47 protein-coding genes (2 of these 47 only partly in view) are annotated in these 57,671 nt (G+C 34.5%); 22 read left to right on the top strand and 25 right to left on the bottom strand.

From position 1 onward, the window contains the following. From BUB95_RS09095 to BUB95_RS09080, 4 genes are all read left to right on the top strand, one after another. On the top strand, window positions 1–487 hold the final stretch of the coding sequence (locus BUB95_RS09095; protein WP_073085720.1) for a M14 family metallopeptidase. It extends 1,994 nt beyond the left edge of the window; the window shows 487 of its 2,481 coding nt (coding positions 1,995–2,481); its start codon lies off the left edge, out of view; it ends in the stop codon at window positions 485–487. A gap of 30 nt (window positions 488–517) precedes the next feature. Continuing rightward, window positions 518–3,364, top strand: coding sequence for a M16 family metallopeptidase (locus tag BUB95_RS09090; RefSeq protein WP_073085710.1), 2,847 nt, complete (start codon window positions 518–520; stop codon window positions 3,362–3,364). Window positions 3,365–3,430: 66 nt separating this feature from the next. Next, entirely contained in the window at window positions 3,431–4,393 is a 963-nt protein-coding gene (locus tag BUB95_RS09085; RefSeq protein WP_073085708.1) for an MBL fold metallo-hydrolase, read from the top strand. A 41-nt stretch (window positions 4,394–4,434) separates the two neighbouring features. After that, window positions 4,435–4,896 carry a DinB family protein gene (locus BUB95_RS09080; protein ID WP_073085706.1) on the top strand — a complete coding sequence of 154 codons (462 nt, stop codon included), beginning with the start codon at window positions 4,435–4,437 and terminating at the stop codon, window positions 4,894–4,896. A gap of 56 nt (window positions 4,897–4,952) precedes the next feature. Here BUB95_RS09080 and BUB95_RS09075 read toward each other — a convergent pair whose 3' ends face one another. After that, window positions 4,953–5,372 (bottom strand): nucleoside-diphosphate kinase, encoded by a 420-nt coding sequence (locus BUB95_RS09075; protein WP_073087356.1) that lies wholly within the window; start codon window positions 5,370–5,372, stop codon window positions 4,953–4,955. Between the two features lie 160 nt (window positions 5,373–5,532). On the opposite strand from BUB95_RS09075, the gene BUB95_RS09070 reads away from it, so the two are divergent. The 3 genes from BUB95_RS09070 to BUB95_RS09060 are packed head-to-tail and all read left to right on the top strand — an operon-like array spanning window position 5,533 to window position 8,316. After that, window positions 5,533–6,549: a DHH family phosphoesterase gene (locus tag BUB95_RS09070; RefSeq protein WP_073085704.1), complete on the top strand. Its 1,017-nt coding sequence runs from the start codon at window positions 5,533–5,535 to the stop codon at window positions 6,547–6,549. Beyond that, a complete protein-coding gene (gene gldI / locus BUB95_RS09065) occupies window positions 6,549–7,091 on the top strand; it encodes a gliding motility-associated peptidyl-prolyl isomerase GldI (RefSeq protein WP_073085702.1) in 543 nt (180 codons plus the stop codon). Before BUB95_RS09070 ends, gldI begins: the two co-directional genes overlap by 1 nt. Further along, window positions 7,084–8,316, top strand: a complete 1,233-nt coding sequence (locus tag BUB95_RS09060) for a peptidylprolyl isomerase (protein WP_073085700.1) — start codon at window positions 7,084–7,086, stop codon at window positions 8,314–8,316. Before gldI ends, BUB95_RS09060 begins: the two co-directional genes overlap by 8 nt. A gap of 71 nt (window positions 8,317–8,387) precedes the next feature. On the opposite strand, the gene BUB95_RS09055 is transcribed toward BUB95_RS09060, so the two are convergent. Next, a complete protein-coding gene (locus tag BUB95_RS09055; protein WP_073087354.1) occupies window positions 8,388–9,854 on the bottom strand; it encodes an aminoacyl-histidine dipeptidase in 1,467 nt (488 codons plus the stop codon). A gap of 54 nt (window positions 9,855–9,908) precedes the next feature. Here BUB95_RS09055 and BUB95_RS09050 point away from each other — a divergent pair, with 54 nt between their 5' ends. The 3 genes from BUB95_RS09050 (at window position 9,909) to BUB95_RS09040 (ending at window position 15,360) form a co-directional block, all read left to right on the top strand. Further along, window positions 9,909–10,976 carry a DUF3810 domain-containing protein gene (locus tag BUB95_RS09050; RefSeq protein ID WP_073085698.1) on the top strand — a complete coding sequence of 356 codons (1,068 nt, stop codon included), beginning with the start codon at window positions 9,909–9,911 and terminating at the stop codon, window positions 10,974–10,976. 80 nt (window positions 10,977–11,056) lie between these two features. Further along, the gene (locus tag BUB95_RS09045) at window positions 11,057–14,029 is read left to right on the top strand and encodes an amidohydrolase family protein (protein WP_073085697.1); all 2,973 of its coding nucleotides are present in this window, start codon (window positions 11,057–11,059) and stop codon (window positions 14,027–14,029) included. Window positions 14,030–14,049: 20 nt separating this feature from the next. Beyond that, complete coding sequence (locus BUB95_RS09040) at window positions 14,050–15,360, top strand: amidohydrolase family protein (RefSeq protein ID WP_073085693.1); 1,311 nt, start codon at window positions 14,050–14,052, stop codon at window positions 15,358–15,360. A 100-nt stretch (window positions 15,361–15,460) separates the two neighbouring features. Here the strand turns inward: BUB95_RS09040 and BUB95_RS09035 are convergent, their stop codons facing one another. Then, complete coding sequence (locus BUB95_RS09035) at window positions 15,461–16,258, bottom strand: DUF6503 family protein (protein ID WP_073085691.1); 798 nt, start codon at window positions 16,256–16,258, stop codon at window positions 15,461–15,463. 66 nt (window positions 16,259–16,324) lie between these two features. On the opposite strand from BUB95_RS09035, the gene BUB95_RS09030 reads away from it, so the two are divergent. Genes BUB95_RS09030 through BUB95_RS09015 form a run of 4 tightly spaced genes read left to right on the top strand, consistent with a single transcriptional unit; the run spans window position 16,325 to window position 19,896 of the window. Further along, window positions 16,325–17,122, top strand: a complete 798-nt coding sequence (locus BUB95_RS09030; RefSeq protein WP_073085689.1) for a TrmH family RNA methyltransferase — start codon at window positions 16,325–16,327, stop codon at window positions 17,120–17,122. 9 nt (window positions 17,123–17,131) lie between these two features. Continuing rightward, window positions 17,132–18,367 carry a M48 family metallopeptidase gene (locus BUB95_RS09025; protein WP_073085687.1) on the top strand — a complete coding sequence of 412 codons (1,236 nt, stop codon included), beginning with the start codon at window positions 17,132–17,134 and terminating at the stop codon, window positions 18,365–18,367. A 1-nt stretch (window position 18,368) separates the two neighbouring features. Beyond that, on the top strand, window positions 18,369–19,148 hold the full coding sequence (locus BUB95_RS09020; protein ID WP_073085685.1) for a M15 family metallopeptidase: 780 nt from the start codon (window positions 18,369–18,371) through the stop codon (window positions 19,146–19,148). A 58-nt stretch (window positions 19,149–19,206) separates the two neighbouring features. After that, window positions 19,207–19,896: a hypothetical protein gene (locus BUB95_RS09015; RefSeq protein ID WP_073085683.1), complete on the top strand. Its 690-nt coding sequence runs from the start codon at window positions 19,207–19,209 to the stop codon at window positions 19,894–19,896. 4 nt (window positions 19,897–19,900) lie between these two features. On the opposite strand, the gene BUB95_RS09010 is transcribed toward BUB95_RS09015, so the two are convergent. From BUB95_RS09010 to BUB95_RS08990, 5 genes are all read right to left on the bottom strand, one after another. Beyond that, entirely contained in the window at window positions 19,901–20,611 is a 711-nt protein-coding gene (locus BUB95_RS09010) for a hypothetical protein (RefSeq protein ID WP_143185582.1), read from the bottom strand. Beyond that, window positions 20,608–26,067, bottom strand: a complete 5,460-nt coding sequence (locus BUB95_RS09005; protein ID WP_159432646.1) for a T9SS type A sorting domain-containing protein — start codon at window positions 26,065–26,067, stop codon at window positions 20,608–20,610. Before BUB95_RS09005 ends, BUB95_RS09010 begins: the two co-directional genes overlap by 4 nt. Window positions 26,068–26,100: 33 nt before the next feature. Then, window positions 26,101–28,290, bottom strand: a complete 2,190-nt coding sequence (locus tag BUB95_RS09000; RefSeq protein WP_073085677.1) for a hypothetical protein — start codon at window positions 28,288–28,290, stop codon at window positions 26,101–26,103. Window positions 28,291–28,316: 26 nt separating this feature from the next. Continuing rightward, the gene (locus tag BUB95_RS08995; protein WP_073085675.1) at window positions 28,317–28,829 is read right to left on the bottom strand and encodes a T9SS type A sorting domain-containing protein; all 513 of its coding nucleotides are present in this window, start codon (window positions 28,827–28,829) and stop codon (window positions 28,317–28,319) included. Between the two features lie 111 nt (window positions 28,830–28,940). Then, complete coding sequence (locus tag BUB95_RS08990; RefSeq protein ID WP_073085673.1) at window positions 28,941–29,588, bottom strand: outer membrane beta-barrel protein; 648 nt, start codon at window positions 29,586–29,588, stop codon at window positions 28,941–28,943. A gap of 477 nt (window positions 29,589–30,065) precedes the next feature. Here BUB95_RS08990 and BUB95_RS08985 point away from each other — a divergent pair, with 477 nt between their 5' ends. Beyond that, window positions 30,066–31,754, top strand: coding sequence for a tetratricopeptide repeat protein (locus BUB95_RS08985; protein WP_143185581.1), 1,689 nt, complete (start codon window positions 30,066–30,068; stop codon window positions 31,752–31,754). Window positions 31,755–32,209: 455 nt separating this feature from the next. On the opposite strand, the gene rimO is transcribed toward BUB95_RS08985, so the two are convergent. After that, on the bottom strand, window positions 32,210–33,514 hold the full coding sequence (rimO, locus tag BUB95_RS08980) for a 30S ribosomal protein S12 methylthiotransferase RimO (RefSeq protein ID WP_073085669.1): 1,305 nt from the start codon (window positions 33,512–33,514) through the stop codon (window positions 32,210–32,212). 131 nt (window positions 33,515–33,645) lie between these two features. Between rimO and BUB95_RS08975 the strand changes: the two genes are divergently transcribed. Then, window positions 33,646–34,713 carry a serine hydrolase domain-containing protein gene (locus BUB95_RS08975; protein WP_073085668.1) on the top strand — a complete coding sequence of 356 codons (1,068 nt, stop codon included), beginning with the start codon at window positions 33,646–33,648 and terminating at the stop codon, window positions 34,711–34,713. Here BUB95_RS08975 and BUB95_RS08970 read toward each other — a convergent pair. From BUB95_RS08970 to BUB95_RS08925, 10 genes are all read right to left on the bottom strand, one after another. Continuing rightward, window positions 34,710–36,383 (bottom strand): amidase family protein, encoded by a 1,674-nt coding sequence (locus BUB95_RS08970; protein WP_073085666.1) that lies wholly within the window; start codon window positions 36,381–36,383, stop codon window positions 34,710–34,712. The two genes, BUB95_RS08975 and BUB95_RS08970, sit on opposite strands and share 4 nt — an antisense overlap. Before the next feature lie 53 nt (window positions 36,384–36,436). Further along, entirely contained in the window at window positions 36,437–36,925 is a 489-nt protein-coding gene (locus BUB95_RS08965; RefSeq protein ID WP_073085664.1) for a hypothetical protein, read from the bottom strand. Window positions 36,926–36,928: 3 nt separating this feature from the next. Continuing rightward, window positions 36,929–37,903: a signal recognition particle-docking protein FtsY gene (gene ftsY, locus BUB95_RS08960; protein WP_073085662.1), complete on the bottom strand. Its 975-nt coding sequence runs from the start codon at window positions 37,901–37,903 to the stop codon at window positions 36,929–36,931. A 138-nt stretch (window positions 37,904–38,041) separates the two neighbouring features. After that, window positions 38,042–38,194, bottom strand: a complete 153-nt coding sequence (locus tag BUB95_RS08955; RefSeq protein WP_073085660.1) for a DUF4295 domain-containing protein — start codon at window positions 38,192–38,194, stop codon at window positions 38,042–38,044. Window positions 38,195–38,200: 6 nt separating this feature from the next. Further along, the gene (rpmG, locus tag BUB95_RS08950; RefSeq protein ID WP_008271040.1) at window positions 38,201–38,383 is read right to left on the bottom strand and encodes a 50S ribosomal protein L33; all 183 of its coding nucleotides are present in this window, start codon (window positions 38,381–38,383) and stop codon (window positions 38,201–38,203) included. 27 nt (window positions 38,384–38,410) lie between these two features. Then, the gene (gene rpmB / locus BUB95_RS08945) at window positions 38,411–38,647 is read right to left on the bottom strand and encodes a 50S ribosomal protein L28 (protein WP_073085658.1); all 237 of its coding nucleotides are present in this window, start codon (window positions 38,645–38,647) and stop codon (window positions 38,411–38,413) included. Between the two features lie 80 nt (window positions 38,648–38,727). Continuing rightward, window positions 38,728–39,975 carry a competence/damage-inducible protein A gene (locus BUB95_RS08940; protein WP_073085656.1) on the bottom strand — a complete coding sequence of 416 codons (1,248 nt, stop codon included), beginning with the start codon at window positions 39,973–39,975 and terminating at the stop codon, window positions 38,728–38,730. Between the two features lie 3 nt (window positions 39,976–39,978). Further along, entirely contained in the window at window positions 39,979–40,320 is a 342-nt protein-coding gene (locus BUB95_RS08935) for an Hpt domain-containing protein (RefSeq protein ID WP_073085654.1), read from the bottom strand. 56 nt (window positions 40,321–40,376) lie between these two features. After that, entirely contained in the window at window positions 40,377–40,988 is a 612-nt protein-coding gene (locus BUB95_RS08930; protein WP_073085652.1) for a fumarylacetoacetate hydrolase family protein, read from the bottom strand. Between the two features lie 2 nt (window positions 40,989–40,990). Continuing rightward, on the bottom strand, window positions 40,991–41,767 hold the full coding sequence (locus BUB95_RS08925) for a 3'-5' exonuclease (protein WP_073085651.1): 777 nt from the start codon (window positions 41,765–41,767) through the stop codon (window positions 40,991–40,993). Between the two features lie 154 nt (window positions 41,768–41,921). Between BUB95_RS08925 and BUB95_RS08920 the strand changes: the two genes are divergently transcribed. Next, window positions 41,922–42,641, top strand: a complete 720-nt coding sequence (locus BUB95_RS08920) for a DUF6090 family protein (RefSeq protein WP_073085649.1) — start codon at window positions 41,922–41,924, stop codon at window positions 42,639–42,641. A gap of 278 nt (window positions 42,642–42,919) precedes the next feature. Here BUB95_RS08920 and BUB95_RS08915 read toward each other — a convergent pair whose 3' ends face one another. The 4 genes from BUB95_RS08915 to recR form a co-directional block, all read right to left on the bottom strand. Beyond that, window positions 42,920–44,248 (bottom strand): dihydrolipoamide acetyltransferase family protein, encoded by a 1,329-nt coding sequence (locus BUB95_RS08915; RefSeq protein ID WP_073085647.1) that lies wholly within the window; start codon window positions 44,246–44,248, stop codon window positions 42,920–42,922. Between the two features lie 119 nt (window positions 44,249–44,367). Then, window positions 44,368–44,988, bottom strand: a complete 621-nt coding sequence (locus tag BUB95_RS08910) for a haloacid dehalogenase-like hydrolase (RefSeq protein ID WP_073085646.1) — start codon at window positions 44,986–44,988, stop codon at window positions 44,368–44,370. Continuing rightward, on the bottom strand, window positions 44,981–45,553 hold the full coding sequence (locus BUB95_RS08905; RefSeq protein ID WP_073085644.1) for a phosphoribosyltransferase: 573 nt from the start codon (window positions 45,551–45,553) through the stop codon (window positions 44,981–44,983). The genes BUB95_RS08910 and BUB95_RS08905 overlap by 8 nt, the downstream gene beginning before the upstream one ends. An 11-nt stretch (window positions 45,554–45,564) precedes the next feature. Continuing rightward, entirely contained in the window at window positions 45,565–46,182 is a 618-nt protein-coding gene (recR, locus tag BUB95_RS08900) for a recombination mediator RecR (protein WP_073085642.1), read from the bottom strand. A gap of 91 nt (window positions 46,183–46,273) precedes the next feature. Between recR and BUB95_RS08895 the strand changes: the two genes are divergently transcribed. Further along, the gene (locus tag BUB95_RS08895) at window positions 46,274–47,791 is read left to right on the top strand and encodes a sodium:solute symporter (protein WP_073085640.1); all 1,518 of its coding nucleotides are present in this window, start codon (window positions 46,274–46,276) and stop codon (window positions 47,789–47,791) included. Here BUB95_RS08895 and BUB95_RS08890 read toward each other — a convergent pair. Next, window positions 47,788–48,150, bottom strand: coding sequence for a CoA-binding protein (locus tag BUB95_RS08890; RefSeq protein WP_073085638.1), 363 nt, complete (start codon window positions 48,148–48,150; stop codon window positions 47,788–47,790). The genes BUB95_RS08895 and BUB95_RS08890 overlap by 4 nt on opposite strands. A gap of 137 nt (window positions 48,151–48,287) precedes the next feature. Here BUB95_RS08890 and BUB95_RS08885 point away from each other — a divergent pair, with 137 nt between their 5' ends. After that, window positions 48,288–50,756: an outer membrane beta-barrel protein gene (locus BUB95_RS08885; protein ID WP_073085636.1), complete on the top strand. Its 2,469-nt coding sequence runs from the start codon at window positions 48,288–48,290 to the stop codon at window positions 50,754–50,756. A 678-nt stretch (window positions 50,757–51,434) separates the two neighbouring features. On the opposite strand, the gene BUB95_RS08880 is transcribed toward BUB95_RS08885, so the two are convergent. Then, window positions 51,435–52,445: a 3-oxoacyl-ACP synthase III family protein gene (locus tag BUB95_RS08880; RefSeq protein ID WP_073085634.1), complete on the bottom strand. Its 1,011-nt coding sequence runs from the start codon at window positions 52,443–52,445 to the stop codon at window positions 51,435–51,437. A 184-nt stretch (window positions 52,446–52,629) separates the two neighbouring features. Between BUB95_RS08880 and BUB95_RS08875 the strand changes: the two genes are divergently transcribed. The 3 genes from BUB95_RS08875 to BUB95_RS08865 form a co-directional block, all read left to right on the top strand. After that, window positions 52,630–55,086, top strand: a complete 2,457-nt coding sequence (locus BUB95_RS08875; protein WP_073085632.1) for an alpha/beta hydrolase family protein — start codon at window positions 52,630–52,632, stop codon at window positions 55,084–55,086. Window positions 55,087–55,205: 119 nt separating this feature from the next. Then, window positions 55,206–57,089: a molecular chaperone HtpG gene (gene htpG / locus BUB95_RS08870; protein ID WP_073085630.1), complete on the top strand. Its 1,884-nt coding sequence runs from the start codon at window positions 55,206–55,208 to the stop codon at window positions 57,087–57,089. 95 nt (window positions 57,090–57,184) lie between these two features. Further along, on the top strand, window positions 57,185–57,671 hold the 5' portion of the coding sequence (locus tag BUB95_RS08865; protein ID WP_073085628.1) for a hypothetical protein. It continues 68 nt past the right edge of the window; 487 of the gene's 555 nt are visible here — the first part of the coding sequence; it begins with the start codon at window positions 57,185–57,187; the stop codon falls past the right edge of the window.

Here is a 57,671-nt window from a genome sequence, read left to right as displayed (position 1 = left end):
AGTTATTGCTATTGATGCTGCCCTAAGAAGCTTTGCAGGTAAAGACGGCTTTAGCTTAAAGTACAAATCAAGTGAGAACAGTGAAGAATCTGAAAACCTCACTCCTTATGCTGACCGTGAACGCGAATACGCAAACAATCTAATAACAGGAGCTATCTTTAAAAGTAAAATAGACAATACGCATCCTATGGCATTTGGGTATGACAACCATTATTTTACCCTAAAAATAGGAAGTTCAGCATACGACTTGTTGGATAATGGGTATAACGTTGGACATATTTCAGATACTAAAGTGTTCTCTGGTTTTGCAGGAAAAAATGCACTGAATAATTTAGAAAACACGTTAGTATTTGGTGAAGAACGTATGGGAAGTGGAAGTTTTATTTACATGGCAGATAACCCTATGTTCAGAAGTTTTTGGGAAAACGGAAAGCTCTTCTTAGTGAACGCCATTTTCTTTGTTAATAATAACGCATTCGAATTATAAAATAATACTAGCTATACAAATCACCAAATTATGAAATACATCAAATCCTTTTGCCTAAGTCTTCTTGTAGGACTTGTTATAATATCTTGTAAAGAGAGTAGCACAGAAGAAGCGTCATCAGAATTAAAAGTCGATTACGAAACCTTTGAACTCGATAACGGACTCAAAGTCCTGTTTCATATCGACCGCTCTGACCCAGTTGTCGCTGTGTCATTAACAGCTCATGTAGGTTCTGCAAGAGAAAAAGAAGGACGTACTGGTTTTGCACATTTATTCGAGCATTTGCTATTCCTTGAATCCGAAAACCTAGGTAAAGGTGGACTCGATAAAATGAGTGCACGTATTGGTGGCTCTGGTGCAAATGGTTCTACAAGTCGCGACCGCACAAATTATTTACAAACGGTGCCAAAAGACGCCTTAGAAAAAATGATTTGGGCAGAGGCCGATAAGTTAGGCTACTTTATAAATACAGTTACAGAACCTGTTTTAGCAAAAGAAAAGCAAGTTGTAAAAAACGAGAAACGTCAATCTGTAGACAACAGACCTTATGGGCACAACCAATATGTCATAGACAAAAATCTATATCCTGAAGGGCATCCGTATAGTTGGCAAGTTATTGGGTCTTTAGAAGACTTACAAAACGCCACTTTACAAGACGTTAAAGATTTCTTTAACCGCTGGTATGTACCTAATAATGTGATTTTGACCATTGCCGGAGATTTTGATAAAGACCAAGCAAAAGCTTGGGTTAAAAAGTATTTTGATGAAATTCCACGTGGTGAAGAAATCCCGGCATTAGCTAAACAATCTGCTGTTCTTGACGCCTCAAAACACCTGTACTACGAAGACAATTTTGCAAGAGCACCACGATTAACTATGGCTTGGCCTGGCGTTCATCAGTATCACGAAGACTCCTATGCTCTTAGCGTCTTAACGCAATATTTATCTCAAGGAAAAAAAGCGCCACTAAACAAAGTTTTGGTTGATGAAGAGCAATTAACAAGCTTTGTAGGTATGGGAGAATACAATTCTGAAATTTCGGGACAAATACAACTTAGCGTTACTGCATTTAACCAAGTAGAGCTAAATGATGTAGCAAAAGCCATTGAAAAAGGATTTACATTGTTTGAAGAAAATGGTATTTCAGAAGAAGATTTAAACCGAATTAAAGCCGGACAGGAAACTAATTTCTACAGCGGATTATCCAGTGTTTTAGGAAAGGGTGCGCAACTTACACAATACGAAATGTTTGCTGGTGATGCTAGCTTTATCACTAAAGACGTAGAAAATATTTTAGCAGTAACACCAGAAGATGTAATGCGTGTTTACAACACTTACATTAAAGACAAAAACTACATCGCTACGAGCTTTGTGCCTAAAGGTCAGAAGAATTTGGTCTTAGCTAATTCTGAATTGGCAGAAGTAGTTGAAGAACAAATTGTTGAAGGTGCAGAAGAAACATTCGACGCCTCTATTGCAGCCACTTACGAAAAAACACCTTCGAGTTTCGATAGAAGTGTCGAGCCTCCTTATGGTGAAACTCCAGAAATAAACGTCCCAGAAGTTTGGAAAGAGAATCTAAATTCAGGACTAAAAGTAGCTGGTATCGAAAATGATGAAGTGCCGTTAGTACAGTTTCAACTAAAGATTAAAGGTGGTATATTATTAGAAAATACAGATAAAATTGGTGTTTCTAATCTAATGGCCAACCTTTTGACCCGAGGTACAAAGAATAAAACACCTGAGCAGTTAGAAAATGAAATTGAAAGCTTAGGAGCACGCATTAACGCTTACGCAACGGAAGACGCCGTTTATATCACAGGTAGTAGCCTCTCCAAACATTTTGATGCGACTATGGATTTGGTGACTGAGATACTTCTTGAACCACGTTGGGATGTCAAAGAATTTGAATTAGCCAAGCAAAGCGTAAAAAGTAGTATTCAACGTCAGAAGGCAAATCCAAACGCCATTGCGGCAAACGAATATGCAAAATTACTTTACGGAAAAGACCATATTTTGGCCAATAACAACCAAGGTACAGAAACTTCAGTAGAAGCAATTACAATAGAAGATTTAAAAACCTACTACCAAACAAATCTTACGCCGAAGCTAGCATTGTTTAATGTTGTAGGTGACATTTCTAAAGACGCTGTTATATCTAATTTAGAGATTATCAATTCTACATGGGAAGCAAAAGACGTTACAATTCCTACTTTACCAGAGGTAAAAGCTCCAACAAAATCGATAGTTTATTTTTACGATGTGCCAAATGCCAAGCAATCTCAGATACGTTTTGGCTATCCTGGACCAAAAGCTACGGACGACGATTATTATGCCGCAACAGTTATGAATTATCGCTTAGGTGGTGGTGGTTTTGCTTCGCAATTAACACAACAATTACGTGAAGGTAAAGGTTATACCTACGGTATTCGTTCGCGTTTTAGTGGTGACGATTTAACAGGCGATTTTCAAATTTCTAGTGGAGTGCGTTCTAATGTCACATACGAGTCTGCAGCATTAATAAAAGACATTTTAGAAAACTACGCTAAAGATTTTAACAGTACCGATTTAGAAGTCACCAAAGGCTATACGATAAAGAGTAATGCCAGAGCTTTTGAAACCTTGGGCGCAAAACTCCGCATGCTTTCAAATATAAGTGAGCTAGGTTTTGATGATGATTACGCTAAACAACGCGAGGCAATTGTTAAAGGGTTGACTGTCGAAGATATGAAAGCACTTGCAGGCAAATATCTGCGTCCAGACCAAATGATTTATTTGGTAGTTGGTGATGCCGCTACGCAGTTAGATAAATTAGAGCAATTAGGTTTTGGCAAGCCTGTGTTACTAAATCCTACTTACGAGGCTTTAGACCAGTAGAAGGAATCTTATTTTTTAAAAAGGTGTTTATATTTTCTATATTTAAGAAATGTAAACACCTTTCTTATGTTTAACAAAATTGTTTTTTCATTGTTATTATTATCCCTTGCTTCTTGTGATAAAAAAATTAATAATGTAGAAAAATCATCTAAAACTAAAACTGTATCACAAACCTCATTGGTAATTCTTGGCACTGCTCAGGATGCTGGTTATCCTCAGATTGGATGTACAAAGTCTTGCTGTGTAGATAAATGGGATGATGTAAATCCAACTCAAGTTACAAGTATCGGTGTCATAGAACCGAAAGAGAAGAAAACTTATCTTTTCGAAGCTACTCCAGACATTAAATTTCAAATTAAAAAACTATCATCATACATAGATAACAATAGTATACAATTACCAAATGGCATTTTTTTAACTCATGCTCATATAGGCCATTACACTGGTTTAATGCAGCTAGGTCGAGAAGCGATAAACGCTAAAAATATTCCAGTTTTTACAATGCCTAAAATGTTCCAATACTTAAGTTCTAATGGACCTTGGAATCAACTAGTTGAATTAGGAAATATAGATTTAAAAACAATTACTAATAATACTGAAGTCTCTATAAGTTCACACTTAAAAATTACACCTTTCATTGTTCCACATAGAGGCGAATACACCGAAACCGTAGGTTACAAAATACAAGGATCTAATAAGACTGCTTTATTTATTCCCGATATTGATAAATGGGAGAAGTGGCAGATTTCTATTGAAGACGAAATTAAAAAAGTTGACTATGCATTTCTAGACGCAACTTTTTATAAAAACGGTGAGATAGCAAATAGAGATATGTCTGAGATACCACATCCTTTTGTTGAAGAAAGCTTTAAACGTTTTGAAAATATGACCATAAAGGATAAATCTAAAATATATTTTATACATTTTAATCATACTAACCCACTCTTAAAAAATAATTCTATGGCTAAAAATGAAGTTATTAATTTAGGCTTTAATATCGCTAAAGAGGGGTTAATTTTTGACTTATAAATCAATTACGCTCAAATTCATCACATAGCAAAACACCTCCAATGAATCACAACGAATACTTAGCCAATCGACTTAGAGAAATTCTTTTAAGCGGTAAATGGGTAACTGGCACCAACTTTAAAGAACAAATAGAAGATTTGACGTGGATAGAAGCAACTAAAAAAGTGAAGAATTTAAATTCTATAGCGAGTCTAACATTCCATATCAATTATTATTTGTCTGGAGTTATGGATGTCTTTAAAGGTGGAGAATTAACTATTAGAGATAAGTACAGCTTTGATGCTCCAGAAATTATGAGTGAACACGATTGGAGCCAACTGAAAGAAACCTTTGTAAAAAATTCAAAAAGCTTTATTGAATTCGTCGAAAATATGGAAACGGAACGATTAATGGATGTCTTCGTTAAAGAAGAATATGGCTCCTATTACAGAAGTGTTGATGTTATAATCGAACACACCTATTACCATCTTGGGCAAATCATACTTCTCAAAAAAATGATTTAAAACTAAAAAGCCGATGCAATTGCATCGGCTTTTTTATATCTATAGCTCTAAAAGTCTTAGAACATCTCTCTTCCTGAGAAATGAAAAGCACCCTCGATAGCTGCATTCTCATCACTATCACTTCCATGAACAGCATTCTCACCAATAGAAGCTGCATATAATTTACGGATTGTACCTTCAGCAGCGTCTGCTGGATTAGTTGCACCTATTAATGCTCTAAAATCTTCTACAGCGTTGTCTTTTTCTAAGATAGCCGCAACGATAGGACCACGAGTCATATACTCTACTAATTCTCCAAAGAATGGACGCTCACTATGGATAGCGTAAAATTCTTGAGCATCAGCCTTAGTCATTTGCGTTAATTTCATTGCTACGATTCTAAAACCTGAAGCATTGATTTTTTCTAATATTGCGCCAATGTGTCCTTTTTCAACAGCATCTGGCTTTAACATTGTAAATGTTCTGTTAGTTGCCATATTTTTCTTTTTAATTACCACCAAAAACCTCTTGGTGAATTTGCGTGCAAAAATACGGTAATTTATAGAATACACAAGTATCGTAGTTTGGTTTATTTCTTTCGGTTTTAAAGCACAAAGCATTTCTAAGATTTGTTATTAAATTGTATATTCGTCCGTTATGAAAAGTGAAGATATAAAAGCTGTAAAAGCCTTACTCAGCATACCAAAGCGCATTGTAATAATTCCGCATAGAAATCCAGATGGAGATGCCATTGGCTCAACACTTGGGTTAATGCATTATCTCAAAGGTTACAATCATGATGTTTCAGTAATTGCACCAAACGATTATCCTGAATTTTTAAAATGGATACCTGGCGAAGTTTCAATTTTAAAATTCGAAACACAGCAAGAAGTATCAAAAAAGTTAATTTCTGAAGCAGAAATGATGTTTACTTTAGATTTTAATGCGTTACACCGTACAGGAAACGATATGGCAGCAGTTTTAGAAGCCTCGGACGCACTTAAAATTATGATAGACCATCATCAAGCGCCTGACGATTACGCTACTTATATGTACTCTGATGTATCAATGTCTTCAACTTGTGAAATGGTTTACAATTTCATTGAAATGCTGGACGATACAAATAAAATTACACCAGAAATAGCTACATGTATTTACGTTGGTATTATGACAGATACAGGTTCTTTTCGTTTTAGGTCTACCACAAGCCGAACGCATCAGGTTATTGCTAGCTTAATTGATAAGGGTGCAGATAATACCAATATCCATAATCAAGTATACGACACCAATAGTTACAGCAGACTACAATTGTTGGGTAGAGCACTTCAGAATTTAAAGGTTATTCCAGAGTTTCATACTGCTCATATTACACTTTCTCAAGCCGAGTTAGATGAATTCAATTTTAAAAAAGGAGATACGGAAGGTATTGTGAATTATGCACTTTCAATTCAAAATACACGATTAGCTGCTATTTTTATTGAAAACACGCAAGAAGGCATTATAAAAATCTCATTACGTAGTAAAGGTGATTTTTCGGTTAACGAATTATCTCGAAAACACTTTAATGGTGGAGGTCACACCAATGCCGCTGGTGGACGAAGTGAAGACACTCTAGAAGCAACGGTTGAAAAATTTATTACTATATTGCCCGAATATAAAAGCCAATTAGCATAATGAGATACCTACTTCTACTCTTCGTAATGGCTTGCTTATTTTCAGGATGTAAATCTCCTGAAGCAAGACCTCCTGTTAATATAAAATCGGGCTCATTTATAAAAGAATCTGTTGAGCGCAATAAAAAGCTAAACAAAAAAGAACGCGAAAGGATAGAAAAGGTCATAGCAAATTTTACAGATAAAACGTTTATGACTTCTGAAAACGGCTTCTGGTACCATTATAATACTAAAGTTGATAAAACTTCAAAAACACCACAATTTGGTGACCGTGTAGAATACAGCTATGATGTTTCTAATCTTAACGGACAAATTATATATTCTAAAGAAGATATAGGTAATCAGGTTTATTATATGGATAAGGAAGAGTTATTCTCTGGTCTAAGAGAAGGACTAAAACTTATGAAACCTACAGAAGAAATAACATTTATATTCCCATCGCAGAAAGCCTACGGTTATTATGGAGATGATAATAAAATAGGCACAAATGTGCCACTAATATGTAACGTAACTTTAAAAACAATAACCCAAAACAATGATTAAGAAATTTTTTATGCCAATCGCAACCTTGATGTTATTACTAACAGTGAGTTGTAAAGTGCAACACCCAGATTTAGAAGATGGTCTTTATGCTGAGATTATTACTTCAAAAGGAACAATGATAGCTAAGTTGCATTACGATAAAGTCCCGGTTACCGTAGCAAATTTTGTAGCTTTAGCTGAAGGTAGTCACCCATTAGCTGAAGAAAAATACCAAGGAAAACCTTTTTATGATAGCGTTACGTTTCATCGAGTTATGGACAAGTTTATGATTCAAGGTGGTGATCCAACAGGCACAGGTAGAGGTACTCCAGGATATCGATTTGCTGCAGACTTTGATGCAAGTTTAAAACACGACAAGGGCGGGATATTATCTATGGCAAACAGTGGAGGTATTAACACTAATGGTTCTCAATTTTTTATTACGGAAGTACCTTACCCGAGCCTTGATGCATTTGATTCAGAAGGTAATATGAAACCTTGTGATCAACCAAGAGTAAGTTGTCACTCAGTATTTGGTGAGTTAGTACAAGGTATTGAAGTACAAGATTCTATTTCTAATGTTGAAGTTATAGACCCAAGATCTAGGAATCACAAACCTGTTGAAGATGTATTTATTACTAAAGTTAATATCATCAGAAAAGGTAGAGAAGCAAAAAAATTTGATGCTCCTAAAATTTTTGAAGAACAAATGCCCGAAGTAGAAGAAAATATAAAAGAGCAAATGGCAGAAACTCGCAGAAAAGCTGAAGAAAAAAAGCTTGCTGCTGAAGAGAAAAAAGCAGAAGTAGCCGCAGAATTTAAGCCTACTCTAGATGAGTATACCGCTAAGGCAAAAACTTTAGCTTCTGGTTTAAAAGTGCATTATATTACTAAAGGAAATGGCGTTAAACCAAAAACTGGACAAACTGCTATGATAAATTACCAAGGCTATTTTACCGATGGTAAATTATTAGACAGTAATCTAAAAGACGTCGAAGAAAAGTTTGGCATGCTTAATCCTATGAAGGTTCAACGAAACATGTATGCACCTAGCCCAATGAAGGTTAGTCCAGATGCACCTCTTTTTGCAGGATTTAAAGAAGCTATAGCAAGTATGCGCGTTGGAGATAAGGCATTCTTCTACTTCCCATCACACTTAGCTTATGGTGAAAGCGGACGTCCACCAGTAGTGCAACCAAACACAGATTTAGCTTTTATTATTGAAATGGTAGATATTCAGAAATAATCTGAAATAAAACAAACAAAAAAGCAGCTACTCTCTGGAATAGCTGCTTTTTTAATTTTTAGAAATCGTTGTTATTTCTTTTTAGGAATATTCTTCAATATCTCTAAAACAAATTCCCAATATTTTTGTGTAGATGATATCTGTGCGCGTTCGTCAGGTGAGTGTGCGCCTTTAATATTTGGTCCAAAACTAATCATATCCATGTTAGGATAATTTTGTCCCAAAATTCCACATTCTAATCCTGCATGGCAAGCAGCAACATGAGGTTTTTCTCCATTGTTGAGACGCTCATAAATAGGAACCATAGTTTTAAGAATATCAGAGTCCATATTTGGTGCCCAACCCGGATAATCTCCTGAGAATTCTACTTCGCAACCCGTTAACTCAAAGGTAGCACGCAATGTATTTGCCAAATCGTATTTTGAAGTTTCTACTGAGCTGCGTGTTAAACAGCCAATTTTTATTTGCCCATCCTTAACGATAACACGCGCAATATTGTTAGACGTTTCTACCAATTCAGGTATATCTGCACTCATTCTATAAACACCGTTAAGTGCTGCATAAAGTGCCCGAGTTAAACCTTCTTGAACGCCCAAATCCATAATCTTTTCAGGTGTATCAATTTTAGAAATTTTAACTTCTAAATCTGGTTCCATGGTTTTATATTCTTTCTTAATTGTTTCAGAAAGTTGTTGCATCTCCAACTTAAAAGCTTCTTCATGAACAGCATCAATAGCTACAATGGCTTTGCTCTCTCTAGGGATTGCATTTCTTAAACTTCCGCCATCAATTTCAGCAATACGTAATCCAAAATTCTCAAAACCATCAAATAACAAGCGATTCATCAACTTATTAGCATTGCCTAATCCTTCGTGAATTTGCATACCCGAATGTCCGCCTTGTAAACCTTTGACTTCAATCTGATAACCAATTTTGAACTCAGGTGTTTCCTCTTCGTTATATTCTCGAGTTGCCGTGACATCAACACCGCCAGCACAACCAACACCAATTTCATTGTCTTCTTCGGTATCTAAATTCAGTAGTATTTCACCTTTAAGCAAACCACCTTTAAGCCCCATTGCACCAGTCATTCCTGTTTCTTCATCAATCGTAAACAGAGCTTCTAAATCTGGGTGCGCAATACTATCACTCTCTAAAACAGCCATAATTGTTGCAACACCCAGTCCATTATCGGCACCAAGTGTTGTACCTCTAGCTTTTACCCAATCACCATCGACATACATGTCAATACCCTGAGTATCAAAATCGAAAACTGTGTCGTTATTTTTTTGATGCACCATGTCGAGATGACTTTGCATCACGATTGGCTTTCTATCTTCCATTCCTTTTGTGGCAGGTTTACGGATAATAACGTTACCAACTTCATCCTCTATGGTTTCTAAACCAAGACTTTTACCAAAATCTTTCATGAACTTAATAACACGTTCCTCCTTTTTTGAAGGTCTAGGAACAGCATTTAAATCTGCAAACTTATTCCATAATGCTTTAGGTTCTAAAGCTCTTATCTCTGAACTCATATCTCTTTTTTTTTGTGAAGCAAATGTAACCAAACTATTTCCTATTTTTGAAACATGCGCATTACAAAACGAGGAGCTTTTCTTATTTTTTTAATTATTCAGATTATAGGAATTAACCTTTTGAAGCTTTTTCCTGAATTTGTAGAAAGCTATTACAGTAATGGCCTTTACGTTTTTTTATCCAAACTCATGCGCTATTGTTTTGGTTGGATACCTTTCTCAGTTGGTGATGTTTTCTACACAATAGCTGTTATATATTTGCTGAGATGGCTCTATAAAAATTACAAACGCATATACAAAGACTCCTTAAATTGGTTTTTAGATGTGGTCACCGTAATTTCTATTGCTTACTTTGCCTTTCATTTACTTTGGGCTTTCAATTATTACCGTTTACCGCTTCATAAATCATTAGGTATAAAAGCGGAGTACTCTACTGAAGAATTAGTAAGTTTCACCAAAAGACTTATTGAAAAGTCTAACACTATCCATCTTCAATTATCTAAAAACGACAGTTTAAAAGTGGATTTACCTTATACTAAAAAAGAGGTTTTTGATAAAGTAAAAAACGGTTATGAAATACTTTCAGAAAGCTATCCGCACTTATCATACAACCCAAAGAGTTTAAAAAAATCCGTATATAGTTTACCTTTGACTTACATGGGATTTTCGGGCTACCTAAATCCCTTTACTAACGAAGCCCAAGTTGATGGGTTGATTCCTATTTATAAATTTCCCACAACATCCTGCCATGAAGTTGCACATCAATTGGGTTATGCAGCAGAAAACGAAGCCAATTTTATTGGTGCTTTAGCTGCGGTAAATAACGAGGACCAATATTTTAAATATTCCGGCTATACGTTTGCCTTGCGCTACTGTCTCGCTGAAGTTTATAAGCGAGATAAAGACAAATACAACTCTCTACTAGAAACCATTAACAGAGGCATTTTAAAAAACTATAAGGAAGCTCAAGATTTTTGGAAATCCTATCAAAACCCTATTGAGCCTTTCTTTGAAAAAACCTTTGACACTTTCTTGAAGGCAAATAACCAATCTCAAGGAATGAAAAGCTACAGCTATGTTGTTGCTTTATTAGTTAATTATTACAATAACAAACCACTGTAAAAACGTTAAAAATTCTTAATACGATTTAGGGTTTATTCATAAATCTTATCTTTAGAATTATAATTTAACCAACTAACTCTATGATTAAAATTTATCTACGGCTGCTCATGCTATTGTGCAGTTTTTCGTTGTTTGCACAAGACTACTTCCCGAGTAATTCTGGTGTAAAATCTGACAACAACAGTAATTACATGGCATTCACTAACGCTACAATCCATGTCTCTCCTTCAGAAGTTATTAAAAATGGAACACTTTTGATTAAAGATGGAAAAGTGGTTAATGTTGGAAAATCTGTAAATCTTCCAAAAAATACCACAACAGTGGATTTGTCTGGAAAATCCATTTATCCATCATTTATTGACTTACACACTACGTTTGGAGTTGAAAAACCAAAACGTGACGGAAACGGTCCATCTTACGGACCAAGCCGAAGCGGTTTTTATTGGAACGACCACATTATGCCAGAGCAAGATGTTATGGCTAGTTTTAAATATGATGCCAAGGAAGCATCAGAACTACACAAACTTGGTTTTGGCGTTGTAAATACACATATGCCAGACGGAATAGCTCGTGGAACAGGTGCTTTAATTGCATTAAATAATGATGCAGATAATTCTTTACGTGTGGTTGATGGAGAAACAACTCAAAATTTTTCATTTAGTAAAAGCGTAAAATCTAATCAGTCTTATCCTTCTTCTATTATGGGAAGCATGGCATTATTACGCCAAATGTATGATGATGCCAAATGGTACGCTGATGGAAAAATAGATACGCGAGATTTATCTCTTGAAGCTTTAAATAGTAATAAAAACCTTCTTCAAATTTTTGAAGCTGGAAGTCGTGCTAATTTACTTCGTGCCGCTAAAGTTGGAGATTCACGCAATATACAATATACAATAGTTGGTGGTGGTGATGAATACGAACGTTTAGATGAAGTTAAAGCTACAAATGCTTCAATAATTCTTCCTATTGATTTTAGAAAGGCTTACGATGTTGAAGACCCATTTTTAGCATCAACACTATCATTAAGCGATATGCGTGCTTGGAATCAAGAACCACATAACCCGAGATTATTAGCAGAAAACGGAGTAAAATTTTCATTAACAACGCACGGTCTTAAAAAGAAAAGTAGCTTTAAGTCTAATTTAATGAAAGCTATAGAAAGTGGACTTTCTAAAGAAAAAGCCTTAGAGGCATTAACCACAATACCAGCTCAACTATTAGGAAAATCTAATGAGCTAGGAACTTTAAAATCGGGAAGCTATGCTAACTTTTTGATTACCTCTGGCGATATTTTTGATAGTAAGACAAAGCTTTACGAAAATTGGGTGCAAGGTATGCAGCATGTCATAACGGATATGAATATTAAAGACATAGACGGTGACTACAGTTTTAAATTGGCTGGTACAGATTACAAACTTAATATTAGTGGAAGCTCAAGTAAGGTAAAGGCCAAATTAGAATCTGGAGATAAGAGCTTAGGCACTAAAGCTAGTTACTCAGGAGATTGGATAAATCTTACGGTAAAAACGCCAGACAGTACAAAAAAAGAATTTATACGTATTGCCGCAAATACTGTAAACAATAACAATTTAAGTGGTACAGCCGTTATGCCAAACGGTAATGAATATTCGTTTTTTGCTACTAAAACTTCTGAAAAAGAAATAGCAGAATCAAAAAAATCTAAAAAAGAGGATTCTAAAGAAACGCCATTTATGAGTCCCGTAACCTACCCTAATTTAGCTTACGGTTTTACAGAAAAACCGAAGGCTGAAACACTATTGTTTAAAAACGCTACGGTTTGGACAAATGAAAATGAAGGTGTACTTCAGAATACAGATGTTTTAATTAAAGACGGAAAAATAGAAAAAATTGGCAAAGGCCTTTCGGACCGAAATGCTAAAGTAATTGATGCTTCTGGCAAACATATTACAGCCGGAATTATAGACGAACATTCACATATTGCTGCTGCTTCGATTAATGAAGGTGGACACAACTCTTCAGCGGAAGTGACTATTGAAGATGTCATAGATGACAAGGATATCGATGTATATAGAAACCTAGCTGGGGGCGTTACTTCTATTCAAATTTTACATGGGTCAGCAAATCCAATTGGTGGTCGTTCGGCGATTATTAAACTAAAATGGGGAGAATCAGCAGATGATTATGTTTACGATAATTCTCCGAAGTTTATAAAATTTGCTTTAGGTGAAAATGTAAAACAATCCCGCGCACGACGTAATGAGCGTTTTCCACAATCTAGAATGGGTGTCGAGCAAGTTTTTATAGACTATTTCAGTAGAGCAAAAGCTTACGATGAAGCAAAGAAAAGCGGTAAACCCTATCGTAAAGATACAGAAATGGAAGTTTTAGCTGAAATTTTAAATGGCGAACGCTTTATTTCTTGTCACTCTTATGTACAAAGCGAAATTAATATGCTTATGAAAGTGGCAGAACAATTCAACTTTAGAATTAACACATTTACTCATATTTTAGAAGGTTACAAAGTGGCTGATAAGATGAAAAAACATGGTGTTGGTGGCTCAACCTTTAGTGATTGGTGGGCTTATAAGTATGAAGTTAATGATGCCATACCTTACAATGCTGCAATTATGCACAATGCTGGTGTAACGGTCGCGATTAATAGTGATGATGCCGAAATGTCGCGACGTTTAAATCAAGAAGCTGCAAAATCAATTAAATATGGTGGTGTAAGTGAAGAAGAAGCTTTGAAATTTGTAACTCTAAATCCAGCGAAACTTTTGCACTTAGATGACCGTGTAGGAAGTTTAAAAGTTGGTAAAGATGCTGATGTGGTACTATGGTCAGACCATCCACTTTCAATTTACGCAAAAGCCGAAAAAACAATTATTGAAGGTGTAACGTATTTCGATTTGGAAAAAGACAAACAAATGCGAAAAGCTATTGCTAAAGAAAGAAGCGAACTTATTAACCTAATGCTTCAAGATAAAAATAAAGGCTTAAAAACTCAACCTGTAAAGAAGAAAGAAAAAGTATTGTTGCATTGCGACTCTGAAGATTCTGGACTTTAATCGGTATTAAACTTATTAAGATGAAAAACATAAAATATATAGTAATACTTCTACTTACAGCTAGTATGAGTTTTGCACAACAAACACCTGCTCCTGAGCAGTCTAAAGACATTGCTATCATGGGTGCAACGGCTCATATAGGCAACGGAACGGTTATCGAAAACAGTATTATCACATTTTCTAACGGTAAGATTACAAATGTTGGAGACGCAACGACAGTAAGAATTAATTCCTCCGAAATGGAAGTGATTGATGCTTCTGGAAAACACGTGTATCCAGGATTTATTGTTGCCAACGGAACACTCGGGTTAGTTGAAGTTGATGCCGTTAAAGCATCGAACGATTTATCAGAATTAGGAACTTACAATCCACACATTAGAAGTATTATTGCCTACAATGCTGAATCCAAAATTGTAGAGTCTATGCGACCAAACGGTGTACTTTTAGGTCAAGTTGTACCACGAGGCGGACGTATTACCGGCACATCTTCTGTCGTGCAATACGACGCTTGGAACTGGGAAGATGCTGCTGTAAAGACAGATGATGGTATTCATATGAACTGGCCAAGCACCTTTAGTCGCGGACGTTGGTGGCTTGGTGAAGATCCTGGATTAAAACCAAATAAAAATTACGGAAAACAAGTCAAGGAAATAGAGCTATATTTTGTTGAGGCAAAAACACATAATGCAGGTCCTAAAAAAGAACGTAACCTACCTTTTGAAGCTATGGCTGGGCTTTTTAATGGTTCCAAGCATTTGTATATTAATGTAAATGACCAAAAAGGAATCACAGATGCTGTTAACTTTGCGAAGTCCCAAGGTGTTTCTAAAATTACTATAGTTGGAGCTTATGAAGCAGATAAGGTTACAAATTTTTTAAAGCAGAATAATGTATCAGTATTTTTAAGACGTGTACATACAAGACCAAATAATGAAGATGACCATTATGACTTGCCATTTAAACTCGCTAAAAAACTGGTCGATGCTGGCATTTTAGTCGCTTTAGAACCAAGCGGACAAATGGAGCGTATGAATTCGCGTAATCTTCCGTTTTATGCGGGTACCACTGTAGCCTATGGTTTAACAAAAGAACAAGCTTTACAACTAATTACTCAAAACCCAGCTAAAATCATGGGAATTGATGATAAGTACGGTACACTCGAAGCTGGTAAAAGAGCCACACTTTTTATTAGCGAAGGAGATGCCTTAGATATGCGTGGTAACCAAGTAACTCATGCTTTTATCGATGGACGAAACTTAAGTTTGGAGACACATCAAACGAAATTATGGAAACGCTATTCTGGAAAACTTGAACGAGAACAACAAGATTAAAACGAAAAAGGGAACCAAATTGGTTCCCTTTTTTATTCTGTATAAATGTGAGATGCTGAATCAATCCCGAAGCTGCGGGACAGTATGACAAATCGTTAATCTATTGTATAATTTTCGAACCTTGGGGCATCCCAAATATAGCATCTTTCGGCGCTTCTTCAGAAACTACAACATCCACAAACTCAACAGTATTCCTTGATTCTGTTGGTTGTCCTTCTTCAACATTATACCAAGATATACTTTTTGGTAAAGCCAATCCATTAATAGTTTGCCAGTCATCATAACGGATATAACTAAACTTATCGCTCTTTCCATCTTTACCAAAAGTTACAGTGTAGGCTAACCATTGCATTTGCCCTGTTTCAGCATCATAGTAAATAATATATTGATCGTCAGGAGATTCGCCAATACCAGCCTCATAAGACACTAAAACACCTAGATAAGTCTTACCTTCAAAAGTAAGCGGCTCAGCTTCTTCATAAATAATTCCGTCATCGCCTACAATAAAAGGCATAGCATAGAAGTACATCATTAAACCTTTATAGAAACGTGCTTTTCCTCTATACGGTTTTTCGTTCTTTTCATTTACCCATAGCGTTCTTCCGTCAAAACCAATCCCATAATCTGGAGTATCGATTAATTCTGCACGCGTTTTTAGATTTGTGGTTGTAACCTCAGCTCCATTCTGCTTATTCATGGTAAAGGATAAGGTTTTCATTTTATTCCAGTGGTCTATTCCACCGTGAGCATCAAAAATTTTAGTAATACTTTCTGGGTAGATACTTGTTGTGATATCTTCTTTTTTAATATTCTTAATTTCTTCTATTGAAGAGGTTTTGTCGTTTTTACAGCTGATAATTATTAAAGCTGTTGCGAATAATGCTATTATTTTTTTCATTGTAGTGGTTTTGTTGGTAGGTTTGACGTTATTTTTCCTGTAAAATTACATTACTTTTGTTTACATATGCACAAATCTATAACAAGTACGCAAAACCCATATATCAAACAGCTGATACAGCTTAAGGATAAGTCTCGTGAGCGAAAGAAAACGGGACAATTTCTGCTTGAAGGTAAACGTGAATTGTCTCTAGCTATAAAAGGCGGATATACTATTGAAACGCTTTTATTTTTCCCTGACTTATTTTCTGAAAGCGAGGCCAAAGCAATGCGGCATTACAATGTTGAAATTATTGAAATCTCGAAAGAAGTTTTTCAAAAATTGGCGCATCGTGGTACAACTGAAGGTGTTATCGCTGTAGGAAAAACAAAAGAACACACACTTGAAGGATTAAAACTATCCTCTAAAAATCCTTTGATTTTAGTGGCCGAAGCTCCTGAAAAACCGGGTAATGTGGGTGCATTACTACGTACAGCAGATGCTGCAAAAGTAGATTCTGTAATTATAGCCAACCCAAAGTCAGATATTTACAATCCAAACATTATTCGTTCTAGTGTAGGTTGTGTGTTTACGACTGAAATTGGTGTTGCATCTACTGAAGAAGTTATCGCCTTTTTACAGAAATATAGTTTTAATATTTACGCAGCGATTCTGCAAGAATCACAACCCTACCACGAACAAGATTACACTTTACCAACGGCTATTGTTGTTGGCACAGAAGCTACTGGATTAACCCAAGAATGGCGAGAAGCAGCGACTCAAAATATTAGTATTCCCATGCAAGGTGTAATTGACTCTATGAATGTTTCTGTCGCAGCCGGAATTCTTATTTTTGAAGCGAAACGTCAACGTGATTTTAAATAATTAAACTAAATGAATTCTGAAACCCTATTCTACATCATTATAGGCATAATCATCGTTAATTTTCTAAAGGATAAAATTTTAGATGCATTGAATGCTAAACATTTTAAAGATGCGGTTCCATCTGAATTACAAGATGTTTACGATGAAGCTCGATACAAAAAATCTCAAAATTATAAAGCTATAAATTACCGATTTGGTATATGGTCATCCTTGTTTTCATTGATTTTAACTTTAGGTTTTCTCTTACTCGATGGCTTTGAGTATGTCGATACCATTGCTAGAAGTTATTCTGAAAATCCAATAATTATTGCGTTGATTTTCTTCGGAATAATTATGCTAGCGAGTGAGATTATCTCTACACCTTTCTCCTACTACAAGACTTTTGTGATTGAAGAACAATTTGGATTTAATAAGACCACTAGAAAGACCTTTATTTTAGATAAAATAAAAGGCTTGTTTATGATGGCTTTATTAGGTGGAAGTATACTAGCGCTCATCGTTTGGTTTTATCAAATTACAGGCAATCAATTTTGGTTATATGCTTGGGGAATTGTTATTATTTTCACGGTGTTTATGAATATGTTTTATGCCAAACTCATTGTGCCACTTTTTAACAAACAAACACCTTTGGAGGAAGGCGAATTGCGTAACAAAATTTCAAACTACGCCAATTCTGTTGGATTTAATCTTGATAAAATTTTTGTGATTGATGGCTCAAAACGAAGTACAAAAGCCAATGCCTATTTTTCTGGTTTTGGTAGCGAAAAACGCGTGACCCTGTTTGATACCTTGATTACTGATTTAGATGATGAAGAAATCGTTTCGGTATTGGCTCATGAAGTTGGGCATTATAAGCGAAAGCACATTATTTTTAATCTTTTTGCTTCAGTTTTAATGACGGGTTTTACACTTTTTATTTTATCTATTTTTATATCCAATCCGTTATTATCAAATGTCATTGGCGTAGAAATACCAAGTTTTCACGCAGGCTTAATTGCCTTTGGATTGCTCTACTCGCCTATTTCTGAAATTACAGGTTTAATTATGAATTATTTCTCTCGTAAGTTTGAGTATGAAGCTGATGATTATGCTAAAACCACTTATAAAGCAGAACCGTTAATTTCATCTTTAAAGAAACTATCTAAAAACAGTTTGAGTAATCTTACACCTCATCCTGCGTATGTATTTATGCATTATTCGCATCCAACGCTATTACAGCGCATTAAAAAAATGAAAGCTGAATAGTATGAAAAGTATCAAATTTCTAATTGTACTCATTATACTTTTCAATTGCAAAGAAAAGGGCGAAGTTGCGTCTAAAGTCGAAGTCGTGATTGAGGACCAAATCGAAGTTAAAGTCGAAACTGAAGATGAAATAATGATGGATAAAGATTTTCTTTTAGGAAAATTCGATTATAAAACACATCCAGATTTTGTAAAAGTAGATTCAAAATTAAGCTCAAAAATACTTTTTATTCAAACAGAAACCTATGATGCGTATTTAAAGATGCATGCTAAGGCAAAAGCAGACGGCATCAATCTTATCATCATTTCTGGGACAAGAAATTTTGAAGAACAGAAACGCATTTGGAACCGTAAATGGGAAAAATATAAAGAATTAGAACCTATTGAGCGCGCCAAAAAAATTATGGAATACAGTTCTATGCCATCTACGTCTCGGCACCATTGGGGTACGGATTTAGATTTAAATAATCTTACAAATTCTTACTACGACTCTGGTGAAGGGAAAGCCATCTATGATTGGCTGAGTACCAACGCTAATGATTTTGGTTTCTATCAAGTTTATACTAACAAAGCTAAAGGTAGAACTGGCTACAATTTAGAATGCTGGCATTGGTCTTATTTACCGTTGGCTTCAGATTATCTCACGGCCTATAATAAACAAATTACCTACAAAGATATTTCAGGTTTTGAAGGTGCTGAATATGCCAAAGACGTCAAATCAATTTCAGATTATGTCAACGGAATTTCAGAAAAATGCAAGCGCTTTACAACCAAAAAATAATAGGACTTTTCACAAATAATTAAGCAAAAAAAAGTCTTTGTCTTTTTACCTTTACAATATGTCTCAAACCACAGTCATTTCATTTTTCTCATACAAAGGCTTTAAAAATAAATGGCAAGCGCTTGGTCGCATGGGAAGACCTCCACTTCTTAAAAAGGATATTTCTGGACTTACATTCTGGAAAGCACTTGGTGCTGGAAGTGGAAACGGATTTTCGATATGGCCAGATTGGTCTACCTTTGGATTATTAACTGTTTTCAACTCGGAAGACGAAGCAAATAAGTTTTTAGATTCAGATATTATTGAAGAATATCAAAGTAGCTCTGAAAAGCATAGTCACATTTTAATGCATTCTATAAAAGCACATGGTAAATGGAGTGAACAAGAACCGTTTAATGCCGAAGTAAAGTATAACGAATTTCAACCTATCGCTGTGATTACTAGAGCGACTATAAAACCAAAATTAGCTTATAAATTTTGGCGTTATGTGCCTTCGGTTTCTAAATCTATGGACGGACATGAGGGCTTAATTTTTTCTAAAGGTATTGGTGAATGGCCTATTTTTATGCAGGCTACATTTTCGTTTTGGAAAAAAGGAGAACACATGATGGCTTATGCGTATAGCAATAAAAAACATGCCGATATGGTTAAAAAAACCAGAGAACTCGGCTGGTATTCTGAAGAGTTGTTCTCGCGTTTTCATCCGTTTGAAGTGAGAGGAAACTTAATTGATAATATCTTTATTTAGAACTTTAGTTTAATACTTTAAACTGAAAAACCACAGAACTAGACTCGTTACCTTCTGCATCTTTAGTTGTTATGCTCCAATAATAAATAGTATCTGGAGTAACTGCAACTGATTGTTCTGTATTGGTAATATCCGCGTTACTCATTTCAGGAGGATTACTCGTTCCAAAATACACATCATAACCTACAATATCATCATCTACATCACTACCATTCCATTGTAAAATTACGGTACTTGTTGCTGGAATATTTTGTGCCATTATAGGGGCAATTATTTGTGCTGGAAAAGGTGGATACGTTTGCACGCCGACACCTGCATTATAGAAATTCCACGACTCACTAGTCGATATGTCGTCTCTATAGACATAACTGACAAACCACCTAAAAGAATTTGCGCGCGCTATAGTTATTGGCACCAAAAAGTCCGTAGTTTCTAGTTCTATAATTTCACCTGTATTTAAATTTTCAACTGTGACATTATAACTGTCTGCATTGTTATTGGGTACCCACTCAAATAATACGGTACTTTCGGTATCGGTTATGTTAGTTCCTGTAGTACACAATTCATTCTCTAAAGGAAAAATTAATTGAACACCTTCAACCTCATCCTGAATTTCTCCAAAAGGAATGGTTGTATCTATCATATCGTCTGTAGTATCCTTACATGAAGATAACACCACTAAAAAGACACAGAATATATAAACTAACTTTTTCATTCTTTAATAATTTTATGAGCTGTACGCATAGACTCTGATTGCAACATAATCAAATACATTCCTGAAGCTAAACTGCTAGTATCCAATTCAATATTACTACCGTGATTTTGAATAACCTTTGAAAAAATAAGCTGACCGAAAAGAGAATATATTTTTACATCAACTTCTTCATCTGGAATACCGTTATATATCTCTAATTCGTTATTGAAAGGATTTGGATAGACTAAAAATTCATCCGTTACAATAATTGTTTCTTCAAAAACACCTTGACACTCTAAATCTGTTGTGACTTTTAGCGTATTAATGCCTTGTTGCAGTTCTAACTGAAGTTCGGAGTTATAGGTTACAAAAGATTCTCCGTTAAACTCTACATTGTATCTTAAATTCCCTGACATATCAAGAGCCAATCTATTTGTCCCCGCAATTCTACTTGAAAATACCGATAATGGGTCTGGTTGCTCGATGATTATCGTATAACACAGTTCGTAATCTGGCCATTCTTCAATAGTGATACATAACTCATAAGTTCCTGCTAATAGATTAAAAATATCTACATCATTGGTAAAATTATAAGCTTGATTAAAATCGTCACTAGTTAAGGTTGCTGTGTAGTTATATACCTCTTGCGTTTCAATAGAAATGATTCCGTTATTGCTATTTAAGCAAGTTTCACTGGTTATAGAAATTAAAAAGTTGCCATTTGGTAAGTTTGGAATAGCACAACCAAATAAATCTACTGTAGCTCCAAATGGCGTTCCAGGACATAAATCATCAACGTTGGGTACACCATCATTATCAGCATCTAAACAAATAATTTGATAGGTTGCCGTATCGTCTTTACTCCAATCATCGTAAGTACCATCAGTGTTTTCTATAACCGCCGTAGGATTATCTACCAAAATACAGCCTAAGTCTGGATTGTTGGTAGCGTTGAATATTTGAATGTTTTGATTATTTCCATTTTGAATATTCAATTGGTCATCAATAAGCATATTTGATTGACAGAAGAGTATTTCTAAATTTATGTTTTGAGTTAAACTTAAACTACCAATAAGATTGTTCGAACAATTTAAATCTTCGAGATTTGTTAAGGTATCTACACTAAGATTTTCAATAGAATTATCTGAAACATTTAAATCTATCAGTTGCACATTGGCATCTACATTAATTTGAGATAAGTCATTCTTGGAGACATCTAAAACTAAAAGCTGCGTTAGGGAAGAAACATCAATTTCTGTTAGTAGATTATCTGAAGTATCTAAATCTACAAGTGCCGTATTATTACTTAAATCTACGGAAGAAATAGTATTAATTTCGAAATTAAGGTTTTGTAAGGCTATAAAATCTTCAATCCCAGTTAAATCTGAAATCTCCCTAGAGGATATATTTAGAAAAGTGATAGTTTCTATAGTTGCTGTCTGCACATAATCGTCTAGAGCTCCAGAATCAAAGCCTAAATCGATTAAAGCCTGCTCAAAGTTATCGTCTGGCACAAAGGTTTGCCCAAAAAAGCAATTATCAGAAAACTGAGCCGTGGCATCTATAAGCCAAGTTACACCTGCTGGTACTGTACCGTTATCTGTTTCGATACAAGTTAAATCTGGATTATTCTGAGCATCTAAAAAAGATAAGCTATTATTTTGTCCGTTCTTAATATTTAAAACTTCTAGCTGGTTAGACGCACAATTGATACTCGTCATATTTTGATTTAACTGAAAATCGAGCTCAGTTATCTGATTAAAATCACAATTAAAACTTTCTAACGATAGGACTTCACTTGGCAAAAATGCTGTAAACGAATTATTAGAAATATCTAAATCTGTAAGGCTGCCATTGTTACTTAAATCTAATGTACTAATCGTGTTGGAGGCACAGTTAATTGTATTTAGCAACGTATTATTTAAAACACTTAAGTTGCTTAATTGATTTTCTGAACAATTAAGACTGATAAGGTTAGTATTTTGGTCTATTATTAGTTCTGTAAGCGAATTATTAGAACAATTTAAAGTTTGCAAGGCCTCAAAATCTTCAATACCAGTAAGGTCAGCTATATTATTTCCACTAACATCTAAAATGATTAAAGCTTCAATATTAATAGTTGGCACGTAATCGTTTAGAGGTCCCGTGTCATAGCCCAAATCTATAAGGGCTTGTTCAAAATTATTATCGGGCACAAAGGTTTCTCCAAAATTACAATCAACATTATATTCTGTAGCATCATCTTTAATCCAACCTGCGCCGATAGAATTGGCATCATCTACTTGTATACAATCTAGATTAGGATTTCCTGTAGCATTTAAACTTGCGATTTCCGGGTTGATTCCATTTTGGATATTTAAAAAACTCAATAAATTATTAGAAACATTTATTGTAATAGTTTCAGGACAAAAATCTGTTTGGTTTGGTTGATATACACATGCCGAAATTGCCATCGTGCTTAAATCTAAGTCCTCTTCAAGTTGGTTATTGCTAAGGTCGATACGCTTTAAGCTTCCAAAGTTACTGGAAAGGTTGATGCTAGCTAAGCTATTGGCGCTTGCATTAATTTCTATGAGGTTTGTATTAGCTGTAAGGTCAATAGTAGTTAGCTCATTATTAGCGCAAGTCAGAAACTCTAAAAGCGAATTTGAAGCCAAATTGATTGAATTAATGTCATTAAAACTACAATTGAGTTGCTCTAACATTGAGTTTCCACTTAAGTCTAATTGGGTTAAATTATTTTGCGACAAAAGTACTTCTACCAAATTGCCATTATTCATCAAATTGATAGCGGTAATTTGATTATTTGTTGCCGAAAGAAAACTTAAATCTGGATTATTCTGAACGTTAAGTGCATTTAAATTGTTTGTACCACAGTTAAGAAACGATAAGGCTTGATAGCTTGTTACTACTAAATCTGAAAGGCTATTATTTGCGCAACTTAAACGTGTTAATGTTGTATTAAGTGTTGAAATAGTTGTAAGAGTTTGTAGCTGATTACTATCGCTATTTAAATCTTCTAAAAGTGTATTAGCACTAATATCTAAGGCAGATAGACTGTTGTTTGAACCATTTAACCTAACTAAGGCTAAATTATTTGACACATTGAGATTTGTAATATTATTGTCAGCACAATCTAAAACTTGGAGATTTGCGTTAAGACTAGTATCTAGATTTGAAAGGTTATTACCTCCACAAAACAATTCTACTAATGCAATTGTTCCTGTTGTGTTTAAAAGTCCATTAGCATCGTTAATATCATTAGTAAGGAAAAAATTAGAACTGCAATTCAATCGTTCTAGATTTACCATATTACTAACATCTAAATCATCTAAAAAATTACCACTACAATCTAATTCTACAAGAGATTTAAAATCTCTAATCCCTGTTAAATCCGAGATACCTTCATCACTGACATTAAGGGTTTGTATCAGTTCAATATTTGCTGTTAATACTTGCCCATCAATGACGTTATCGTAACCAAAATCAATTAGTTTTTGTTCGAAAACTGGATCTGGAATAAGTGTGATTCTATTATTAGCACAATCGTCATTATAGGACGCTGTTGTATCAATTTGCCAAGCCATAGGAATGTTTCCTAAAATTGCATTGTCTACGTTGATACAGAAAAGATTTGGGTTTCCTGTAGCATTAAAAGTTGCCAGACCAGCATTATTTCCATTAGCTATGCTCAGCGAGGTTAATGCATTATCATTGCATAAAATTGATGTTAAATTGGCGTTTATTGATAGGTCTAAATTTTCAATCTGGTTATTTGCAAGGTTAATTGTTGTTAAAGCCAAATTTGTAGTTAATTCTAAAACCGATAGGAAATTATCTGAGCAATTTAAGTTTACCAAAGCTGTAAAATCTTCAATTCCGGTAAGGTCTTCTATTGCTAAGCCAGAAATATCTAAATCCGTCAACATATTTATGTCTCCAGTAGGCACATAGTTATTAAGTGTGTTGTCAGAATCTATACCTTGGTCAATTAAGGCCTGTTCAAAATTGTCATCAGGTACATATGTCCCACAATTGAGGTTGTAATCTGCAGCAGCATCTTTTTGCCATCCAGCTGCACCGTTTGCAAAGGCTACATCGTCTACTTCGATGCAAAATAAGTTAGGATTGTTTAGAGCACTAAATGCTGTTATAGATGGATTATTGCCATTAACTAAGTTGAGTGCAAATAAGTTATTGTCATTACATAAAATGGATATTAAAGCTGTATTGTTTGATAAATCTAGACTTTCAATCTGATTAAAAGCACAATCTAAATCAGTGAGGAGCACGTTAGAGTCTAATGCTAAGTCTGTTAAACTATTTCCGGAACAATCAAGGTTTGTCAATAGAGTATTATTTGACACATCTAAGCTAAATATGTTATTATCTTGAATATTTAATACCAATAAAGACGTATTTGCAGAAAGGTCTAAATCCGTTAAAGCATTAGCCGAAATATCTAAATCTTCTAAAGCCGTATTTACAGATAAATCGACTGCTTCAATAGCGTTTCCATTACAATTTAAATTTACGAGTGCTGTAAAATCTTCAATACCTTCTAAACTCACAATTAAGGCACTTGAAACATCGAGAGTGGTTAAATTCTCGATATTTGCTCTTAACACCAAATTATCCAAAACATCGTCGTAACCTTGATTAATGAGCGCCTGCTCAAAATTATCATCTGGTACATAAGTATAAATGTCTACACATACATTTTCTGAAAAATATGCCCAATCGTCCTTAGCCCAATTATTTCCAGGCGTAAATCCAGCATCAATTTGAATACAAGGTAAATCGGGATTATCTGTGGCATCAAAAACAGAAACTAAATCATTAAATCCATTATTAACCACTAAAGCTGTTAGCTGATTTCTAGAGACATTAATTGTAGCAGAACCTTGACATAAGGTTACAGGGTCTGTTTGTGGGTCTGGGCATGCTATAGAATTAATGTTAGATAAATCTAAGTCTGTTAGACGATTATTGGAAGCGTCAAGGTTTTTTAAAACCGTATTGTTATTAAAGTTTAAAACATTTATTTGATTAGAGGAGCAAAATAGACTTTCTAAATTTGGATTGTTGCTAACATTGAGTTCGCCTAAAATTCGATTATTTGACACATTAAGAAGTCTTAAGTTGGCGTTAGCGGATACATCTATACTTGCAATCCTATTATTATTACAAACTAAAACTTCAAGAGCTACGAAATCTTCAATCCCAATAATATTTTCAATTTGTAATTCGATAATATTCAGTGACGTCACTGTCTGAATTCTATTAGTCAGAACCAAACTATTATTCTCAATTCCATCACCCATGCTTTCTGGATTACCAACATTAACTTCAGTTCCGTCCGCAGTATGAGTTTCAAGATAGTTCTCGAAATTAGCATCTGGAATTATCGTAGTCTGAGCAAGTAAAATTTGAAAAGTACTTATAAAAAATACTATTAATCTTATGTTAGTTTTCATGGAAAACATGTTTACTTGATTCTATTTCTATTATTAATCTTTCGTAAAAACTGATTTATGATAGTGTAGCTGTTTATCCAACTTATCTATTAACTCCGTTATTAACGTTTCTTTATAAGCTGGGTCATTATCAATTTTATTCCAGAAATAATTATTTTCGACATCAACACCATTAAGCACCATTTGTTTTCTTGCCATATCAAAAGCTTTTTGAATATCTTCTTTAGTTATTTCCCAGTAAACAATTTCTCCATACTCAGCCTGCGCAACTTCATATTTTCTGTTATAATAATTATTAATAGGTAATTCATTATAAGATTCATCTTCATTAAGAGCATTTAGAGGTTTTCCGTTCTTAATATCATTAAGTGCTTTATATATGTCGGCTATTTGAGTTTTCAATTCTGTGATTTCTTGAGACTGTATCGATATTTTATTTTCAAGTTTTTTTATAATTGGATTATTATCATTTTTATTAATACCAACAGCTACATTGATCATACTCTTACTAATAGCTTGATTATTTTCTGACCAAGCTACACCAACTATATGCTTTATTTGTCCAACTCTAATATCCTCTGGTGAGATGGCAACCCCAGTACCATCATTCATTCCGCTTGGTATGATATAATCACCAATTTTAACTTTACCATAAACTTTAACTGGTACTTGGCCCATAAAAGCTACTTTTTCGTACTCTGATTCCCTATCTTTTGGTGGCATATTTCCTAATACAATTGGTTTATAGGAAACCACCATTACGCGTTCTGCACCAATGACATTTTTAGAAATTTTTCCACCTTTCAAACCCACAATATCACCATAAGTAATATTTTCATTTAAATCTTCTCGTTTTAAATATTCGGCATAATCACCAGCCCCAGAAGCATAGGTTACACCTTGATAAATTATTTTATTATTATCATAAATAGCTTTATTGAGATTAGATCTGTCCAGTACAAGCGCCGCAAGTACTGTTTGCGCTGTAGCTGAGATAAGTTCTACTCCTGCAAATCCTATATCTGCTGGACCAGGTGAAGCTAGGCAACCTCCTAATCCAATACAAGCTCGAAAATCTGTGGACGCCTTGATTAGTTGCGCGCCAGAAATTACTTGATGTGCTATTGCAAAACCTAAATCAATCTCTGAATCGTAAATATCGAATTCTAACGAAGATTGATCAAATTCATAATCTGCATTATTACCAAACTCACTTGGTATCTCCCCTTCTATCCTACCCCATGGTGTATTACTCATTTGATCATAAAAGGTTATAAAATTTGTATCGTTAGACCGACTTCCATTTACTCTAATGGCAAGACCATTATTTCCGCCATCAATTAAAAGCGGATGATTTTCTATTGTATTTCCTTGGTTTGGCAGATTAGATGTAATTCTTACTTGATTTCCTTGACCATCTATGAGCGTTTGTCCATTTATGGTAGTTTGTCCATTGAGTACACTGCTTAAGTTTACAGTTAAGTTATCTACTGACATATCTCCGAAACTGGCTTGTCCTGTTACTGTTAAATCATTTAGAGCGGTTAAACCTAGTACACTTAAATCACTTTCAAAATTTGCATTACCACCAACTCTTAGACTTCCTGATAAATCTGTTGGGTTCTGTCCATTAACTCTGAATGCATTATTTATGTTAGTTTCTCCATCAACGGTTAATGTTCCAGACAGATAACTTGGTACATCTCCAGTAACTGTAAGGGCATCATTAAAATTTGCTGGTCCTTCCACAACCAATTCTCCGTTTAAAAATGTTCTATCATCGACAGTTAAAGTTCCTGTTGCTTTAATGTCTCTATGAAGCACGTATGGTAAATAGGTTAGCCTTTCATTACTTAGAAATTCGAAATTAGTACCACCTTCAAAATCTATTTCTACCCTTAGAAATTTTATCTCACCATCCCAATTAATCTCTTTAAACTCGTCATTATCTAAACCGATAATAAGATTAACTCTACCAAACTCGTCAGTGTCTACAGTTCGTGTCTCAACAAACAATGGATTATTCTGGTCGTTATTTGCATCTAGTATAGAAAACTTTATGGCAATGGTGGCGTTTGGCAAATAGTTCCCTTGAGAGTCTACGCCTGGTAATTCTAAATCATCTGGTCCAATAATAACCGCTTGATAAGATATACCATCTGTTTGCGAAAAAAGCAGTGTCGAAAAGCAAATATATAATGCTAGTAATAGTAATTTTTTCATGGCTAATTGTATTGTGTTAGTTGTTTTTAAATTTTGATAAGTTTTGTATTAAAGCGTTTTCTTTTTGAAGCGACTTTTAAGAAATAAGTGCCTTTTGATATGTTTTCAATCTGTATTTCTACGTCTTGTCTCGGCTCAAAGTTTTGATTGTAAATTAATCTTCCGTTGATGTCAAAAATCAACACCGAAATATCGCTTTGAATACGTTCTGTAAAAACAATATTTAATTGACGACTAAAAGGATTTGGATAAACCTTAGCTGATATTTCAGTAGTACTTAAGTTATTTATATTGGTAGCTCCCGTTAAAGGTTGCTGATAACCTTGTCGTAAGTAGTAGCCATTAGATTTATAAGTCCCTATAATACTAGATTGCCCAATACTTTGACTCACCTTATAAGTTCCTCTAGAAGTCTCTATAGTTTGAGAAGAACCTGCTACACCAAGATTTGACGATATAATTCGATAATCCGAATTATTTTGTGCTTGAAATACTTGAACACAACAAAGCAAAAATGCTAATCGTAGAAGTGTTTTCATAATTTATATTGTTTTTTGATAGTTGCAGATGACCCAAATCTATAATTAAAAACTATTAATAATCAGCTAATTATAGAATGTCCACCTTTTGTCTACTTATATTTAACAAGTTTAAAAATCACAATTACAATTCGGTAGATTGATTATAAAACCAATACCGAATTGGTGCGCATTAAGTCCTAATTTTTCTTGTGTACTTCCGCTATTAGCTAAGGTTGTTTTTCCATAATTGTAGACCGCAGAAATTGCCGCATACTTAGAAACTGGATATTGCATTTCTAATCCGCCTCTAAAAAAAACTATGGTATTATTAAACTCTTCATTACCTACTAGATTAAATACAGAACTATTTATTGTTTGGTTTCCTCTTACCATAATCTCTGGTGATACCGATACATTAGCAAAAAAATAAAGATCTCTTAATTGAAATAACTGAATACTCATACCTGCTTTAAGTCCCAAATAACTCACATCCCATTGAAAAAAGTTGTCTACACTATTCTCACTACCAATTGCACCGTAATTATTATAAGTTGCGCCAAGTGATAAAAACAATGTCTTGTTTGGGTTTATACTTTGCCTGTAACCCATCCCGTAATAGGTTTTAGAAATAGACAATAAATTATCTAAAGGTTGTCCCTGAGAATTTTCGTAATCGAATGAGGATATCGTTGTACCCAATTCGAGATATAGCTGTTGGCTAAAACATGAAAAACTAATGAGTAGAACAGCAAAAAGTGTCACGTGTTTATTTGGCATACCATATTGTTTTGTTTGTCGAAGATAGATTAAAAAAACACCGAAATGACTGAAAATCAGTCTTGTCCACCTTTTGTCCACCCCAAAATCATTAAAATTTTTAAAAAAATATTGAACTTTAATATAGGTGGACAAAACCTAATTAGCACACTTTATATTGCTGATTATCAAATAGATAAAAAATAACAAATACTATAATTACATAAATAAATTGAAAAACTAATCATTATGCTCTGCAAAAAGTCTCTCAAAAATGTCCTCGTTAGTATCTTCTATAAAAACTTAATCCAAAGTGTAAACATTGCAATTAAATATATCTGCTTACTATGTTTTATAATGTTTGGTATTAGTAGTCAGAGCCAGAACCAAAAATGGGTAGACAGCTTACAACTGATAATTAGATCTACAAAAAACGATAGTGTTAAAGCCAAAGCACAACTGACATTAGCAGAAAGATTAGTTTATAAAGATCCAAGAATGGCTAAATTATATATAGATGAAGCAAGTCTTATTTACAAAAAAAAGCCTTTTGTGCGTGGCTATGCAAGTTTATATGGCGTAAAGGCTAATTACTTTTATACACAGAGTGCTTATGACTCTTGCATGGTTTATTTAGAAAAATCTGGGAACGAATTTATGAAAATTGGTGACACTCTGTTGGGCGCAACAATAAAATCTAATTTAGCCCTAACCGTAAAAGTACTTACTAGAGACTATGATAGAGTTGAAGAGTTAATTGACGAGATAGAACCTATTGCCAGAAAATACAAGGACACATCCTTATTAGCAACCGCAATAGAAAATAGAGGCATCATAGCGCTTAATAGAGGTTATAGAAATATAGCATTAAAACATATGAAAGAAACTATTGAATTAAGAGAACAAGCCTTTGATTCGGTTTTACTGCCACAAGCCTATTATACTATTGGGAATCTATATCAAGATATGTATCAAAACAAAGAAGCTGTAAATCAGCTAGATATTGGTATAAAAATCGCCGATGCTATAGGACAAAATAATCAGAAAGCCCAATTGCTTAGAATGAAATCAATGTCGCAAATAAAATTATCTCAACTTGATAAAGCCCTTGAGAGTGCTTTAAAATCTTTAGAGCTTTCTAAAAAAATTAATCTAAAATCTAACATTCTATCGACCCTAATACAGTTAGCAGAAATTGAAATAAATAGAGAGAACTACAAAGAAGCTAAGGCATATCTAGATGAGGTAGAACGCACAGACGGCCAACAAAAAAATATTGGAATAGTCTATAATTATAATATAATGCGTGGTCTACTTAATACAGAAATTAACAATTATACAGAGGCCATAGCAAATTTTGATTACTGCATTTCTGAAGCAGAAAAAAACAATTCATATAGAAACTTAAAGAGAACTAAGCTCTTTAAGTCTAAAGTTCTCAATAAAATGGGAAAATATGATTTGGCATACGACTTATTGAAAGAGAGTATAAATGCTAGCGATTCGATTAATAGTTATTTAAGAACAAGCTTGGCCGAAGAGCAAAAAGTAATTTTTGAAACCAATAGAAAAGAGAAAGAAATTGCTCTTCAAAAATCTGAAATAGAACTACTCAAAGAACAAGAAAAAGTAGCTGAATCAAGATTTCAGCTTTTAGTAATGGGTCTCATTTCATTATTGGTGCTGGGAGGCTTATTATTTTATGCTATACGACAAAAAATGAAACGCAATAGATTAGAACGCCAAAAATTAGATAGTGATTTAGAATTTAAAGAAAAGCAGTTGACGACGCATGCGCTTCATCTTGCTCATAAAAATGAAGTACTGTTAGACTTAAAAGAGCAATTAAAATCTATTAAATCGGAGAGTAATAACACAAGAGGATTTCAAAGTATTATTAATAACATTAATCTAGATATTAATAACGATAATAATTGGGAACAGTTTAAATCTTACTTCGAAGACGTACATAAAGATTTTAATACCAAAATAATGCGAAACTATCCTGAAGTGAGTAATAACGATTTAAGACTGATGTCTCTTTTGAAGATGAATTTATCTAGTAAAGAAATAGCCAACATCCTAAATATCTCTGTTGAAGGCGTAAAAAAAGCGAGGTATCGTCTACGAAAAAAACTAAATCTGTCTACGGAAGAGTCGCTTCAAGAATTAGTTATATCATTGTAATTCCATATTTTAAATAAATATGTCCACGTTTTGTCCGGTACTATTATAGGCTAAGTCCACTTATTGTCCGTAGAGATTCTTTTATTTCGTTAAGACCATCATGTAAGTTTGTAGGGTCATTACAAATGACTACCAGTTTTGTGGTGTCTTGCGCTGGATATGACTGCAGACTTCCAGTTGCGGGGCGCTACAAAAACTAATGTTTAACCACAAAACACAAACATTATGAATTTCTCTAAAAACAAATCAAAACGTGCTAAGCGTTCTAAAGAACGATTAGCTTTTACAATTTTTCTAATTCTTTCAGCTGTATTTATATTTTCTTGAGTATAGATATCAAAAGTTGAAAACTTAAATTTTATAATATCAAATTAAATATCACGAAATCATGGGATTACTACTCTTGTATAAAATATATTGCCTAATAATAAAAGGTAAAAGAAAGCCCGCTTTAATTAAGAAATAACTTCACCGTATAAGTCAAAATCTTCAGCTTCTGTGACTTTAACAGTGGTAAATTCACCTGTTTTAAGATACGTTTTAGTAGCATCGATTAAAACCTCGTTGTCCACATCTGGAGAATCAAATTCGGTACGACCTACAAAGTAATTACCTTCTTTACGGTCAATAACTACTTTAAACTCCTGTCCTATTTTTTGCTGATTGAGTTCCCATGAGATTTGAGATTGAATTTCCATTATCTCATTTGCACGTTGAATTTTCACCGCTTCTGGTACGTCATCTTCAAGATTATAAGCATGAGTATTTTCTTCATGAGAATAGGTAAAGCAACCCAAACGCTCAAAACGCATGTCTTTTACCCATTGCTTTAGGGTTTGAAAGTCCTCTTCAGTTTCCCCTGGATAACCAACAATCAGTGTTGTTCTAATAGTCATCTCGGGAACTTTAGCTCTGAATTCCTTAAGTAATTTAGTTGTCTTTTCTTTAGTAGTTCCACGACGCATACTTTTCAAAATAGAATCTGAAATATGTTGTAACGGAATATCTAGATAATTGCAAATCTTCGGTTCATGATTCATAATATCTAAAACATCCATCGGGAAACCTGTTGGGAATGCGTAATGTAAACGAATCCACTCAATACCTTCAACTTTTACTAAGTTTTCTAGTAATTCAGCTAAGTTTCGTTTTTTATATAAATCTAAGCCGTAATAGGTTAAATCTTGTGCAATGAGTATTAGTTCCTTCACGCCGTTTGCTGCTAATTTTTCAGCTTCGGTCACCAAATCTTCAATTGGCGTACTCTTATGTTTACCTCGCATTAATGGAATAGCACAAAAACTACAAGGTCTATCACAACCTTCGGCAATCTTTAAATAAGCATAATTTTTAGGCGTAGTTGTTAAACGCTCGCCAATTAATTCATGCTTATAATCTGCGCCAAGGGCTTTTAATAAACCAGGAAGCTCAGTAGTACCAAAATACTGGTCTACATTTGGGATTTCTTTCTCTAAATCTGGTTTGTAGCGCTCACTTAAACAACCTGTTACAAAAACCTTATCCACATCGCCATCTTCCTTTTTTTGCATGTAATGCAAAATGGTGTTGACGCTTTCCTCTTTAGCATTATTAATAAAGCCGCAAGTATTAATAACAACCACATTACCTTCTTGCTCATGAACAATATCTTTTCCGCTGGCTTTTAATTGCCCCATTAACACCTCACTGTCGTATACATTTTTACTACAACCGAGTGTTACTACATTAATTCTGTTCTTCTTAAGAGTTTTTGTACGCATAGTCTTTTAAATCAGCATGCAAAGATACATAATGATTTAGGATATATAATTTTGATTCTACCATTTATGAATATTGAATTTTAAACTATTTTTATTTTTTGCAGTCTTAACTGTAACCAAATCAAAACACCATGCGAATAAGGTTTCTAATTTCTTCATTTATAATTCTATTTTCTTGTAGCTCAACTGAGAATATTTCTCAAGAACCTGTAGATAACAATACAGATATTTACTTTCCACCAATAAACTCTGATGAATGGGAAACAGTTACTATTTCAGAATTAAATTGGAATGCCTCTGAATTGCAGCCACTTCTAAATTATTTAGAAGAAAAAAACAGCAAGGGTTTTATGATACTTCACAAAGGAAAAATTGTTGTTGAAGAGTATTTCAATGGACATTCTGTATCATCGCCTTGGTATTGGGCCAGTGCCGGAAAAACCTTAACAACAGCAATAACTGGTATTGCTCAATTTGAAAATCTATTAAACCTTGATGATAAAGTTTCGGATTATTTGGGCGAAGGTTGGACGAGTATATCAAGTGATAAAGAGCAATTAATTACTAACAGAAATTTGCTGACCATGACTTCTGGACTAGATGATTTCTCTATAAATATCGCTGTCCAAAATCTAAATTATGTTGCTGATGCTGGCGAACGTTGGGCTTATCATGGTGTTTATGTAAAGCTTCAAGATGTTATTGCCCAAGCGTCTAACCAAGACTGGGACAACTATTTTAGCTCTAAATTAAAAAACAAAATTGGCATGTCGGGTGCGTGGATTCCTATGGGTTTGGCTAACGTCTATTGGAGCAATACGAGAAGCATGGCACGTTTTGGTTTATTAACTTCTGCAAATGGGAAATGGGAAAACGAACAAATTATTCCTGAAACCTATTTACAAGACGCGACAACAACATCTCAAAATTTAAATGAAGCTTATGGCTACATGTGGTGGCTTAACGGAAAATCAACATATATGTTACCACAAACACAGTTTGTTTTTCAAGGAAAATTAATTCCAAATGCTCCAGACGATATGTATTGTGCTTTGGGAAAAAACGACCAGAAAATCTACATCGTACCCAGTAAAGATTTAGTTGTTATTCGAATGGGCAACGCTGCCGATGATGATAATTTTGCCTTGTCTGATTTTGATAATCAACTTTGGGCAAAAATCAATACATTAATCAATTAATTATAGTCTTTCGGTGCGACTCTAGCTTTTGATGCTTGCTCATAAACATAAGCCCACTCAAGCAACTGTTTCTCTCGTAATCGACTAGAAATAAAGGTTAATCCCATTGGTCTTCCATTGTCTTGGTATCCCATTGGCACTGTCAATGCCGGATATTCTGCGACAGCTGCAAAACCAGCGTGATAGTTGTTAATAGATAAAAAACCATCTAGATTGTGAGCTCGCATTGGCTTGTCAAAATACTGTCTTCCATTGGTTTTTAGAGTGTCTTTAATACGCTCTAAAAAAGCAGCATCACCTTTATCGTTGGCAATACCTTTAAACAGATTTTGTCCATAAGGCATCGACGTTAATGAGTCTTTTAAATTGAATGCCATAAAATCTTCAATAGTTCGCATAGCTATGTCCTTATTCGCATAGGCTTCCATATATGCTGGTAAGTCTTTTTTCATATCGAGATTTAATAATCTTAGGAAGTTTGGCAAACCTAGTTTCTCTTCTTCGATTTCAACAATAACGGCACCTTGCTCTTTTAAATCTTCTAAAGCTTTGACATATAAAGAATCCTCTAGTAAACGCTTAGGAGCTCCAAAACGCTTACCATTAATTCTTGCTTTTTTTAAGTCTTCATAATAAAATCCATTATCTAAAAGTGGATTAATAGCTTTAGAATCTGAAGTATCTACTCCAAAAATAGCATCTAACAAAATAGCATTATCCATTACGGTTTTTGTCATTGGACCTGCGGTATCTAAAGTTGAAGAAATTGGTACTACACCAGTACGGCTTACTAAACCAATTGTAGGCTTTAGTCCAACAATAGAATTACTACTCGCTGGCGATAAAATAGAGCCCGAAGTTTCACTACCAATTGCCGCCGCTGCAAAGTTTGCAGAAACGGCAACACCAGAACCAGAACTCGAACCGCCAGTATCTATAATTCTGCGCCCGTAAGGATTTAAAGTTTGTCCGCCAATTGCCGAATAACCGCTTGGGCAATCGCCGCAGAAAAAATAGGCCCATTCGCTCAGATTGGCTTTTCCAAGAATCAACGCACCTTTAGATTTTAATTGTTTGGTTAAAAATGCATCATTCGTTTTGTTATTTTTTAAAGCTGCCGCTCCAGCTGTTGTGACCATGTTCGCAGCATTAATATTATCCTTTAATAGAATTGGCATCCCAAAAATGGGGTGCATACCTTCTTCAAATTCCGTTTCATCAACTTCTTTAGCTTCTTTTATGACATTTGGGTTTATTGAGATAACTGAATTTAATGACAAATCATTTTCTCTGTCAAATTTTCTAATACGGTACAAATAGAATTTTGTGAGTTGCTCGTAATTAAACTTCCCATCAGCAATATGCTTTTGAAGCGTCATCATATCACTTTCTAAAACCATTGGTTTTAGTCGGTTGTAATCGGCTTCTTTAAAGTCCTCCATCTGAGGGTTAATACGCTCCCAGATTTCAGCTTTTGTAATCAACTTTGAGTCTAGAACTTTAAACTCTCTAAAATCTTTGGTTGAAATAGCACTTAAATCGTCATCTGTTTTTGTATTGTCAACTACAGTTTCTGATTCAGTGATTGGTGTGCGTGCTTCATTAGATTTTGAAGCATCTTTACATGAGAAAATAAAAAGCAATAGAAATAAAGAAAGGTACTTAGTCATGGTTCGTATTTTTTATAAAAATACGAAAAAGACCTATCTTTAAAAATAAGTAGCTAGTAACCTAATTTCAGCAAATGAATAAAAGAATTAACGTCTTTTGTTACGAACTCACCTGCTATTGACATATAACGTCCTTCGTTGTTAATTACTACTAATCCATAACAAGAATTAGCTTTTTCAAAAAAAGTCTTTAAAATAAAATCTTCAAAGTCGATATAACTACTTTCTAAGTCTACATAGGCTTTTACTTTTTCAGCATCTGATGAAACGAGGATATTCCTAGTACTTTTTTCTTCGATAGACTCACTAAATTTGGCAATTGCCCTATTTGTCTTACTTAAATTCTTGTAGTTGTCGTAGTGGCATTTATTTTTAGGTTGTCTAAATGATATAACCAAAAAATCTTCTTTATTCCAGCCATAATTTTCTTTTAAAAAGCTTATCGCTTTTTCATCTATTTGACCTTTATTAATCTTTCCTCCATAGGATTCAAAATTTAAAAAGGAAAATGATAATAAGACAAAAACAAGTGTTTTTTTCATAATCTATTTAAAAAACGAATCCACAAATTCATATTTATTAAAGACTTGCAAGTCTTCAATACCTTCGCCAACACCAATGTATTTTACAGGAATTTGAAACTGGTCACTTATACCAATCACAACACCACCTTTTGCAGTACCATCCAATTTGGTAACAGCAAGCGACGTTACTTCCGTTGCCGCGGTGAATTGTTTGGCTTGCTCAAATGCATTTTGACCTGTAGAACCATCTAAAACGAGAAGTACATCGTGTGGTGCATCGCCAACTACTTTTTGCATGACACGTTTAACTTTAGTTAGCTCATTCATTAAGTTGACTTTATTATGTAAACGTCCTGCCGTATCTATAATAATAACATCCGCATCTTGGTTAACTCCAGATTGTAAAGCATCAAACGCAACAGAGGCTGGGTCACTTCCCATTTCTTGACGAATCATTGGTACGTCTACTCTATCTGCCCAAACTTGTAATTGGTCTATCGCTGCAGCTCTAAAGGTATCTGCTGCACCAAGAACCACTTTAAGTCCTTTTTTCTTAAACTGATACGCTAACTTTCCAATGGTCGTTGTCTTGCCAACTCCATTAACACCTACGACCATAAGTACGTAAGGCGTTTTCTTTCCATTTTCTTGTGCTGGTAATTCGGGAATGGTATAATCGATATCTTCACCCGAATTGGTTTCGGATAATAAACCTGCGATTTCTTCCCTTAAAATCTGATTAAGCTCTGATGTACCCAAATATTTATCTTTCGCCACTCTAGCTTCGATACGTTCAATGACTTTAAGTGTTGTATTTACACCAACATCACTGGTGACTAGGATTTCTTCAAGATTATCTAATACATCATCATCGACTTTAGATTTTCCTGCTACAGCCTTGTTAAGTTTGTTGAAAAATGAGGATTTAGATTTCTCTAAACCTTTATCTAGGGTTTCTTTCTTTTCTGAAGAAAATATTTTTTTGAAAAAACTCATGTAAATTAATTTCTTGAAGTGGAACAACAACCTTGCCTTTATTAATGCTCTGCTAAGTTGTCAGATACTGTTCAAATATAGACATAAAAAAACTGCTTTCAAACGAAAGCAGTTTTCTAAAACATTAGTGTCTAATGCTTATTTCTTTGCTAAAAACTCATTGACAAATTCTGGTGCCATTACTGACTCCACAAAAGTGTAAGCACCAGTTTTTGGTGACTTAACCATTTTGATAGCTTTTGTCAAACGTTTTGATCCTGTCTGTAACGACGCTACTGATTTCTTTGCCATGACTTATTATTTTATCTCTTTATGAACTGTCATACGCTTAAGTATTGGATTAAATTTCTTAATCTCCATACGGTCTGGCGTATTCTTTTTGTTTTTTGTAGTAATATATCTAGAAGTCCCTGGTTGTCCGGAAGCTTTGTGCTCTGTGCACTCTAAGATAACTTGTATTCTATTTCCTTTTTTTGCCATTGTAAATTGACTTTAGCGCGAATGCTATTATTTGTAAAATCCTTTTGCTCTAGCTTCTTTAAGTGCAGCAGTGATACCAATTTTATTGATAGTCTTTAATGCAGATGTAGAAACCTTTAATGTTACCCACTTATCCTCTTCTGGAATGTAGAAACGCTTCTTCACTAAGTTTGCATCAAACTTGCGTTTTGTCTTATTCATGGCGTGAGATACATTGTTCCCAACCATTGCTTTTTTCCCAGTAAGTTCACAAACTCTTGACATTGTATTCTTCTTTAGGTATTCGTTATTTTTAAACAGGGTGCAAATTTAGTAAAACTTTACGTTTCAACAAATATAAAGTATTACTTTTTTGAAATTTCTTTTTGAAGCATCTCAAAGGCTTTATTAGTAGCTTTTTTAATAGTCTTTTCGCGTTGATTACTAAACTTAAAAACCTCAGCATATACATGGTCTTTTGAAGCTATGCCTATCCAAACTGTACCAACTTCGGCATCTGCATCTCCTTTTGATGGCCCAGCATTTCCTGTTGTACTTATGGCAAAATCGGTATCGTATAGCTCTAAAACACCTTTTGCCATAGACTTAGCGACTTGCTCACTTACTACCGAATGTGTTTTTATATCCTCTTCAGATACACCAAGAATTCTAGATTTTGACTCCGACGCATAACTTACAACGCTACCTTTAAAATATTTTGAAGCTCCTGCATTTGTAGTAATAGCTTGAGATATACTTCCTCCAGTACAGCTTTCGGCAACAGCTACTGTTTTTCCCATTTTAGTCAATTGCTTTCCTAATAATGCTTCTAAGGACAAATCCTCTTCATAGCCTACAAAGATATCTTCTATTTGAGGTAATAGTAATTCCACCTGCTTTTGCATTTCTGCATTAAGCACGGCTTCATTTGTATACTTACCGGAAAGTCTTAAACGTACGCGTCCTAAATTTGGTAAGTAAGCAAGCTTTATGAAATCTGGAAGATTATCTTCAAATGCCTCAATTCGATTGGCAATAGCACTCTCACCCAAACCGTAAGTCAATAATGTTTTATGAGCGATGTACGGAAATTGAAAACGTTTTTGCAATTTAGGAATCACCTCATTAGTAATCAAAGCTTTCATCTCATAAGGTACGCCTGGAAGTGACACAAATACTTTATCGTTTTTCTCTAACCACATACCTGGCGCCGTACCAAATCTATTTGTTAAGACCATGCTCTTTGATGGCACTAAAGCTTGTTGCCTATTAATATCTGAGATTGGTGTATTGATATATTTTGAAAATAAATGCTCTATATGTTCTAAAACGACATCGTTTTGTACTAAGTTATCATCAAAATATTCGCAAATGGTATGTTTGGTAATATCGTCTTTGGTAGGACCCAAACCGCCAGTAATAATAATGATATCAGCATTCTCTTCAGCCTCTTTTAGGGATTTAAGAATGTGAGCTTTATCATCTTGCACAGAGGTAATCTGGTAGACAGAAACACCAATTTTATTGAGTTCCTTCCCTAGAAAAGCAGAATTTGTATCTATAATTTGGCCAATGAGAATTTCATCGCCAATGGTAATGATTTCAGCATTCATAGTTTACAGACCAAAATCTTGACGCATTTCGTTTACTGTGTTTTCTACAGCAGTCAATAATGCTTCAAGTTGTTGAGTAATATCGTTATCTGTTTGTTCAAACTTACCCCAATCTTGTACTTCGATTAACTGGTCATAAACACCAAGTTCAAACAAGTCTATGGTTGGCTTCATTTTATGTGCTGCTTGATAAGTCTCTTTGTAATCTTTTGCTGGTACAGCCACGCGCAAACGTTCTGCATCTTCAGGGACTTCCTCTAAAAATGCACCTACTAATGCCAGTACGAAATCCTCATCGTTATCGGCTAGTTCTCTTACGCGGTCTAATTTATAATGTTGTGCCATTACTCGATAATCGAGATTAATAATGATTTGAGTTTAGCCTCAAAATCAAAAAGTTATTACTTCACTTTTATTGAAAACAATTCTTCATCTTCTATGAAGCCTTGCAACTGGTCGTTAGCAAAAACTTTGCCAACTCCTGCCGGTGTTCCTGTAAAGATAATATCTCCAATCTTTAAAGTGAAATATTTTGATACATATTCGATAAGCTCATCGACTTTCCAGAGCATGAGTTGTGTATTTCCTGATTGTACAACTTCATCATTCCGTTTTAAACTAAAGTTGATATTATTGATATCCTGAAACTTAGACTTTGGCAACCATTTACCAATTACCGCCGCACCGTCAAAAGCTTTTGCTTTTTCCCACGGCAAACCTTTTGCTTTTAAATCGGCTTGCAGATCTCGTGCTGTAAAATCAATACCTAAACCAACTTCATCATAATATTTATGTGCAAACTTTTTATCGATGTACTTCCCTACTTTATTAATCTTTACCAAAAGTTCTACTTCATGATGCACATCGTTAGAGAACTCAGGAATAAAAAAAGGCTGTTTTTTAAGCAGAATGGATGTATCTGGCTTTAGAAACACAACAGGGTCAGTTGGTTTCTGATTTTCTAATTCTTCAATATGTGCCGTATAATTTCGGCCAATGCAAATAAGTTTCATGTTTAGCTCAACTTGTTATTAAACTGACTTAATTTAATGGCTGTTAATACTTTCTTTGTATATAAAGGGAAATCGGCATTAAGCAACCAACCAAAATAACCTGGTTCTTGTTCTAAAACGTCCAATACTTTTTTGCCTTTATGTTTTCCGAACGAAAAGCATTCTTCGCCCTCTTTATTATAAATGATAAAACCTGCAAAATCAGCAAACTTTTTACGAGAACTGAATTCCGCTAAAAAATTAGCGTTGTTCTCTAAGTTGTCATAACGGTCTAATTGCGCTTTTAACACTTCGTAAGTGGCTTTAGTGTCTGCCTCTGCCGTATGCGCATCATCTAGATTTTTATCGCAGTAAAATTTATACGCAGCACTTAATGTACGTTGTTCCATTTTATGAAATATAGTCTGCACATCTATAGATTGTCTATTTTTCATATCAAAATCTATCTCGGCACGTAATAGTTCTTCTGCTAGCAACGGAATATCAAATCGATTAGAATTAAAACCTCCTAAATCTGAATCTTTAATGATATTATGAATCTCTTTTGCCAATTCTTTAAATGTCGGTGCATCCTTTACATCTTCATCCGAAATACCATGAACTGCTGTTGTCTCAGGTGGAATAGGTATCGTAGGGTTAACACGTTTTGTATAGGTTTCTTCTTTTCCGTTAGGATGTACTTTGAGAATAGAAATTTCTACAATACGGTCTTTAGAAATATTGACACCTGTGGTTTCTAAATCGAAAAAACAAATGGGTTTGCTTAAGTTGAGTTGCATAGTCTGATTTTGTGAACTGCAAAGATATGGAGATTAAAAGTATTCATCTTGACTTTATAAAATTTAAAAGCTAACTTCGTTTAACAATCGATATAGTTCATTATTAACAAACCATATCTAAACGTTGTGCTTCATTATGACAAACCGCTAACCAATGATAAAATTCTTTAGAAAAATTAGACAAAAACTACTCTCTGAAAATAAGTTCAGTAAATATCTAATTTATGCAATCGGAGAAATCGTTCTTGTAGTTATTGGAATTTTGATTGCGCTTCAGATTAATAATTGGAATGAAAACAGAAAAAACGAAAACCAAGGAATTATTCAAAAAAAAGCACTAAAAATTGAATTGGAAAATGATTTAGAAACCTTTAAATCAGACTTAGACTATGTAAAGAAAGAATTGAAAATTAATAAATCGTATGCTAAACGTTTAAGTAGTAAAACTTCTAACTTAGATACACTTGTGAAAATTGTTAGATACGAATTCGATGGTACTTATAACTCATTAAATGAACTCAATAAAACAACGTTTAATTCCTTAGAGTCTACAAGTAAACTTGGTATATTAGGAGATGATTTAGCAAAAAATATACAGAATTATTACAATACTAGAGACAATGGTATAGAAATTCTTTCAAATAATCGGGAGCTTTATTTTAGCTTATTGGAGCTAACTATACCAAAATATCCTACAAACTGGTCTAGTATTCAGGGGCATCTACAAGATATTTATTGGGAAAAGATAAACAAGAATACTCTTTATGGTGACTTTAATGGTCTTTTGACAATGCGAATATTTAATTTGGATGTGAGAAAAAGAGTGGTTGAAGATTTAATTACTAAAACAAATCATTTGCTTAAAGAGCTTTAGTATGTGTAATGAAAAAACAATAAATAACGAAAGCACAACAATGGCTATAAGTAATTGCTTGTTCTTGCCTACTTCTGAAAATCCTCGCGGATTTTCAGTTTGGTGTGTACTTGCAAAGTTAATCGCTAAACCACGCAACTACTCATAGCCTTGACCGTTAAACGACATAAAAAAAGCACAGTAAAAACTGTGCTTTTTTTGTATTTTATTATGAGATGCTCACTTCGGGAGCGCTTCGACAAGCTCAGCATGACACCTCAGTGATCAAAATTATAAGTCTAAATCTCTCTATCCATATCCCAAGACTCTAGATAATCTTTTACGGCTTTTACAAACTGTCCGCCAAGTGCACCATTAACCACGCGGTGGTCGTAAGAATGTGATAAGAACATACGGTAACGGATGCCAATAAAATCGCCTTCAGGAGTTTCAATCACTGCTGGCACTTTACGTATGGCACCTAATGCCAAAATACCTACTTGCGGTTGGTTAATAATTGGCGTTCCCATAATACTACCAAAGGTACCCACATTGGTTACGGTGTATGTTCCGCCTTGGATATCGTCAGGGTTTAGTTTTCCAACGCGTGCACGGTTAGCCAAATCGTTAACCTTTTTAGCCATTCCTAAAAGATTCAACTGGTCTGCATCTTTTATTACAGGAACTATTAGATTTCCGTCTGGTAAAGCTGCTGCCATACCCAAATTAATGTGTTTCTTTTTAATGATACTATCACCTTGTACAGAAATATTCATCATCGGGAAATCACGTAAGGCTTTTGCCACGGCTTCCATAAATATTGGTGTAAAGGTTAAGTTTTCACCTTCACGCTTTTTAAAGCTGTCTTTATGCTTTTTACGCCAGTTCCAAATGTTAGTGACATCTGCTTCTATAAACGATTGCACATGTGCAGAAGTTTGTACAGAATCAACCATATGCTTCGCCACCAATTTGCCCATACGGCTCATCTCAACGATTTCGTCGCTGCCACTAGCTATTGCTGGTGTAGATTTTTCTTTAGAAGGTACTTTTTGTTCAGAAGAGGACCTTTCGACTGCGCTCAAGGTGACATTTTCTTCTATTTTTGACACAGAACTTCTACTTTCTAAATAGGCTTTAATATCATTTTTAGTCACACGGCCATCTTTTCCAGTACCACCAATACTATCAAGCTCCGTTTGAGAAATACCTTCTTGCTTTGCTATGTTTTTTACTAATGGTGAGTAGAAACGTTCTCCTGTAGACTCTATTGGCGCTACAGTTTCTTTGGCAGCGGTAACGGTTTGAGCAACTTCAGCCGCTTCTTTTACAGGCTCAGCTTTTGGAGCTTCAGCAGCAGGTGCTTTTACTTCAACAGTTTCTCCACCTTCAGTTTCTATAACAGCAATGGTTTGCCCAACTTGCACAACATCATCAACATCGAATAATTTTTCGACCAACACACCATCAACTTCACTTGGCACTTCGCTATCTACCTTATCTGTAGCAATCTCTAAAACCGCTTCATCAGCTTCAATAGTTTCGCCAACATCTTTAAGCCACGAGGTTATTGTTGCTTCTGCAACACTCTCTCCCATCTTAGGTAACTTTAGTTCAAACTTTGCCATATCTATAATTTGGTAGTCGTTATTTTATAATCGAATGCAAAATTAATAAAAAAACAGATATTTTACTGATAATACACTAACTATTAATCAAAGTTTAGTATTCTAACAACTCTCCTGTTTTAAGTTATTTTCCGTGTTTCAAAATTAACTAAATTCTCTTTCAACCAATTAGAAAATTTTACATCGGGATTAATAATAATATTTTTTGTAGCTAATTGGGTTATCGATGCGTCATCTATATGGTCAGTGATAAAAACATCAACTGATGTCACAGCTTTAGATTCTAGATACTTTAGAAGATTATTCTTTTTCTGCTCTCGGAGATTTTCAAAATCTGGAGAAAACCCATTTTCAGGAAAATCTGTAGCCAAACAAACATCAAATCCACTGTGCTTAGCAATTAGCTCCGCATAACAACTTGGCGCTGCTGTAGCCAAAATTTTAATATCGAACGAAGCATCTGAAACTTCTTCAAACTCATTTCTATATTCTGACAGCTCAGAAACAAAGGCTTCAAAATCAACTGCCTCATTCCTGATTAGTTTTAAGACTTCATATTTTAATCTTGCATGTGAAATAAGCCGAAGAAATCGAAGTTTCATTAAAACAATGAGATACTTGAGTTTAAATAATCTAAAATCATTGAAATAAAAGCTCAATAAAAACTTTAAAAACTCGTGAAACGTATTGGTATTATAAAGCGTTCCATCTAAATCTACAACCAAGACTTTTTTATTCATGACGCTGAGATTTATAATCTAATGACCAAGGGAAACGTACAAGTGTATTTTTAAGTATATAATAATCTGGAGCAATAATTGATTTCGAATTTGTCCATGAAATAACTGCTGTTTTAATCTCTGAATTCGGAAACCTTTTTTGTAAGGATTGAATAACGGATTTGATGGTTATACCTGAATCTAAAGCATCATCGAGAATTAAAATCGTATTTACGGTTTCAGGTTTAGACTCTATTTTAATCTCTAAATCTGATTGAATTTCTTTTAGCTTTCTATTCAAGTTTCGGCGATGCTCCATACGTCTTAAACCATCTAAAAGCGTGTTTGGCGAAGCTTTTAAAAATTTCTGTAAAAGACTTTTTTTCTTTATGCCTTTTGTTGAATCTCGCTGTAGTTTTACCGTCGTAACTTCAGTATTTTTTGAAGCTGTTTTTTGGTATTCATTCAATACAAATCCACCACCATTTAAAATTCCAACAACAACATCTGGTTGCACGTCAATCTTAGAAAACAACTCTTGGCAACGCTGTTCGAAATCGGCATTATGGAGTGTTATAACCTTCACACTAAAAAAATCTATAATTTTAGTGAAGCTTCAAAAGGCACACGGTCAATAATACTACGTCCAAGCGTAACCTCATCTGCATATTCTAACTCATTACCTGCCGCAATTCCTCTTGCTATAGTAGATGTCGTTACATCGAAATCTTGAATTTGTTTAAAAATATAGAAGTTAGTCGTATCACCTTCCATGGTTGGACTCATAGCAAAAATAAGCTCTTTAATCGCTCCAGACTTAACACGTTCTACCAAGGCTTCGATATTTAAATCTTGTGGTCCAATACCATCCATTGGTGAAATTTTCCCACCCAAAACGTGGTACAAACCTTTAAAAGAACCTGTACTTTCAATAGCCATGACATCGCGGATATCTTCTACAACGCAGATTAACTCTTTTTTGCGCATGGGATTGGTGCAGATTTCGCATAATTCTTGGTCGCTTATGTTGTGGCAAGATTTACAGAAATTAATTTCTTCTCTGACTTTTTGCAAAGCGCCTGCTAATAAAAACGATTGCTCTTTGGGCTGACGCAACAAATGTAAAACCAAACGCAATGCGGTGCGTTTACCAATACCAGGTAGTTGCGACATTTCGTTGACTGCGTTTTCTAATAACTTTGAAGAAAATTCCATGATTGCGAAGTTACTTATTTTTTAAATTTTGAAATGCTATGGATTAGTATTTCTAAAAAGTTTATTTTCGAGGGAATAAATTTTTGATTTTATGTCTCCAACTTCCATCCTACTTCTTATAGCCGCCTATTTTGGTGTATTGGTTTTAATCTCTTATTTCACAGGGAAAGAAGATACCAATGCAGCATTTTTTAAAGCTAATAAATCGGCGCCTTGGTATTTAGTAGCGTTTGGAATGATTGGCGCATCGCTTTCTGGTGTGACGTTTATTTCTGTACCTGGATTAATTGGCGGACAAGAATTTGCCTACATGCAAGGTGTGCTTGGCTTTTTCGTTGGTTATTTTGTTATTGCGTTTGTATTGCTTCCGCTTTATTATCGTCTGAATATCACTTCCATTTATCAATATTTAGAACAGCGTTTTGGTATCGTAAGTTATAAAACGGGTGCTTTTTTCTTTTTATTATCTCGTGTTACTGGTGCTTCTTTCCGCCTATTTTTGGTAGCCTTAGCCATGCAATATATTGTATTTGAACAAATGGGTGTTCCATTTTGGTTAACGGTTGTAATTTCAATTTTACTCATTTGGATTTACACCTTTAAAGGCGGAATTAAAACCATTATCTGGACAGATACCTTACAAACATTGGCCATGTTGACCGCAGTAGGCTTGGCTATTTTCCTAATTAATCAAAAACTAGATTGGTCGTACATAGAATTTTTAAATTCTGAAAGCTTTGCCGAAAAAGGACAGATTTTCTTTTTTGATGATGTGAATTCTAAAGAATATTTCTGGAAGTATTTTCTCGGTGGCATTTTCATCACTATCGCCATGACTGGTCTTGACCAAGATATGATGCAAAAAAATCTGACGTGCAAATCTGAAAAAGATGCCAAAAAAAACATGATTAGTATGTCTGTGCTTTTGGTAATAGTCAACTTTGCTTTTTTATCGTTAGGTGCATTATTGTTTATCTATTCAGAACAGTTTGGAGTCGATATTCCATTAGTTGATGGACGTGTAAGAACCGATCTATTGTTCCCAGAAATTGCTATGAATCAAGGTTTAGGAAAGCCTCTAGCTGTAATTTTTATTATTGGTTTAATTGCTGCAGCTTATTCCAGTGCAGATTCGGCATTAACATCGCTAACAACCTCCTTCTCTGTAGATTTTTTAAATATTGAAAAACGACCTAAAGCTGAACAAAAACCACTACGTAAAAAAGTGCACGTTGGGGTCTCTGTTGTATTAGTTATTGTTGTTATAATTTTTAATTATTTAGATGGAAATGTGGTGAGCAATCTATTTAAATTCGCCACGTTTACTTACGGACCTTTACTTGGTTTATTTGCTTTTGGCATACTAACCAAATTACACATCAAGGATAAGTATGCTTGGATTATTGCTCTGCTTTCTATAGGTATAAGCTTCGCTATTACGCTTTTACCAGAATCTGTCATAGGAAAGTATCAATTTCATTGGGAAATCTTAATCATTAATGGATTTATCACTTTTGTTGGCTTACTGCTTATTTCTACTAAAACGAATATGAAAAGTAAAAAAGAGATTTTAGAAATTCTAAAAGACGATTCAAAAAAAATTGCTTAATACTGATTGGTTCCTAATAAAACTAGAGTACAAGCCACTTCATATTCAATATTATTTTCTGATAATAATTTGTAGAATTCAGGATTTTCTGTTCTTGGATTAAAAATAACGCGCTTTGGATTTAATCCAATAATGTAATCGTAATACTGTGCTTGTCGTGCCGGGTTTAAGTATAATGTAACCGTATCAATACCTTCATAATCTAACAATTCTGTATCAATACTAATACCAGCAATTTCACCTTCTCGTAACCCAAAAGCCTTAACCTCATGATTATAATTGACCAATCTATTAATTGCAATATTAGAGTAACGCTCTGGTTTTAAAGAGGCTCCAAGTACCAATGTTTTTTTATTCATTATTGAAATTTGTTAAGAATTGTTAAAAGAAGTAACAAGATACAAAAGTAGTCGTCTATACTTTAACAAACTATCATCAATCAATCGATACGTCACTTTTGCTTAAAAAATGACGTATCACAAAAAACGAACAATCAATGAAACATTACTTAATGTTAATAGCTGTGCTATTTTCTTTCGCAGCTTTTTCTCAACCAAACGCAAATTCTGAAATCAAAGACGGTACTATTTCTGGCCGTGTGCTAGACGCCAATCTTAACGAACCTTTACCTTATGTAAACATCATTATAAAGGATAAAAATCAAAAAGTAATTACAGGAGGAATTACAGATGCTGAAGGTAACTTTGCTATTGCTAAAATCCCTGAAGGAGCTGTAACTGTAGAAATCACTTACATTGGTTATAAAACAGTAAGCAAATCTGTAACCTTAGAAAAAGGAAATTACAAAGTTAATCTTGGCGATGTAAAATTAAGTGAAGATGCCGCAGCTTTAGACGAAGTGGTCGTTGTAGCCGAAGTATCTACAATTCAACAAAAAATTGACCGTAAAGTCGTTACCGTTGGTAAAGACTTAACTACAGCTGGACCAACGGCTTCGGATATTATGAATAATATTCCGTCTGTAAATATGGATGCGCAGACTGGTGCAATTTCGCTACGTGGCAATGCGAATGTACAAGTAATGGTCGATGGTAAATTATCAAATGTACCTGTGGCGCAATTACTAAGACAAATTCCTTCAACTTCAATAAAACAAATTGAATTAATTACGAATCCTTCAGCAAAATACAATCCTGAAGGCATGAGTGGTATCATTAATATCATTTTATATAAAAACGTAAACATCGGTTTTAACGGTAATCTTAATGTTGGTTTAGCTTACCAGATTGAACCGAAATTCAACAGTTCTATTGATGCAAATTATAGAAACGGAAAATTGAATTATTATGGAAGCTATGGTAATAGCTTTTCGGATAATGTCAACGAGGGAATTTTTCAGCAACAACAAACTGGAAACATTCAAACTTTAGATATTTTGAATGAAAATAACTCACATTTATACAAATTTGGTATTGACTATTATCTAAATGAAAAACACACGCTTTCTGTTTTTACCAACCAGAACGTATTTGACGGAAGTGCAATTGTAGACACAGAATTGTTTAATACAGGAAACAATAACGTTCAATTTCAAAGTATTTTAGGCGATAGCGAAAACACAAGTCAGCAATACAATTTTAATTACAAATACGACATTGCAGATGGCCATAATATTGAATTAGAAGTAGACCACAATATATTTGATAGCTCGTCTGAAACTGACAATTTATTTTCGGGCAATGGGCAACGACCGAACTTTGTAGAATTTACAGACAATGGCCGGACGAGAACAACTATAAATTTAGATTACGTGTATCCGTTTTCGGAAAGTGCAAAACTCGAAGCTGGTTTACAAGCGCGTATTTTTGAGAATGATTTAGGCTACAACTCTGATGGTCGAGTAAGAAACATGATGGGTAATTTTGTGCCTACAGAAACAGATTTTACATACTCTAGAGATATTTTTTCTGCCTATGCGAGTTACGGAAAGCAACTCGAAAAATGGTCTTATCAGTTAGGTTTGCGCGCCGAGAGTGTACAAGTAGATGCGTTTGCCGTAGATACTGATTTATCGAATAACACAAGTACTGATTTTCCATTTGAGAACGATTATTTTCAATTGTATCCATCTATCTTTGTGAATTACAAAGCTTCAGAAAAAAATGCCTACCAATTTAGCGTAAGTCGTCGTGTGGATAGACCTGGCGTAGGTGATGTTAATCCTGTTCCTAATTTTAATACTGCATTAATTTCAGAATTTGGAAACCCAGAACTATTACCACAATTTACAAATTCGGCAGAGTTTAATTTTACAAGAAACCTTGAAAAAGGGAGTATTACGGCTGGTGTATTTTATAGAATTATTGAAGATGAAATTAATCAGGTGGTAATTGTTGACCGTTCGGATTTAACATCGGGTCGCGTTATTTTGACTCGTGGAAATTTTGATACAACAAATGCTTACGGTTTTGAAGTGTCTTCAAATTATAAAGTCACCAAATGGTGGAGCTTAAATGCCAGTTTTGATTTGTACAACCAAAAACAAAAAGGTATCGCAGAATCTATTGACCCAACGTTACCAAACCCAACAGAAAACGATATTGTAACATCGGTTACCGAAGTTGATAATTTAATTATGAACTTTAGAGTCTTCAATAATTTTAAAGTTACTAAACGATTATCCTTATCTGCTTTCGGATTTTTTAGAAACAAGGAAACTGGATTAAATTTTGAAGTTGACCCAATTTACTTTCTAAATCTCGGCTTACGATACAGCTTCTTAGAAGACGAAAGAGCTACCTTTAGCTTAAACTTTAACAACGTGTTAGATACGCAAGAAGTAAGCGTATTTAGTGCACGACCAATACCAGCACAAGTTAATTTTGAAGGCGAATTTAAACAAATATTTGCTGGCTTATCTTACCGTTTTGGTGGTGGTAAATACAGAGCAAAATCCAGAAAGAACCGTGATAACGATGAGAAGAATGACGGAGGATTCTTCTAAAATTTTAGAATGAAATAAAAGAAATTTTAATAGCCTTTATTAATAGTTGATGGTTAGTGTTAGTAGGCTATTAAACAGAAAACCCGAAGTAATTTTACTTCGGGTTTTTATTTGGCATACTATTTGAAACCAAAGATGTTGTAATGATAATTAATACTTATCGACTTATCCTATAACTAGTTAGAGTTACAATTATTTGAGTTAGTCTTCAAAATAAAAACCAAAATTAGATATAGTAAAACCCAGAAGCTCCCCAACTTTTGGGTTTTTTGTTAATCTAAAGTTAATAGTGTTAAAGTTTGCAATAAAGTTAAACTTTCAACGTCTATATAAGTGATAAGTTTTTAAGTAATAATCATTATAAACTTGGTTTATAATAAGTGTTAGTTAAGTTTAGTTAATAGCTAAAAAAGCCGAAACAGGGGAGTTTCGGCTTTTTTTATTTGGTTAGTTAATTATTTTGAATGTTTCTGTTTCAGGTAATTGGTATACAACACAAATGTTACCAATATAGACGAAGACATTAATCCTAATAGTAAAATATTCTTGCTTTGAAATAAGGTCTCAGTAAATAAATCTGTAGCCGCCAAAATCAGTAGAATATTCCCTATAAAGCAAAGACTTACAAATATGATAACAATAGTCTTACTCGGATGGGTAAAAAAGTTTTTACTCATCTTACCACTTAATAATCGCACTTCCCCATGTAAATCCACTACCAAACGCAGCTAAAACTACATTGTCTCCTTCTTTAATTCTTCCTTCTTCCCAAGCTTCGGTTAGTGCAATTGGGATAGACGCTGCAGTGGTATTACCGTATCGCATTATATTATTGTAAACTTGGTCATCGCTTAAACCAAATTTCTTTTGGATAAATTGAGAGATACGCAAATTAGCTTGATGCGGTATTAACATATCTATATCTTCTTTCTGAAGTTGATTTTTGGTTAATCCCTCAATAATAGCTTCACTAAAGCGAACTACTGCATGTTTAAACACAAATTGTCCATTCATATATGGATAGTAAGACACATCCTCAGGGTCATTTTCTTCCATAATGGCATCTACCCAACGTCCTGTACTTGGGCCTTCTAGCGCTAATTCTGCTGCATGCTTACCTTCAGAATGTAAATGTGTAGATAAAATACCTTTTGTATTGTCCTCTTCTCTGCTTAAAACAGCTGCTCCTGCTCCATCACCAAAAATTACCGTAACGCCACGACCTCTTGTAGATTTTTCAAGACCACCGGAATGGTTTTCGCTACCTATAACAAGCACATTTTTATACATTCCTGTTTTGATAAACTGGTCGGCAACAGATAATCCGTAAATAAACCCAGAACATTGGTTTCTAATATCTATAGCACCAATAGTATCCATCTCTAAAATTTCTTGCACACGTACACCACCACCTGGGAAATACATATCTGGACTCAACGTTGCAAAGACAATAAAATCAATGTCATCTTTGGTTAGTCCTGCACGCTCAATAGCAATTTTAGCAGCTTTCGCACCCATGATAGATGTTGTGTCTTCGCTTGTTTTTGGGTCTATCCAACGACGCTCTTTTATTCCTGTTCGTTCTTGTATCCACTCATCGCTAGTATCCATAAATGCTTTAAGGTCATTATTAGTCACCACATTTTCTGGAACATATTTTCCTAAACCCGTAATTTTAGAATTGTACATATTTTAATTTTTAAAGGGAACTGCAAATTTAACCATTTAAAGGCTATCGAAGCTTGCATTCGTTATGCATGCATAATAACTGATAATGTTTGCAAACAGTTCTATTTTAACACATCATAAAGAAGCCTAACTATTCATTTTTATTAACTTACCAAGCAACTTTAAGACTAAAAATCAACACACTATGAAAACCATCATTAAATACTTCTTTTTTTTCTTTGTTTGTTTTAACTATGCGCAAACAAGTCTAAATTATCAAACCCCACCTAAGGACATATTAGAATTAGCCGATGTCGATTTAGCGCCTGGTGTTCAAATTGATAGTAAGGGCGAATACATAGTACTTATCTACAGAAATCAGTATAAATCAATTGAGGAATTATCTGAAACAGAAATGCGCCTAGCAGGATTACGTATTAATCCTGTAACCAATATAGGTAGCCGTACCACATTTTATAACAATCTTAAAGTCAAAAAAACGACGGATGATTCGGCAAAACAAGTTATTGGCCTTCCAGAAAATCCAAGATTATCTGGATTTAGCTGGTCGCCAGACGAGTCTATGATTGCATGCTTAAATACTACTAATACAGGTGTCGAAGTTTGGATTCTAGATGTTAAAGCCGCAAAAGCTTCAAAAATTACAGACACCAATGTAAATGCAAATATGGGTAGCACCATTAGCTGGTTTAAAGACAATAAACATCTATTAGTTAAAACACTTCCTTCAGACAGAAAACCATTGATAAATACGTCCATTGCCGTACCAACAGGACCAACAATTTCCGTAAGCGATGGCTCTAAAGCCCAGAACAGAACCTATCAAGATTTATTAAAAACACCTAATGACGAGTTTAATTTTGAGCAATTGGCGCATTCTGAAATTAAAAAGGTATCTATCAATGGAGCCGCTGAAGATTTTTTACCTTCTGCGATGTATCGTGGCATTAGTTTTTCACCAGATGGTAATTATGTAATGATTACAAAAATTAAAAGACCGTTTTCGTATTTAGTGACGTATTCAAGGTTTCCTAATGAAAGTGTTATTTACGACACAAACGGGAATGCAATAAAAACGGTTAACGATGTTCCCCTTGACGAAGTAAGACCAAAAGGTTTTATGGCCACGAGACTTGGTAAACGTAATATGTCGTGGAGAGCCGATAAACCAGCAACGCTTGTCTGGGCGGAAGCGTTAGACCAAGGAGACCCTTCTGTTGATGTCGAGTACAGAGATGCAGTGTACCAAACAGATGCACCTTTTAATGGTAAACCAGAATTACTTTTAAAAACAAAACAACGATTTGCTGGAATAAACTGGGGTAATGATAATGTTGCCATAGCATACGATCGATGGTGGAATACAAGAAATACCAAAACGTATTTGTTTAATCCTTCTGATGCTAGCCAAACTCCTAAAATTATTTCTGACAGAAATTATCAAGATGTTTATAGCAATCCCGGAAGCTTTGTCAATTCAAAAAATGAGTATGGCCGTTATACGTTAGAAATGGATGGCAAAAAGCTTTACTTAATGGGAGATGGTTATACAAAAGACGGTCAATTTCCGTTTGTAGATGAATATGATGTAACATCTAATGAAACCAAGCGATTATACACCTCAACTTACACCGATAAAGTAGAAAATCTCAGTTCTGCAATAGATATGAAAAAAGGTGAAATTCTTGTACGTATTGAGTCGCCTACAGAATATCCAAACTATTATATCAGAAACATCAAAAAGAAAAATAACCTTAAAGCCATAACATCTTTTGATAATCCATTTAAAAGTCTTGAAAAGGTAAACAAACGCGTAATTACCTATAAACGTGATGACGGTTTAGACTTAGACGGTACACTTTACTTACCATTAGACTATGAAGAAGGAAAAAAATATCCTATGATTTTATGGGCATATCCTAGAGAGTATAAAGATAAAGCTAGTGCCTCTCAAAGCACATCTAATGCCAATGAGTTCATATATCCATATTGGGGTTCACCAATTTATTGGGTAACTCGCGGCTATGTGGTTTTAGACGATGCAGCCTTTCCTATTGTTGGTGAAGGTTCTGAAGAACCAAATGATTCGTTTAGAGAACAACTGGTAGCCAACGGTAAAGCAGCTATTGATGCAGTTGACAATTTAGGGTATATCGATAGAGACCGCGTCGCTGTTGGTGGACACAGTTACGGTGCCTTTATGACGGCCAATCTATTGTCGCATTCCAACTTATTTGCCGCAGGTATTGCTCGTAGTGGTGCGTATAACAGAACTTTGACGCCGTTTGGTTTCCAAAGTGAAGAACGCAGTTATTGGGAAGCTCCAGAAATATACTATAGCATGTCTCCTTTTATGCACGCAGACAAAATGAAAACACCACTACTTTTAATACATGGTGTTGCCGATAATAATTCAGGAACATATCCATTACAAAGTGAGCGCTATTTTAATGCCCTAAAAGGATTAGGAGCGCCAGTAAGGCTAGTGATGTTACCTAAAGAAAGTCATGGCTATAGAGCAAAAGAGTCTATTATGCACATGCTTTGGGAGCAAGACCAATGGTTAGACAAACATGTGAAAAACAAGAAAAAAGAGGACAAAAAAATCGAAAATAAACCCTCTAAAGTAAAAGGAAAGTAATTAAAAAAGCCATTCTAGTTGAATGGCTTTTTTATGTCATCTTGTCACTAATCTTCAATTGGCATTTTTGTTGTCTTAGTAGTATCGAATTAATTTGATAACTCAAAACACAAATAATCATGACAAAAGGAAATATTAATGTTTCAGTAGAAAACATCTTCCCTTTAATCAAGAAGTTTTTATATAGTGACCACGAAATTTTTCTTCGTGAGTTAATTAGTAATGCCACCGATGCCACATTAAAATTGAAGCATCTTACTAACATTGGCGAGTCTAAAGTGGAATACGGCAATCCGCAAATCGAAGTTAAGATTGATAAAGATGCCAAAAAATTACACATCATCGACCAAGGTTTAGGTATGACAGCCGAAGAGGTTGAAAAATACATTAACCAAGTAGCGTTTTCTGGTGCTGAAGAGTTCTTAGACAAATACAAAGATTCCGCTAAGGATGCGGGTATTATTGGCCATTTTGGTCTAGGTTTCTATTCTGCATTTATGGTAGCAGATAAGGTTGAGATTATTACCAAATCACACACAGATGCACCTGCCGCACATTGGACCTGCGATAGCTCGCCAGAGTTTACTTTAGAAGAAGACGATAAGACCGAAAGAGGTACAGAAATTATTCTTCATATTGCTGAAGATTCTACAGAATTCTTAGAAGAAAGTAGAATAAGAGAGTTACTATTAAAGTATAACAAGTTTATGCCTGTGCCAATTAAATTTGGTACCAAAACAGAAACACTTCCAAAACCCGAAGGCGCCAAGGAAGATGACCCGGCACCAACAAAAGAAGTAGATAACATTATCAATAATCCAAATCCAGCATGGACTAAACAGCCGGCAGATTTAGAGGCTGATGACTACAAAAACTTCTACCGCGAGTTGTACCCAATGCAATTTGAGGAGCCATTATTCAACATTCATCTTAATGTAGATTACCCGTTTAATCTTACAGGTATTTTGTATTTCCCAAAAATGTCTGCGGATTTACAAATTCAGAAAGATAAAATTCAATTATACCAAAATCAGGTGTTTGTAACCGATAATGTCGAAGGTATTGTACCAGAATTTTTAACCATGCTTCGTGGTGTCATCGACTCTCCAGATATTCCATTAAACGTATCTCGTAGTTACTTACAAGCCGATGGTGCTGTAAAGAAAATTTCGTCTTACATCACACGTAAAGTGGCCGATAAGTTAAAATCCTTATTTAATAATAATCGAGAAGATTTTGAAGCCAAATGGAACGACATTAAAATTGTCATCGAATACGGTATGCTCTCTGAAGAAAAATTCTTCGAAAAAGCAGACGCTTTTGCGCTTTACCCAACAGTAGACGGCAAGTATTATACGTTTGAAGAATTGACAAACGCTATAAAAGCGAAGCAAACCGATAAGGATGACAAAATGGTGATTCTTTATGCTTCAGATAAAGATGCACAACACGCATACATAGAAGCTGCTAAAGAAAAAGATTACGAAGTCTTATTATTAGATTCGCCTATCGTTTCGCACTTAATGCAAAAGCTAGAAACCACTAAGGAAAAGATTTCTTTTGCACGTGTCGATGCAGACCATATTGATAATTTAATTAAGAAAGAAGATACTTCGATTTCAAAATTGTCTGAAGATGAAAAAACAAAACTAGACGAGTTACTAAAAGAAGTTATTCCTTCTGAAAAATTCATGGTACAGTTAGAAGCTATGGATAGTAATGCTTCGCCTTTTATGATTACACAGCCCGAATTTATGCGCCGCATGAAGGAGATGCAACAAACTGGTGGCGGCATGTTTGGTATGGGTAATATGCCAGAAATGTACAACCTTGTGGTTAACACAAATTCTGAGTTGGTTGGTGAAATTTTAAATACCAAAACAAAGAAAAAGCAAGAACGCTTAATTAATCAGAGTTTAGACCTAGCACGCTTATCTCAAGGCTTACTAAAGGGTGAAGAGCTAACAAACTTCATCAAACGAAGCTATGATATGATAAAGTAAGGCGTTGAGAGCTATATTATAACTAAAACCACCTTGTGAAAACTTGGTGGTTTTTTTATTGACTATTTTTTCAGACATTAGTGAAAATTTGAAATTTGAAACTCACCTTAAAAGACCGCATTAATTTTTCTATAGAAGCTATTAAAAAGCACCTCTTTTTAATTCTTGGTGGATTATTGTTTATTAGCATTGGGCTGGTATTAATTTACATAGGTACAATTGTAAATAAAGACCAGCTGTTCTTTTATATATTTGGCGGTGTTTTTATTGCCTTTATCCTGTTTGTTTGGATATACACATTACCATCTAGTTTATTGTTTTATTACGAAAAAGCATTGATAAAAAAGTATGGAAGCTACACAACAGCCATAATAACAAATAAAGAAGTTGAAGACCATTCTCATACAGAAGGGATGGGAAGAAACAGAAGATTCGTAGAGCTTTTTATGTATCTTATAGAATACAAATTTGAATACAACTCTAAAACTTACACAGGTGCTTTTTATCTTAATGAAAAAGCGGTTTTTGATGCTATTGAGCTAAATCAAAGTATCCCTATCCAGTTTTTAAAAACCAATCCAA

Source organism: Winogradskyella jejuensis, from assembly GCF_900129745.1.
GTDB lineage: Bacteria > Bacteroidota > Bacteroidia > Flavobacteriales > Flavobacteriaceae > Winogradskyella > Winogradskyella jejuensis.
Note: the sequence above shows the minus strand (reverse complement) of the source record. Positions and strands in the feature narration are given on the sequence as shown.

What these genes read in the sequence shown, in the direction of transcription:
- BUB95_RS09090 (WP_073085710.1), top strand. Translation starts at nt 518, where the DNA reads ATGAAATACATCAAATCCTTTTGCCTAAGTCTTCTTGTAGGACTTGTT.
- BUB95_RS09085 (WP_073085708.1), top strand. Translation starts at nt 3,431, where the DNA reads ATGTTTAACAAAATTGTTTTTTCATTGTTATTATTATCCCTTGCTTCT.
- BUB95_RS09080 (WP_073085706.1), top strand. Translation starts at nt 4,435, where the DNA reads ATGAATCACAACGAATACTTAGCCAATCGACTTAGAGAAATTCTTTTA.
- BUB95_RS09075 (WP_073087356.1), bottom strand. Translation starts at nt 5,372, where the DNA reads ATGGCAACTAACAGAACATTTACAATGTTAAAGCCAGATGCTGTTGAA.
- BUB95_RS09070 (WP_073085704.1), top strand. Translation starts at nt 5,533, where the DNA reads ATGAAAAGTGAAGATATAAAAGCTGTAAAAGCCTTACTCAGCATACCA.
- gldI (WP_073085702.1), top strand. Translation starts at nt 6,549, where the DNA reads ATGAGATACCTACTTCTACTCTTCGTAATGGCTTGCTTATTTTCAGGA.
- BUB95_RS09060 (WP_073085700.1), top strand. Translation starts at nt 7,084, where the DNA reads ATGATTAAGAAATTTTTTATGCCAATCGCAACCTTGATGTTATTACTA.
- BUB95_RS09055 (WP_073087354.1), bottom strand. Translation starts at nt 9,854, where the DNA reads ATGAGTTCAGAGATAAGAGCTTTAGAACCTAAAGCATTATGGAATAAG.
- BUB95_RS09050 (WP_073085698.1), top strand. Translation starts at nt 9,909, where the DNA reads ATGCGCATTACAAAACGAGGAGCTTTTCTTATTTTTTTAATTATTCAG.
- BUB95_RS09045 (WP_073085697.1), top strand. Translation starts at nt 11,057, where the DNA reads ATGATTAAAATTTATCTACGGCTGCTCATGCTATTGTGCAGTTTTTCG.
- BUB95_RS09040 (WP_073085693.1), top strand. Translation starts at nt 14,050, where the DNA reads ATGAAAAACATAAAATATATAGTAATACTTCTACTTACAGCTAGTATG.
- BUB95_RS09035 (WP_073085691.1), bottom strand. Translation starts at nt 16,258, where the DNA reads ATGAAAAAAATAATAGCATTATTCGCAACAGCTTTAATAATTATCAGC.
- BUB95_RS09030 (WP_073085689.1), top strand. Translation starts at nt 16,325, where the DNA reads ATGCACAAATCTATAACAAGTACGCAAAACCCATATATCAAACAGCTG.
- BUB95_RS09025 (WP_073085687.1), top strand. Translation starts at nt 17,132, where the DNA reads ATGAATTCTGAAACCCTATTCTACATCATTATAGGCATAATCATCGTT.
- BUB95_RS09020 (WP_073085685.1), top strand. Translation starts at nt 18,369, where the DNA reads ATGAAAAGTATCAAATTTCTAATTGTACTCATTATACTTTTCAATTGC.
- BUB95_RS09015 (WP_073085683.1), top strand. Translation starts at nt 19,207, where the DNA reads ATGTCTCAAACCACAGTCATTTCATTTTTCTCATACAAAGGCTTTAAA.
- BUB95_RS09010 (WP_143185582.1), bottom strand. Translation starts at nt 20,611, where the DNA reads ATGAAAAAGTTAGTTTATATATTCTGTGTCTTTTTAGTGGTGTTATCT.
- BUB95_RS09005 (WP_159432646.1), bottom strand. Translation starts at nt 26,067, where the DNA reads ATGAAAACTAACATAAGATTAATAGTATTTTTTATAAGTACTTTTCAA.
- BUB95_RS09000 (WP_073085677.1), bottom strand. Translation starts at nt 28,290, where the DNA reads ATGAAAAAATTACTATTACTAGCATTATATATTTGCTTTTCGACACTG.
- BUB95_RS08995 (WP_073085675.1), bottom strand. Translation starts at nt 28,829, where the DNA reads ATGAAAACACTTCTACGATTAGCATTTTTGCTTTGTTGTGTTCAAGTA.
- BUB95_RS08990 (WP_073085673.1), bottom strand. Translation starts at nt 29,588, where the DNA reads ATGCCAAATAAACACGTGACACTTTTTGCTGTTCTACTCATTAGTTTT.
- BUB95_RS08985 (WP_143185581.1), top strand. Translation starts at nt 30,066, where the DNA reads ATGGCTAAATTATATATAGATGAAGCAAGTCTTATTTACAAAAAAAAG.
- rimO (WP_073085669.1), bottom strand. Translation starts at nt 33,514, where the DNA reads ATGCGTACAAAAACTCTTAAGAAGAACAGAATTAATGTAGTAACACTC.
- BUB95_RS08975 (WP_073085668.1), top strand. Translation starts at nt 33,646, where the DNA reads ATGCGAATAAGGTTTCTAATTTCTTCATTTATAATTCTATTTTCTTGT.
- BUB95_RS08970 (WP_073085666.1), bottom strand. Translation starts at nt 36,383, where the DNA reads ATGACTAAGTACCTTTCTTTATTTCTATTGCTTTTTATTTTCTCATGT.
- BUB95_RS08965 (WP_073085664.1), bottom strand. Translation starts at nt 36,925, where the DNA reads ATGAAAAAAACACTTGTTTTTGTCTTATTATCATTTTCCTTTTTAAAT.
- ftsY (WP_073085662.1), bottom strand. Translation starts at nt 37,903, where the DNA reads ATGAGTTTTTTCAAAAAAATATTTTCTTCAGAAAAGAAAGAAACCCTA.
- BUB95_RS08955 (WP_073085660.1), bottom strand. Translation starts at nt 38,194, where the DNA reads ATGGCAAAGAAATCAGTAGCGTCGTTACAGACAGGATCAAAACGTTTG.
- rpmG (WP_008271040.1), bottom strand. Translation starts at nt 38,383, where the DNA reads ATGGCAAAAAAAGGAAATAGAATACAAGTTATCTTAGAGTGCACAGAG.
- rpmB (WP_073085658.1), bottom strand. Translation starts at nt 38,647, where the DNA reads ATGTCAAGAGTTTGTGAACTTACTGGGAAAAAAGCAATGGTTGGGAAC.
- BUB95_RS08940 (WP_073085656.1), bottom strand. Translation starts at nt 39,975, where the DNA reads ATGAATGCTGAAATCATTACCATTGGCGATGAAATTCTCATTGGCCAA.
- BUB95_RS08935 (WP_073085654.1), bottom strand. Translation starts at nt 40,320, where the DNA reads ATGGCACAACATTATAAATTAGACCGCGTAAGAGAACTAGCCGATAAC.
- BUB95_RS08930 (WP_073085652.1), bottom strand. Translation starts at nt 40,988, where the DNA reads ATGAAACTTATTTGCATTGGCCGAAATTATACGGCACATATTGAAGAA.
- BUB95_RS08925 (WP_073085651.1), bottom strand. Translation starts at nt 41,767, where the DNA reads ATGCAACTCAACTTAAGCAAACCCATTTGTTTTTTCGATTTAGAAACC.
- BUB95_RS08920 (WP_073085649.1), top strand. Translation starts at nt 41,922, where the DNA reads ATGATAAAATTCTTTAGAAAAATTAGACAAAAACTACTCTCTGAAAAT.
- BUB95_RS08915 (WP_073085647.1), bottom strand. Translation starts at nt 44,248, where the DNA reads ATGGCAAAGTTTGAACTAAAGTTACCTAAGATGGGAGAGAGTGTTGCA.
- BUB95_RS08910 (WP_073085646.1), bottom strand. Translation starts at nt 44,988, where the DNA reads ATGAATAAAAAAGTCTTGGTTGTAGATTTAGATGGAACGCTTTATAAT.
- recR (WP_073085642.1), bottom strand. Translation starts at nt 46,182, where the DNA reads ATGGAATTTTCTTCAAAGTTATTAGAAAACGCAGTCAACGAAATGTCG.
- BUB95_RS08895 (WP_073085640.1), top strand. Translation starts at nt 46,274, where the DNA reads ATGTCTCCAACTTCCATCCTACTTCTTATAGCCGCCTATTTTGGTGTA.
- BUB95_RS08890 (WP_073085638.1), bottom strand. Translation starts at nt 48,150, where the DNA reads ATGAATAAAAAAACATTGGTACTTGGAGCCTCTTTAAAACCAGAGCGT.
- BUB95_RS08885 (WP_073085636.1), top strand. Translation starts at nt 48,288, where the DNA reads ATGAAACATTACTTAATGTTAATAGCTGTGCTATTTTCTTTCGCAGCT.
- BUB95_RS08880 (WP_073085634.1), bottom strand. Translation starts at nt 52,445, where the DNA reads ATGTACAATTCTAAAATTACGGGTTTAGGAAAATATGTTCCAGAAAAT.
- BUB95_RS08875 (WP_073085632.1), top strand. Translation starts at nt 52,630, where the DNA reads ATGAAAACCATCATTAAATACTTCTTTTTTTTCTTTGTTTGTTTTAAC.
- htpG (WP_073085630.1), top strand. Translation starts at nt 55,206, where the DNA reads ATGACAAAAGGAAATATTAATGTTTCAGTAGAAAACATCTTCCCTTTA.